70 protein-coding genes and 2 pseudogenes are annotated in these 52,734 nt (G+C 38.7%); 68 read left to right on the top strand and 4 right to left on the bottom strand.

Annotated features, from left to right (window positions below; all coding sequences use genetic code 11):
• From Q7U95_RS04100 to Q7U95_RS03850, 51 genes and pseudogenes are all read left to right on the top strand, one after another.
• Positions 1 to 187: pseudogene (locus Q7U95_RS04100) on the top strand (elongation factor Tu); the annotation flags it as partial.
• A gap of 94 nt (positions 188 to 281) precedes the next feature.
• Positions 282 to 590, top strand: a complete 309-nt coding sequence (gene rpsJ / locus Q7U95_RS04095; protein WP_308752065.1) for a 30S ribosomal protein S10 — start codon at positions 282 to 284, stop codon at positions 588 to 590.
• Positions 591 to 633: 43 nt separating this feature from the next.
• Positions 634 to 1,272, top strand: coding sequence for a 50S ribosomal protein L3 (gene rplC, locus Q7U95_RS04090; protein ID WP_308752064.1), 639 nt, complete (start codon positions 634 to 636; stop codon positions 1,270 to 1,272).
• Between the two features lie 14 nt (positions 1,273 to 1,286).
• Complete coding sequence (rplD, locus tag Q7U95_RS04085; protein WP_308752063.1) at positions 1,287 to 1,910, top strand: 50S ribosomal protein L4; 624 nt, start codon at positions 1,287 to 1,289, stop codon at positions 1,908 to 1,910.
• Positions 1,910 to 2,197, top strand: coding sequence for a 50S ribosomal protein L23 (gene rplW, locus Q7U95_RS04080; RefSeq protein ID WP_308752062.1), 288 nt, complete (start codon positions 1,910 to 1,912; stop codon positions 2,195 to 2,197). The genes rplD and rplW overlap by 1 nt, the downstream gene beginning before the upstream one ends.
• 27 nt (positions 2,198 to 2,224) lie before the next feature.
• Positions 2,225 to 3,046: a 50S ribosomal protein L2 gene (rplB, locus tag Q7U95_RS04075; protein ID WP_308752061.1), complete on the top strand. Its 822-nt coding sequence runs from the start codon at positions 2,225 to 2,227 to the stop codon at positions 3,044 to 3,046.
• A gap of 28 nt (positions 3,047 to 3,074) precedes the next feature.
• Entirely contained in the window at positions 3,075 to 3,359 is a 285-nt protein-coding gene (gene rpsS / locus Q7U95_RS04070; protein ID WP_308752059.1) for a 30S ribosomal protein S19, read from the top strand.
• Between the two features lie 66 nt (positions 3,360 to 3,425).
• Complete coding sequence (rplV, locus tag Q7U95_RS04065) at positions 3,426 to 3,794, top strand: 50S ribosomal protein L22 (protein ID WP_308752069.1); 369 nt, start codon at positions 3,426 to 3,428, stop codon at positions 3,792 to 3,794.
• Positions 3,778 to 4,398: pseudogene (rpsC, locus tag Q7U95_RS04060) on the top strand (30S ribosomal protein S3); the annotation flags it as partial. The gene rplV and the pseudogene rpsC, both read left to right, overlap by 17 nt.
• A 356-nt stretch (positions 4,399 to 4,754) precedes the next feature.
• Positions 4,755 to 5,186 carry a 50S ribosomal protein L16 gene (rplP, locus tag Q7U95_RS04055; RefSeq protein WP_308752058.1) on the top strand — a complete coding sequence of 144 codons (432 nt, stop codon included), beginning with the start codon at positions 4,755 to 4,757 and terminating at the stop codon, positions 5,184 to 5,186.
• A complete protein-coding gene (gene rpmC, locus Q7U95_RS04050; protein WP_308752057.1) occupies positions 5,176 to 5,382 on the top strand; it encodes a 50S ribosomal protein L29 in 207 nt (68 codons plus the stop codon). Before rplP ends, rpmC begins: the two co-directional genes overlap by 11 nt.
• 45 nt (positions 5,383 to 5,427) lie before the next feature.
• The gene (gene rpsQ / locus Q7U95_RS04045; protein ID WP_308752056.1) at positions 5,428 to 5,685 is read left to right on the top strand and encodes a 30S ribosomal protein S17; all 258 of its coding nucleotides are present in this window, start codon (positions 5,428 to 5,430) and stop codon (positions 5,683 to 5,685) included.
• Positions 5,686 to 5,713: 28 nt separating this feature from the next.
• Complete coding sequence (gene rplN, locus Q7U95_RS04040; protein WP_308752055.1) at positions 5,714 to 6,082, top strand: 50S ribosomal protein L14; 369 nt, start codon at positions 5,714 to 5,716, stop codon at positions 6,080 to 6,082.
• A gap of 17 nt (positions 6,083 to 6,099) precedes the next feature.
• Positions 6,100 to 6,420, top strand: a complete 321-nt coding sequence (rplX, locus tag Q7U95_RS04035; RefSeq protein WP_308752054.1) for a 50S ribosomal protein L24 — start codon at positions 6,100 to 6,102, stop codon at positions 6,418 to 6,420.
• 96 nt (positions 6,421 to 6,516) lie between these two features.
• Complete coding sequence (gene rplE / locus Q7U95_RS04030; protein ID WP_308752068.1) at positions 6,517 to 7,062, top strand: 50S ribosomal protein L5; 546 nt, start codon at positions 6,517 to 6,519, stop codon at positions 7,060 to 7,062.
• 36 nt (positions 7,063 to 7,098) lie between these two features.
• The gene (locus tag Q7U95_RS04025; RefSeq protein ID WP_308752053.1) at positions 7,099 to 7,284 is read left to right on the top strand and encodes a type Z 30S ribosomal protein S14; all 186 of its coding nucleotides are present in this window, start codon (positions 7,099 to 7,101) and stop codon (positions 7,282 to 7,284) included.
• A 34-nt stretch (positions 7,285 to 7,318) separates the two neighbouring features.
• Positions 7,319 to 7,723: a 30S ribosomal protein S8 gene (rpsH, locus tag Q7U95_RS04020; RefSeq protein WP_308752052.1), complete on the top strand. Its 405-nt coding sequence runs from the start codon at positions 7,319 to 7,321 to the stop codon at positions 7,721 to 7,723.
• A 30-nt stretch (positions 7,724 to 7,753) separates the two neighbouring features.
• Positions 7,754 to 8,290 (top strand): 50S ribosomal protein L6, encoded by a 537-nt coding sequence (gene rplF, locus Q7U95_RS04015; protein WP_308752051.1) that lies wholly within the window; start codon positions 7,754 to 7,756, stop codon positions 8,288 to 8,290.
• A 9-nt stretch (positions 8,291 to 8,299) separates the two neighbouring features.
• Positions 8,300 to 8,683: a 50S ribosomal protein L18 gene (gene rplR, locus Q7U95_RS04010; RefSeq protein WP_308752050.1), complete on the top strand. Its 384-nt coding sequence runs from the start codon at positions 8,300 to 8,302 to the stop codon at positions 8,681 to 8,683.
• A gap of 16 nt (positions 8,684 to 8,699) precedes the next feature.
• Positions 8,700 to 9,203 carry a 30S ribosomal protein S5 gene (rpsE, locus tag Q7U95_RS04005; protein WP_308752049.1) on the top strand — a complete coding sequence of 168 codons (504 nt, stop codon included), beginning with the start codon at positions 8,700 to 8,702 and terminating at the stop codon, positions 9,201 to 9,203.
• Between the two features lie 2 nt (positions 9,204 to 9,205).
• The gene (gene rpmD / locus Q7U95_RS04000; RefSeq protein ID WP_308752047.1) at positions 9,206 to 9,388 is read left to right on the top strand and encodes a 50S ribosomal protein L30; all 183 of its coding nucleotides are present in this window, start codon (positions 9,206 to 9,208) and stop codon (positions 9,386 to 9,388) included.
• Between the two features lie 26 nt (positions 9,389 to 9,414).
• On the top strand, positions 9,415 to 9,858 hold the full coding sequence (gene rplO, locus Q7U95_RS03995; protein ID WP_308752045.1) for a 50S ribosomal protein L15: 444 nt from the start codon (positions 9,415 to 9,417) through the stop codon (positions 9,856 to 9,858).
• Entirely contained in the window at positions 9,858 to 11,117 is a 1,260-nt protein-coding gene (gene secY / locus Q7U95_RS03990; RefSeq protein ID WP_308752044.1) for a preprotein translocase subunit SecY, read from the top strand. Before rplO ends, secY begins: the two co-directional genes overlap by 1 nt.
• Positions 11,118 to 11,148: 31 nt before the next feature.
• The gene (locus Q7U95_RS03985; RefSeq protein ID WP_308752067.1) at positions 11,149 to 11,799 is read left to right on the top strand and encodes an adenylate kinase; all 651 of its coding nucleotides are present in this window, start codon (positions 11,149 to 11,151) and stop codon (positions 11,797 to 11,799) included.
• The gene (gene map, locus Q7U95_RS03980) at positions 11,796 to 12,542 is read left to right on the top strand and encodes a type I methionyl aminopeptidase (protein ID WP_308752042.1); all 747 of its coding nucleotides are present in this window, start codon (positions 11,796 to 11,798) and stop codon (positions 12,540 to 12,542) included. Before Q7U95_RS03985 ends, map begins: the two co-directional genes overlap by 4 nt.
• A 68-nt stretch (positions 12,543 to 12,610) precedes the next feature.
• Positions 12,611 to 12,835, top strand: a complete 225-nt coding sequence (gene infA / locus Q7U95_RS03975) for a translation initiation factor IF-1 (protein WP_308752040.1) — start codon at positions 12,611 to 12,613, stop codon at positions 12,833 to 12,835.
• A 20-nt stretch (positions 12,836 to 12,855) separates the two neighbouring features.
• Positions 12,856 to 12,969 (top strand): 50S ribosomal protein L36, encoded by a 114-nt coding sequence (rpmJ, locus tag Q7U95_RS03970; RefSeq protein WP_308752038.1) that lies wholly within the window; start codon positions 12,856 to 12,858, stop codon positions 12,967 to 12,969.
• 41 nt (positions 12,970 to 13,010) lie between these two features.
• The gene (gene rpsM / locus Q7U95_RS03965; RefSeq protein ID WP_308752036.1) at positions 13,011 to 13,385 is read left to right on the top strand and encodes a 30S ribosomal protein S13; all 375 of its coding nucleotides are present in this window, start codon (positions 13,011 to 13,013) and stop codon (positions 13,383 to 13,385) included.
• Between the two features lie 28 nt (positions 13,386 to 13,413).
• Positions 13,414 to 13,812, top strand: a complete 399-nt coding sequence (gene rpsK, locus Q7U95_RS03960) for a 30S ribosomal protein S11 (RefSeq protein WP_308752034.1) — start codon at positions 13,414 to 13,416, stop codon at positions 13,810 to 13,812.
• A gap of 11 nt (positions 13,813 to 13,823) precedes the next feature.
• The gene (gene rpsD / locus Q7U95_RS03955; RefSeq protein ID WP_308752032.1) at positions 13,824 to 14,450 is read left to right on the top strand and encodes a 30S ribosomal protein S4; all 627 of its coding nucleotides are present in this window, start codon (positions 13,824 to 13,826) and stop codon (positions 14,448 to 14,450) included.
• Positions 14,451 to 14,486: 36 nt separating this feature from the next.
• Positions 14,487 to 15,419: a DNA-directed RNA polymerase subunit alpha gene (locus tag Q7U95_RS03950; protein ID WP_308752031.1), complete on the top strand. Its 933-nt coding sequence runs from the start codon at positions 14,487 to 14,489 to the stop codon at positions 15,417 to 15,419.
• Between the two features lie 10 nt (positions 15,420 to 15,429).
• Entirely contained in the window at positions 15,430 to 15,780 is a 351-nt protein-coding gene (gene rplQ / locus Q7U95_RS03945) for a 50S ribosomal protein L17 (protein ID WP_308752029.1), read from the top strand.
• Between the two features lie 785 nt (positions 15,781 to 16,565).
• A complete protein-coding gene (locus Q7U95_RS03940; RefSeq protein ID WP_308752027.1) occupies positions 16,566 to 17,390 on the top strand; it encodes an energy-coupling factor transporter ATPase in 825 nt (274 codons plus the stop codon).
• Entirely contained in the window at positions 17,375 to 18,232 is an 858-nt protein-coding gene (locus tag Q7U95_RS03935; RefSeq protein ID WP_308752026.1) for an energy-coupling factor transporter ATPase, read from the top strand. The genes Q7U95_RS03940 and Q7U95_RS03935 overlap by 16 nt, the downstream gene beginning before the upstream one ends.
• Positions 18,229 to 19,032 carry an energy-coupling factor transporter transmembrane component T gene (locus Q7U95_RS03930; protein WP_308752025.1) on the top strand — a complete coding sequence of 268 codons (804 nt, stop codon included), beginning with the start codon at positions 18,229 to 18,231 and terminating at the stop codon, positions 19,030 to 19,032. Before Q7U95_RS03935 ends, Q7U95_RS03930 begins: the two co-directional genes overlap by 4 nt.
• 159 nt (positions 19,033 to 19,191) lie before the next feature.
• Positions 19,192 to 19,629, top strand: a complete 438-nt coding sequence (locus Q7U95_RS03925; RefSeq protein ID WP_308752024.1) for a universal stress protein — start codon at positions 19,192 to 19,194, stop codon at positions 19,627 to 19,629.
• Between the two features lie 92 nt (positions 19,630 to 19,721).
• Positions 19,722 to 20,930 (top strand): methionine adenosyltransferase, encoded by a 1,209-nt coding sequence (locus Q7U95_RS03920; protein WP_308752023.1) that lies wholly within the window; start codon positions 19,722 to 19,724, stop codon positions 20,928 to 20,930.
• 749 nt (positions 20,931 to 21,679) lie between these two features.
• Entirely contained in the window at positions 21,680 to 22,141 is a 462-nt protein-coding gene (gene rplM, locus Q7U95_RS03915; RefSeq protein WP_308752022.1) for a 50S ribosomal protein L13, read from the top strand.
• 13 nt (positions 22,142 to 22,154) lie between these two features.
• Positions 22,155 to 22,529, top strand: a complete 375-nt coding sequence (gene rpsI, locus Q7U95_RS03910; protein ID WP_308752066.1) for a 30S ribosomal protein S9 — start codon at positions 22,155 to 22,157, stop codon at positions 22,527 to 22,529.
• A gap of 159 nt (positions 22,530 to 22,688) precedes the next feature.
• Positions 22,689 to 23,753: an alanine racemase gene (locus Q7U95_RS03905; RefSeq protein ID WP_308752021.1), complete on the top strand. Its 1,065-nt coding sequence runs from the start codon at positions 22,689 to 22,691 to the stop codon at positions 23,751 to 23,753.
• 79 nt (positions 23,754 to 23,832) lie between these two features.
• A complete protein-coding gene (gene glmM / locus Q7U95_RS03900; protein ID WP_308752020.1) occupies positions 23,833 to 25,170 on the top strand; it encodes a phosphoglucosamine mutase in 1,338 nt (445 codons plus the stop codon).
• Between the two features lie 76 nt (positions 25,171 to 25,246).
• Positions 25,247 to 27,073 carry a glutamine--fructose-6-phosphate transaminase (isomerizing) gene (gene glmS / locus Q7U95_RS03895; protein WP_308752019.1) on the top strand — a complete coding sequence of 609 codons (1,827 nt, stop codon included), beginning with the start codon at positions 25,247 to 25,249 and terminating at the stop codon, positions 27,071 to 27,073.
• A gap of 222 nt (positions 27,074 to 27,295) precedes the next feature.
• Positions 27,296 to 27,676: a holo-ACP synthase gene (gene acpS, locus Q7U95_RS03890; RefSeq protein WP_308752018.1), complete on the top strand. Its 381-nt coding sequence runs from the start codon at positions 27,296 to 27,298 to the stop codon at positions 27,674 to 27,676.
• Positions 27,677 to 27,678: 2 nt separating this feature from the next.
• Positions 27,679 to 29,214 carry an NAD(P)H-hydrate dehydratase gene (locus tag Q7U95_RS03885; protein ID WP_308752017.1) on the top strand — a complete coding sequence of 512 codons (1,536 nt, stop codon included), beginning with the start codon at positions 27,679 to 27,681 and terminating at the stop codon, positions 29,212 to 29,214.
• A 1-nt stretch (position 29,215) separates the two neighbouring features.
• Complete coding sequence (locus Q7U95_RS03880; protein WP_308752016.1) at positions 29,216 to 29,674, top strand: CBS domain-containing protein; 459 nt, start codon at positions 29,216 to 29,218, stop codon at positions 29,672 to 29,674.
• A 30-nt stretch (positions 29,675 to 29,704) separates the two neighbouring features.
• Positions 29,705 to 30,820, top strand: coding sequence for an alanine racemase (gene alr, locus Q7U95_RS03875; protein ID WP_308752015.1), 1,116 nt, complete (start codon positions 29,705 to 29,707; stop codon positions 30,818 to 30,820).
• A gap of 17 nt (positions 30,821 to 30,837) precedes the next feature.
• The gene (locus Q7U95_RS03870; protein ID WP_308752014.1) at positions 30,838 to 31,338 is read left to right on the top strand and encodes a BsuPI-related putative proteinase inhibitor; all 501 of its coding nucleotides are present in this window, start codon (positions 30,838 to 30,840) and stop codon (positions 31,336 to 31,338) included.
• 11 nt (positions 31,339 to 31,349) lie between these two features.
• The gene (locus Q7U95_RS03865) at positions 31,350 to 31,877 is read left to right on the top strand and encodes an NTPase (RefSeq protein WP_308752012.1); all 528 of its coding nucleotides are present in this window, start codon (positions 31,350 to 31,352) and stop codon (positions 31,875 to 31,877) included.
• A 1-nt stretch (position 31,878) separates the two neighbouring features.
• Entirely contained in the window at positions 31,879 to 32,301 is a 423-nt protein-coding gene (locus tag Q7U95_RS03860; RefSeq protein ID WP_308752010.1) for a BCAM0308 family protein, read from the top strand.
• A gap of 30 nt (positions 32,302 to 32,331) precedes the next feature.
• Positions 32,332 to 33,798 (top strand): HD domain-containing protein, encoded by a 1,467-nt coding sequence (locus Q7U95_RS03855; protein ID WP_308752008.1) that lies wholly within the window; start codon positions 32,332 to 32,334, stop codon positions 33,796 to 33,798.
• A 23-nt stretch (positions 33,799 to 33,821) separates the two neighbouring features.
• Positions 33,822 to 34,343, top strand: coding sequence for a nitroreductase family protein (locus Q7U95_RS03850; protein WP_308752006.1), 522 nt, complete (start codon positions 33,822 to 33,824; stop codon positions 34,341 to 34,343).
• Between the two features lie 491 nt (positions 34,344 to 34,834).
• On the opposite strand, the gene Q7U95_RS03845 is transcribed toward Q7U95_RS03850, so the two are convergent.
• Positions 34,835 to 35,134 carry a DUF3467 domain-containing protein gene (locus Q7U95_RS03845; RefSeq protein ID WP_308752004.1) on the bottom strand — a complete coding sequence of 100 codons (300 nt, stop codon included), beginning with the start codon at positions 35,132 to 35,134 and terminating at the stop codon, positions 34,835 to 34,837.
• Between the two features lie 187 nt (positions 35,135 to 35,321).
• Between Q7U95_RS03845 and Q7U95_RS03840 the strand changes: the two genes are divergently transcribed.
• From Q7U95_RS03840 to Q7U95_RS03760, 17 genes are all read left to right on the top strand, one after another.
• On the top strand, positions 35,322 to 35,498 hold the full coding sequence (locus Q7U95_RS03840; protein WP_308752002.1) for a zinc ribbon domain-containing protein: 177 nt from the start codon (positions 35,322 to 35,324) through the stop codon (positions 35,496 to 35,498).
• Positions 35,476 to 36,165: a uracil-DNA glycosylase gene (locus Q7U95_RS03835; RefSeq protein ID WP_308752000.1), complete on the top strand. Its 690-nt coding sequence runs from the start codon at positions 35,476 to 35,478 to the stop codon at positions 36,163 to 36,165. Before Q7U95_RS03840 ends, Q7U95_RS03835 begins: the two co-directional genes overlap by 23 nt.
• A gap of 7 nt (positions 36,166 to 36,172) precedes the next feature.
• Positions 36,173 to 36,694: a tRNA (adenosine(37)-N6)-threonylcarbamoyltransferase complex ATPase subunit type 1 TsaE gene (gene tsaE / locus Q7U95_RS03830; RefSeq protein ID WP_308751998.1), complete on the top strand. Its 522-nt coding sequence runs from the start codon at positions 36,173 to 36,175 to the stop codon at positions 36,692 to 36,694.
• Positions 36,695 to 37,094: 400 nt separating this feature from the next.
• Entirely contained in the window at positions 37,095 to 37,832 is a 738-nt protein-coding gene (tsaB, locus tag Q7U95_RS03825) for a tRNA (adenosine(37)-N6)-threonylcarbamoyltransferase complex dimerization subunit type 1 TsaB (protein WP_308751996.1), read from the top strand.
• A gap of 21 nt (positions 37,833 to 37,853) precedes the next feature.
• Positions 37,854 to 38,375 carry a ribosomal protein S18-alanine N-acetyltransferase gene (gene rimI / locus Q7U95_RS03820; protein WP_308751994.1) on the top strand — a complete coding sequence of 174 codons (522 nt, stop codon included), beginning with the start codon at positions 37,854 to 37,856 and terminating at the stop codon, positions 38,373 to 38,375.
• 3 nt (positions 38,376 to 38,378) lie between these two features.
• Positions 38,379 to 39,437, top strand: coding sequence for a tRNA (adenosine(37)-N6)-threonylcarbamoyltransferase complex transferase subunit TsaD (gene tsaD / locus Q7U95_RS03815; RefSeq protein ID WP_308751992.1), 1,059 nt, complete (start codon positions 38,379 to 38,381; stop codon positions 39,435 to 39,437).
• A 143-nt stretch (positions 39,438 to 39,580) separates the two neighbouring features.
• Entirely contained in the window at positions 39,581 to 41,119 is a 1,539-nt protein-coding gene (lnt, locus tag Q7U95_RS03810; protein WP_308751990.1) for an apolipoprotein N-acyltransferase, read from the top strand.
• A gap of 108 nt (positions 41,120 to 41,227) precedes the next feature.
• Complete coding sequence (gene groES / locus Q7U95_RS03805) at positions 41,228 to 41,518, top strand: co-chaperone GroES (RefSeq protein ID WP_308751988.1); 291 nt, start codon at positions 41,228 to 41,230, stop codon at positions 41,516 to 41,518.
• A gap of 24 nt (positions 41,519 to 41,542) precedes the next feature.
• Positions 41,543 to 43,171, top strand: coding sequence for a chaperonin GroEL (gene groL / locus Q7U95_RS03800; protein ID WP_308751986.1), 1,629 nt, complete (start codon positions 41,543 to 41,545; stop codon positions 43,169 to 43,171).
• Between the two features lie 258 nt (positions 43,172 to 43,429).
• On the top strand, positions 43,430 to 44,587 hold the full coding sequence (locus tag Q7U95_RS03795; RefSeq protein ID WP_308751984.1) for a GuaB3 family IMP dehydrogenase-related protein: 1,158 nt from the start codon (positions 43,430 to 43,432) through the stop codon (positions 44,585 to 44,587).
• 232 nt (positions 44,588 to 44,819) lie between these two features.
• Positions 44,820 to 46,370, top strand: coding sequence for a glutamine-hydrolyzing GMP synthase (gene guaA, locus Q7U95_RS03790; RefSeq protein ID WP_308751982.1), 1,551 nt, complete (start codon positions 44,820 to 44,822; stop codon positions 46,368 to 46,370).
• 91 nt (positions 46,371 to 46,461) lie between these two features.
• Positions 46,462 to 46,731 (top strand): chorismate mutase, encoded by a 270-nt coding sequence (locus Q7U95_RS03785; protein WP_308751981.1) that lies wholly within the window; start codon positions 46,462 to 46,464, stop codon positions 46,729 to 46,731.
• Entirely contained in the window at positions 46,732 to 47,502 is a 771-nt protein-coding gene (gene aroF, locus Q7U95_RS03780; RefSeq protein ID WP_308751979.1) for a 3-deoxy-7-phosphoheptulonate synthase, read from the top strand.
• Between the two features lie 196 nt (positions 47,503 to 47,698).
• Positions 47,699 to 48,175, top strand: coding sequence for a ribonuclease H-like domain-containing protein (locus Q7U95_RS03775; RefSeq protein WP_308751977.1), 477 nt, complete (start codon positions 47,699 to 47,701; stop codon positions 48,173 to 48,175).
• A gap of 113 nt (positions 48,176 to 48,288) precedes the next feature.
• Positions 48,289 to 49,335 (top strand): DNA recombination protein RmuC, encoded by a 1,047-nt coding sequence (locus tag Q7U95_RS03770; RefSeq protein ID WP_308751975.1) that lies wholly within the window; start codon positions 48,289 to 48,291, stop codon positions 49,333 to 49,335.
• Positions 49,336 to 49,533: 198 nt separating this feature from the next.
• Positions 49,534 to 50,046, top strand: coding sequence for a CarD family transcriptional regulator (locus Q7U95_RS03765; RefSeq protein ID WP_308751973.1), 513 nt, complete (start codon positions 49,534 to 49,536; stop codon positions 50,044 to 50,046).
• A gap of 115 nt (positions 50,047 to 50,161) precedes the next feature.
• Entirely contained in the window at positions 50,162 to 50,503 is a 342-nt protein-coding gene (locus Q7U95_RS03760; protein WP_308751971.1) for a hypothetical protein, read from the top strand.
• Here the strand turns inward: Q7U95_RS03760 and Q7U95_RS03755 are convergent.
• The 3 genes from Q7U95_RS03755 to Q7U95_RS03745 form a co-directional block, all read right to left on the bottom strand.
• Positions 50,500 to 51,045, bottom strand: a complete 546-nt coding sequence (locus Q7U95_RS03755; RefSeq protein WP_308751969.1) for an O-acetyl-ADP-ribose deacetylase — start codon at positions 51,043 to 51,045, stop codon at positions 50,500 to 50,502. The genes Q7U95_RS03760 and Q7U95_RS03755 overlap by 4 nt on opposite strands.
• Positions 51,046 to 51,334: 289 nt before the next feature.
• Positions 51,335 to 52,306 (bottom strand): hypothetical protein, encoded by a 972-nt coding sequence (locus tag Q7U95_RS03750; protein WP_308751967.1) that lies wholly within the window; start codon positions 52,304 to 52,306, stop codon positions 51,335 to 51,337.
• Positions 52,299 to 52,583, bottom strand: coding sequence for a hypothetical protein (locus Q7U95_RS03745; protein ID WP_308751965.1), 285 nt, complete (start codon positions 52,581 to 52,583; stop codon positions 52,299 to 52,301). Before Q7U95_RS03745 ends, Q7U95_RS03750 begins: the two co-directional genes overlap by 8 nt.
• Between the last annotated feature and the right edge of the window lie 151 nt (positions 52,584 to 52,734).

Genomic DNA, 52,734 nt, shown 5'->3' with positions numbered 1-52,734 from the left:
CAGAACTACTGACGTTACCGGAGTTGTTACTCTTCCCCAAGGGGTTGAGATGGTTATGCCTGGAGATAACACTGAATTTGAGGTGGAGTTAATTACTCCAATTGCTATGGAAGAAGGACTTAGATTTGCTATCCGCGAGGGCGGAAGAACAGTTGGAGCTGGTAAGATAAGTAAGATACTTAAGTAGAAAAAATGATGCCAAGCCAGTAGTTAATTTTGTACTGGCTGAATTCATAAATTTGGTAAAGTTGCGTGAGGATTACGCGTTAAGGGAGGAAAGAATGGCCAACCAAAAAATTAGAATTAGATTGAAAGCGTTCGATCACGAAATTGTTGATCAGTCGGCGAAGAAAATTGTAGAAACCGTTAAGAGAACGGGGGCCACTATTTCAGGACCAATTCCTCTGCCAACAGAAAAGAGTCTCTATTGTGTTATTCGCTCTCCTCACGTTAATAAGGATTCGAGAGAGCATTTTGAAATGCATACACATAAACGGCTCATAGATATACTTGAGCCAACACCGAAAACAGTGGACTCTTTAATGAGGCTAGATTTACCAGCAGGGGTAGATATAGAAATAAAACTTTAAGTATGGAGATTGCTGCAGTATTTGGGCAAAACGAGGTGTAGAGATGTCAAAGGGAATTTTAGGTATAAAAATTGGTATGACGCAAATATTCAATCAAGATGGTCGGGTTATTCCTGCGACCGTTATTGAGGCGGGTCCTTGTGTTGTTACTCAAATGAAGAGTTGCGATAAAGATGGGTATAATGCTGTGCAGATTGGTTGTGGAGATATAAAAGAGAATAAAGTAAATAAGCCGCTTAAAGGTCATTTTGATAAATCGAAAGTGGGTTATAAAAGATATTTGGCGGAGTTACGTTTAGACAAAAACGAAAGTTTTGAATTGGGCCAATCAATTACAGTCGATATTTTCTCAGAAGGAGAAAAGACTGATGTGGTTGGTATATCAAAAGGAAAAGGTTTTGCCGGGGTTGTTAAGAGATGGGGTTTTGGAGGAGGGCCAGCCTCTCACGGGTCTCATTTTCATAGAAGTACTGGTTCAATAGGTATGTGTGCAACTCCTTCAAGAGTATTAAAAGGGAGAAAATTTCCTGGGCGTATGGGTGGTAAGCGAGTTACCACTCAGAACCTTGAGGTAGTCAAAGTAGATAAGGAGCGCAATTTGCTTTTACTTAAAGGGAGTGTTCCGGGGGCTAATGGAGATTTAGTTTTGATAAAGAATGCTGTTAAGGAAAGCAGTAAATAAAGGAGTTAGGAATCATGTTAAAGGTACCAGTTCATGATCATAAGGGAAAAATAATAAGTGAAGTTGAGTTAAAACCAGAAATTTTTGAATCCAAAATAGTGGAGTCACTTGTTCATCAGATGGTAAAATTACATTTGGCGGAAAAGAGAAGCGGAAATGCGTCTACCAAGACACGAAAAGATGTAAGTGGTGGAGGGATTAAGCCATGGAAACAGAAGGGAACTGGTAGAGCAAGGGCTGGGAGCATACGTTCTCCTCTTTGGAAAGGTGGAGGAACGGTTTTTGGACCTACTCCGAGAGATTATTCATTTAAGGTTTCCAAAAAGGCAAAAAGGTTGGCTTTAAGGTCGGCTTTAAGTGCAAAAGCTAAAGATTTTCAAATTTTAGTTTTAAAGAATTTTAATCTTAAAAAACCAAAAACGAAAGATGTTGTTGAGGTATTAAAAAATGTAAGCGTAGGGAAGAAAACGACGATGGTGCTTACATCCAAAGATGAAATAGCTAAAAAATCTATTAAGAATATTCAAAAAGTGAAAGCCATCGATGTAGAACAAATAAATGTTTACGATGTTTTAGATAATGAAATATTGATTTTTACCCAAGATGCTTTAAATGCTTTATCGGAGGTGCTGAAATAGTGGGTGATCCAAGAAGCATTATTATAAGACCGATAATTTCCGAGAAGAGCTACGATGCTATAGAAGGGAATAAATATAGCTTTGAAGTTTGTCCAGACGCGAAAAAGAGTGATGTGCGTTGTGCAGTTGAAGAAATATTTAATGTAGTAGTTATCAAGGTTAACACCATGTCGGTAAAGGGTAAATTAAAAAGGCAGGGACGAACTTCTGGTAGAACAAAGAATTGGAAAAAAGCGATTGTCACGTTAAGAGAAGGAGATCGCATAGAGTTCTTTGAAGGTAAATAGATAGCAATTTAGAATGGAGCGATAACCGTGGGAATAAAAAAAGTAAAACCAACCTCGCCAGGTAGAAGGTTTGTGACTATACCAGATTTTAAGGAAATAACTAAGAAGACACCTGAGAAAAGTTTGACCACCCCATTAACTAAAAGTGGTGGCAGGAATGTTCATGGTCGAATTACTACTCGGCATATTGGCGGAGGTCATAAAAGAAAATACAGAATCATTGATTTTAAAAGGGATAAGGACGGAATTCCTGCAAAAGTTGCATCAATTGAATATGATCCAAATCGTTCTGCAAGGATAGCTTTGCTTCATTACAAAGATGGTGAGAAGAGATATATTTTGGCTCCTCTTAAACTTAAAGCTGGCGATGTGATTATTTCAGGACAGGAAGCTGACATAAAGCCGGGGAATGCCCTTCTTTTAAAAAATATTCCCTTAGGAACGTTAATTCATAACATTGAATTAAAGCCCTCGAAAGGCGGACAGTTGGCACGTTCAGCTGGGGCTGTTGTTCAATTAGTAGCAAAAGAAGGAAATTATGCTCAGGTTAAGTTAATGTCTGGCGAGGTTAGAATGATTCACTTGGATTGCAAGGCGACAATTGGTCAAATTGGCAATATTGAACACGAAACAATCTCGTTAGGTAAAGCCGGACGTAATCGATGGCTGGGAAAAAGACCTACGGTAAGAGGTACGGCAATGAATCCGGTTGACCATCCTCATGGTGGTGGAGAAGGTAAGTCGAAAGGTCATTTGCCTAGCACTCCTTGGGGGAAGCCGACCATTGGATATAGAACCAGAAAGAAGAAACTGTCAGATAAGTACATTATAAGAAGAAGGACAAAATAGATTATAAGTTTATGTAATGGAGGAATGTATGGGTAGGTCAATAAAAAAAGGGCCGTATGTTGATTCGAAGCTTTTAGAAAAAATACATGTAATGACCAAGAAAAAAGAAAAAAGAGTGATTAAGACGTGGTCAAGAAGCTCGACAATAATCCCAGAGATGGTTGGTTATACAATTGCTGTGCATGATGGGAGAAAGCATGTTCCTATTTATATTACTGAAAGCATGGTTGGTCACAAACTTGGTGAGTTTGCTGCCACTAGAACTTTTAGGGGACACGGACATCATGTTGAGCGGGCAACAAGTTTGAAATAATTTTGGAAAAGTAATTTTTAAAGGTATTATTGGAGGATTAAAGTGGCAAAAGAAACAAAGGAGAAAATGGAAAGTAAAGATGTGAGAGCAGTGGCAAAGTATATTCGTGTAACTCCTCAAAAAGCCCGTCAAGTTGTTGATTTGATTAGAGGCAAGCAGGTTGATGAAGCGATTAATATATTGAAGTTTTGTCCAAGAGGTGCTGCAAAAAAAGTTGCCAAAGTTGTTAATTCAGCGAAAGCTAATGCAGAAATAAATTTGAATTTAAAAGGGACTCTTTATGTCTCTAAGGCTTATGTTGATGAAGGTCCTACACTTAAAAGATTTCGTCCGAGAGCCATGGGGCGAGCAAGTAGGATTAACAAAAGAACCAGTCATATTACGGTAGTGGTAAGTGAGCAGGAGGAGGAAGTTAAACGTGGGTCAAAAAGTTAATCCGAATGGATTTAGGCTTGGCATAATTTACGACTGGAAGTCGAGATGGTTTGCAAAAAAAGAATACGGTAATTTGCTTGAGAAGGATATACGAATCAGAGAATATATAAATCAAAAAGCAAAGCGAGCGGGAATTTCAAAAGTTGAAATTGAGCGAGCCGGAGATCGGGTAAAAGTCGATATTTATACAGCTCGTCCCGGAATTGTGATAGGTAAAAAGGGCGCTGAGGTAGATGTATTGCGTTCTAAACTAGAGAAGATAACTAGGGAGAAAGTACAGATAAATATCCAAGAGGTAAAAAAACCGGAGTTGGATGCAAGTTTGGTTGCTCAAAATATTGCAGATCAACTTGAGGCCCGGGTTTCTTTTAGACGGGCAATGAAGAGAGCTGTGGGTGCTGCGATGAAAAGTGGAGCCAAGGGCGTTAGGATAAATTGTGCAGGTAGATTAGGTGGCTCTGAGATGGCTCGAAGAGAATGGTATCGCGAAGGGCGAGTTCCACTTCATACGATTCGTGCAGATATAAACTATGGTTTTGCTAAATCAAACACTGTTTTTGGAACAATTGGAGTTAAGGTTTGGATTTATAAAGGGGACATAATCAAAAAAGAAAGACAAATGGAAGAGAAAGTTGGAGAAGAAACTGCTAAGAAAGTTAAAGAACCGGTAGAAGTAAAAAAAGTAAAAGTAAAGGAAGAGGAAAGAAAACCGGCAATTAAAGCAGAAGCAAAAGCAGTAATTAAAGCAGAAGCAAAACCAGTAATAAAAGTTGAAGAAAAAGAAGAAGCAAAGAAGAAAGCAAAAGTGAAAACCGAGGCAAAAGAGAAGAAAACTAAAGAAAGCAAAAAAATCAAGACAAAAAAAGCACCGGATAAAATCGAAAAAAAAGCGAAGAGCGAAATAAAAAAAGGGACCAAAAAGAGTAAAAAAGAAGAAAGTGCAGAGGAGGCAACCAAATAATGCTTTTACCTCGTAGGGTTAAGTATCGAAAAGTACAAAGAGGAAGAATGAAAGGGAAGGCAAAGGGCGGAAGTTCGATACATTTTGGAGAGTATGGACTTAAAGCTCTTGAGGCTGCGTGGATAACCAATCGTCAGATTGAGGCGGCAAGAATTGCAATGACTAGACACATGAAGCGTGGCGGAAAAGTTTGGATAAATATATTTCCCGATAAACCTGTTACAGAGAAACCTGCTGAAACAAGAATGGGAAGCGGGAAAGGATCGCCTGAATATTGGGTTGCAGTAGTGAAACCAGGAAAAATTATGTTTGAGTTGGCGGGTGTCAGTGAGGATATTGCGAAGGAAGCTTTGAGGCTTGCCTCTCATAAATTGCCGATAAAGACGAAGGTTGTAAGACATATTGTTGGTGGTGAAACTCATGAAAGTTAAAGAATTGGTTAATCTTAAAGACGAAGAGTTGCAAGAAAAGCTAAAAGAAGCGAAGAACGAACTGTTTAATTTGCGTTTTCAATTGGCAACGGGTCAGCTTGAAAACCACATGAAGATAAGAGAAATTAAGAGGAATATTGCTCGTATTCAAACTGTTTGTAGAGAGCGAGAGCTAAAAGAACAAAAAGGAGCATAAGTAAATTTTTATTTGCTGTAATGTGTAGATAGATTGGAGGCAAGAATGAGTGAACGTGGGTTACGAAAAACTAGAACAGGAAAAGTAGTAAGCGACAAGATGGATAAGAGCGTTGTGGTTGTTGTGGAAAGATTAACGCGGCATCCTTTATATAAAAAAATCATTAAAAAGACATCTAAGTTTAAAGCTCATGACGATAAAAATGAATGCAGAGTTGGAGATATTGTGGAGATAATGGAAGTGCGTCCATTAAGCAAAACCAAACGTTGGCGAGTGGTTTCAGTTTTAGAAAAGGCTAAATAACTGGCCACTTTTTTAAGGAGTGATTGGGATGATTCAACAAGAAACAAGACTTAAGGTTGCCGATAATACCGGAGCCAAAGAGATGTTATGTATTAAAGTATTGGGTGGCTCCAAAAGAAGATACGCGAGCGTGGGGGATGTAATTGTTGCTACCGTGAAAGTAGCTATTCCCGGAGGGTCGGTAAAGAAGAGTGATATTGTTCGTGCTGTTGTCGTTAGGACGAATAAAACAATAAGACGGCCGGATGGATCTTATATTAGGTTTGACGATAATGCAGCTGTTATTATTGATGCAGCTAAGAATCCACAGGGCACTAGAATTTTTGGACCGGTTGCTAGAGAATTAAGAGATAAAAATTTTATGAAAATAGTTTCTCTGGCACCCGAAGTACTATGAAAGAAAGGAGCTTTTTAATGTCCAAGCTTCATGTTAAAAAAGGCGATAAAGTGTTGGTTCTAGCCGGAAAAGACGTAGGTAAAAAGGGGAAAGTTTTGAGAGTTTTTCCTCGAAAAGAACGAGTTATTATCGAAGGTTTAAACTTAGTTAAAAAAAACACGCGTCCGACTCAAACGAATCCTGAAGGAGGAATAGTTGAAAGAGAGGGCTCAATAAACGTTTCTAATGTTCAATTAATTTGTCCTAGCTGTGGCGCTGCTACTAGAGTTGAGAAGCGTGAGACCGGTAAGGGCAAGATAAGAGTATGCAAAAAATGTAAACAGGATATTGATAAATAGAGCTTTTTAGCTTTTGTTTTGTAGGAGGTTAAGTTGGCAGAGTCAAAGGTTCAGTCGAAAACTAAGAAAAAAGCAAGTGAAATTGAAAAGCGAGTTATTCCTCGTTTGAAAGTAAAATATAGGAAAGAGATAATTCCTGAGTTTGTAAAGGAGTTTTCCTTAAAAAATCCTATGGAGGTTCCTCGCATTGTAAAGATTATAGTAAACGTGGGAGCTGGTGAAGCAATTCAGAATCCCAAAGTCATTGACCATATAGTTGAAGATATTTCAATTATTACCGGTCAAAGGCCTGCCGTTACGAGAGCCAAGAAATCCATTGCTGGATTTAAAATTCGAAAAGGAAATCCCATCGGTTGTAAGGTTACAATTCGGGGAGACCGAATGTATGAATTTTTGGATCGTTTGCTTAGTTTGGCATTGCCGCGTATTCGAGATTTTAGAGGTCTTTCTCCAAAATCTTTTGATGGTCAGGGAAACTTTACTATAGGTGTTGATGAACAGCTAATTTTTCCTGAGATTGATTACGATAAGATAGATAAAGTTCGTGGAATGGATATAACTATTGTTACAACAGCTCAAAATGATGAGCACGGTTTTGCTTTATTAAAATATTTCGGATTTCCATTTAAGAAAGTTAGTTAAGGGATTTATGATCGGTTAAATTTTTAGGAGGCGTAAGTGGCGAAAAAAGCTCTTGTTGAGAAACAAAAAAGAAAACAAAAGTTTGCAGTTCGCGAATACACAAGATGTGTTCGTTGCGGAAGACCGCGTGGTTGTTTCAAAAAGTTTAAACTTTGTCGAATTTGCTTAAGAGAATTAGCTCATAAAGGAGAAATCCCGGGGCTTAAAAAAGCAAGCTGGTAAAAAGTATTTAGTTAGAGGTTAAGGGGGAAATTTTATGGGAATGACAGATCCTATTGCTGATATGCTTACAAGAGTTCGGAATGCAAGCAATGCTTGTCATGATGTTGTTGATGTACCAGCTTCAAAAATTAAAGTTGAGATAGCGAAGGTATTAAAAGAGGAAGGTTACATCGACAACTACAGAGCAATAAAAGAAAAAGATAGTGGAAAAGATATGATTCGAATAAATTTGCGTTATAAAAAGAATCACGAAAAAGTAATAACAGGCATAAAAAGAATTAGTAAGCCTGGATTGAGAGTGTACGCAAAAAAGGATGCAATCCCCAGAGTTTTGAGTGGGCTTGGGATAGCTATTTTAAGTACACCCAAAGGAATTGTGACTGATAAAAAAGCTTCTGCCGAAGAAGTGGGTGGCGAAGTAATTTGTTATGTATGGTAAAAATGTTTTTAGAATTGATGGAGGTTTAGAATGTCTAGGATAGGGAAGCTGCCTGTGGAGATCCCTGCGGGTGTGGAAGTGCAAATTGAAGGAAACACTCTTACAGTGAAAGGTCCCAAAGGAGTTTTAACTAAGACCTTCACGAGCAATGTAAATATTTGCAAAGAGGAAAATAAACTTAGCATTAAGAGAGAGTTTGATAGTAAAGAACAAAGATCGTTACACGGTTTAATCAGGAGCTTAGTGGCTAATATGGTTAAAGGTGTAAGCGTGGGTTTTGAAAAGCAACTTGAGATTGTAGGGGTGGGTTATAAGGCAGTTCAGAAGGGGAATAGTCTTGAACTTCAAATGGGTTATTCGAACCCGGTATTATTAGAGTTACCTAAAGACGTCGAGGTTGAAATCCCGGTTCCTACACGAGTGATTCTTAAAAGTATAAATAATGAGATACTGGGAGATTTTGCTGCTAAAATAAAAGCCGTTCGTCCGGTGGAACCTTACAAGGGTAAAGGGATTAAATATGCAGGAGAATATGTTCGCAGAAAAGCCGGGAAAACGGCGAAATAATAAGTTAAGTTGGAGGGTATTATGGCGAAAACTTACAAAAAAGTTTTGGCAAGGAAAAGAAGGCATAGACGAGTTAGAAAAAATTTAATAGGAACTCTAGATAAGCCAAGATTGTGTGTTTATAGGAGCAATAAAAATATTTATGCTCAAATAATAGATGACACTAAGGGGATTACTTTAGCGAGTGCTTCTTCATTGGATAAAGAGCTTAAAGGAAAGCTTCCAGAAGGCGGAAAAGATATTGAGGCAGCCAAAGAAGTGGGAGTGTTGATAAGCAAAAAAGCAAAGAAGAAGGGAATTAAAGAGGTTGTTTTTGACAGAGGAGGATATCTTTACCACGGTAAGGTAAAGTCTTTGGCGGAGGCAGCTCGCGACGGTGGCTTGAAATTTTAAAGAAGGAGGATATTTAGTGGCGAGAATTAATCCAGATAAGTTGAATTTGGAAGAGAGAGTTGTTTATACAAATAGAGTTTCTAAAGTAGTAAAAGGTGGCCGCAAGTTTAGCCTTAGCGCGTTAGTTGCTGTTGGTGATGGTGAAGGACATGTTGGTGTAGGTTTAGGAAAGGGCAAAGAAATTCCAATTGCTATTTCAAAAGCTGCTAAAAACGCCAAAAAAAGTCTAATTGAAGTGCCTTTAGTTGGTTCTACTATACCTCACGCTATTCTTGGAAAAGCTGGAGCAGGAAAAGTGCTTTTAAAACCTGCTGCTAAAGGAACAGGTGTTATTGCAGGTGGTCCAGTTAGAGCTATTTTGGAATTGGCGGGCGTAAAAGATATTTTAGCTAAGTCACTTGGCTCAAGTAATTCAATTAATATGGTTTCTGCAACCATGGATGGCTTAAAAAACTTAAAGAATGCTAAAAATGTTGCAGAAATGAGAGGCAAAACTATTGAGGAGATTATCGGGAGGTAGATGTGACAAAGCTTAAGATAAAACAAGTGGCAAGTATAATAGGGCACATTAAATCACAAAGGCAGACTGTTCGTGCTTTGGGTCTTAAACGTATAAACGATGTTGTTATTAAGAATAATACTCCGGAAATTAGGGGAATGATAAATAAAGTTTCACATCTTTTGAAAGTTGAAGAAATTAGTTAGTTCACTTTGTGTTGGAGGAAGAATAAATGGAAATTCATAATTTAAAACCCGAAAAAGGTTCTATAAAAAAAGAAAAAAGAGTGGGTCGAGGAGAAGGTTCCGGTATGGGGAAGACTTGCGGAAGAGGGCAAAAGGGACAAAAGTCTCGTTCTGGTAAAGGTCCAAGACTTGGTTTTGAGGGGGGTCAAAATCCTCTTCAAAGAAGACTTCCAAGACTTCCGGGTTTTAAAAATATTTTTAAGAAAGAATACGCTATCGTAAATGTTGACAAGATTAATACGTTTAAAAGTGGTTCGATTATTGATCCGGAGAAACTATACGAGAAGAAGGTAGTTAGGAAGAAAGGTATTTTAATTAAGATTTTAGGTAAAGGAGAAATTACAAAACCATTTACCGTTAAAGCAAATTCATTCAGCAAAATTGCTGTTGATAAAATTGAGAAAGCTGGCGGGAAGGTTGAGGTAATCTAATGATAAAAGGCTTGCTAAATGCTTTTAAGGTTCCAGAGTTAAGGAAACGCATCTTGGCTACTTTATTAATAATAGCCATCTATCGGTTTGGTTGTTTTGTGCCTGTTCCCGGAATCGATGTTGGGATTATAAAGGAACTGTTTAATCAATTTACCCAAAAGGGGAGCATGTTTGGGTTTATGGATATTTTTGCAGGTGGAGCACTTTCCAATTTTGCCGTGTTTGCTTTGGGGATAATGCCTTATATTACAGCTGCAATCATTATGCAGTTATTAACCATAGTGATTCCCAAGTTGGAGGAATGGTCAAAAGAAGGGGAATCGGGCCAAAGGAAAATAACTCAGTGGACAAGGTATATGACCTTGGGGTTAGCAATAGTTCAGTCGATGGCTACAACTGTATTTATTGAGCGTCAATTAAAGTTGGGTCTTTCAATGATGGACAAATTTTTAATCATTATGACTTTGGTGGCAGGGACCGTTCTCATTATGTGGTTGGGTGAATTAATAACTCAGCATGGAATTGGCAATGGGATGTCACTTATAATTACGGTGAGCATTCTTTCAAGATTTCCCGAAGCGGTTATTCAAACACTTCAGGTTGTTAGTCCATATCTTATTGTGTTGCTTATCGTCGTTATACTGGTTGTTTTTCTTGCAATTGTTGTTATGGAAATGGGCCAACGCAGAATCCCTGTTCAATATGCAAAGCGGGTAGTTGGCAGAAAAATGTATGGGGGGCAGAGTACATATATTCCTCTTAAAATTAACCAGTCAGGTGTTATTCCAATTATCTTTGCTGCTTCAGTTTTGATGTTTCCCGCAACGATTGCTCAATTTTTTCCGACGAAGACATTTGAAGCTATATCAAATTTTTTGGTACCTACTTCTCCGGTATATATGACAATTTACGGTCTTTTAATTATTTTTTTTTCCTATTTCTATACGGCAGTAACTTTCAATCCGATTGATATTGCGGATAATATTAAAAAATATGGAGGGTTTATCCCTGGAGTTAGACCAGGGAAGCCCACCGCTGTTTATTTAGATCATATTTTAAATAGAATTACACTACCGGGTTCGTTTTTTTTAGCTCTGGTTGCCCTTCTTCCCACAGTAATAATGGCAACGTTAAACGTTCCTTTTTTTAAACATTTTGGTGGGATTTCTCTCTTGATTATAGTTGGTGTTTCTTTAGAAACAGTTCAGCAGCTGGAGTCCCAGTTGTTAATGAGGCACTATGAGGGCTTTCTTAAATAGAAAAGTTGATTTAATTTAAGGAGGAAGAAAGATAAATATAATTTTACTTGGAGCGCCTGGGGCAGGGAAAGGAACACAGGCTAAAGTTATAGCGAAAAAGTATAATATGTCCCACATTTCAACAGGTGATATGTTAAGGTTGGCTGTTGCAAATAAGACGAAACTTGGAATTAAGGCAAAAGAATATATGGATAAAGGCGAGCTTGTACCAGACGAGGTAGTTGTGGGGATTGTTAAAGATCGTTTATTGGAAGAGGATTGTAAAAGAGGTTTTATCCTAGATGGTTTTCCACGTACAGTTGCTCAGTCTGATGCTCTAAAAAGAGCGCTTGCTGAGGCAGGGAAGAAGATAGACGTGGCTTTAAGCATTAATGTGAGTGAAGATGAGCTAGTTAAGCGACTTACAGGCCGCAGAAGTTGTAAAAATTGTGGCAAAGTGTACCATCTTATTTTTAATCCGCCGAAAATTAAAGGTTTATGTGATATTTGTGGTAAAGAGCTTTATCAACGCGATGATGATACTGTTGAAACTGTTAAAAACAGACTTGAGGTTTATCGCAAACAGACAGCTCCTTTAATTGATTACTATAAAGATGAAGGAATATTAAAGACTATAAACGGAGAGAAACCTATTGCTGATGTAGAGTGCTCTGTAATTGAGCTACTTGCGGAATTAATGTGATTATAATTAAATCGTCTGATGAGATAAAGCGGATACGTGAAGCAGGAAAGATTGTTGGAACGGCCATTAAAAAAATTGAAAATTTAATAGAGCCCGGTATGACAACGGCTGAAATTGATGATATTGTCCAGTCAACCATTACGAAGATGGGAGGCCGGCCGGCGTTCAAAGGATATAGGGGATTTCCGGCTTCGGCTTGCGTTTCGGTAAACGAAGAAGTTGTTCACGGGATTCCCGGCTCGCGGAAAATCAGGTCAGGGGATATTGTTGGCATAGATGTAGGGGTTGAGTATCAAGGTTGTTACGCAGACGCAGCTGCAACTTTTCCTGTAGGCAAAATTTCTGAACAGGCAAGTACCCTTATTAATGTAACGCGAAAAGCGCTTTCGGCAGGAATTGAAAAGTGTGTTGTTGGAAATAAGCTTTATGATATATCTCACGCTATTCAAAAAGTGGTAGAAAATGCCGGTTTTTCTATTGTAAGAGATTTTGTGGGCCACGGAGTGGGTTTGAAGCTGCATGAAGATCCTCCGATTCCAAATTATGGGTTACCGAATCGAGGCCCGACCTTAAAAAAAGGTATGGTATTTGCCATCGAGCCAATGGTAAATATGGGAAATTATAGTGTAAAAATTTTGAAAAATAATTGGACAGTTGTAACTTGTGATGGAAGTTTGTCGGCTCATTTTGAACATACTGTTGTAATAACACCTGAAGGTTCGGATATTTTAACTTTCTGGTAGACTTAAGATTATATTTTTGTTATAATTCCTTTTCGTGGCTTGCAAGTAGTGGAAGGAAATGGTTTATTTTGGTAGCCAAAAAAGAAGAAACAATTGAGGTAGATGGAGAGGTTGTAGAAACTTTACCAAACGCTATGTTTAGGGTAAAGCTTGACAATGAGTATATAATTTTAGCTCATATTTCAGGAAAAATGAGGATGCACTATATTAGGATTCTTCCAGGAGATAAGGTTACTGTAGAGCTTTCTCCTTATAATTTGAGTAGAGGACGTATTACATATAGGCATAAATAAGCTAAGCAGGAGATACAACTATGAAAGTTAAGCCATCAGTTAAAAAGATTTGTGAAAAATGTAAGATTATAAAGCGAAAAGGACGCGTACGGGTTATTTGTGAAAACCCAAGGCACAAACAAAGGCAAGGATAAACAAGTTTATTCATTGATATATTTTGATGGAGGGAAGACAATTGGCAAGAATCGCGGGCATAGATTTACCGAGAGATAAAAGGGTTGAAATTGGTTTAACTTATATATATGGGATAGGAAAATCAGGGGCAAATGAAATTTTGAAGGCAACTGGGGTAGATAAAGATACTCGGGTTCGTAATTTAACCGAAGAAGAAGCTACACGACTAAGAGAGTATATTAATAAAAATTTTCAGATTGAAGGAGATCTTCGCCGTGAAATATCTCAAAATATCAAGCGGTTGATGGAGATAGGTTGTTATAGAGGGTTCCGACACAGACGAGGACTTCCTGTCAGAGGACAACGCACACATACTAATGCAAGGACACGTAAAGGTCCACGAAGAGCGGTAGGAGCAAAAAAAAAGAGTAAGTAAAAATAGTAAGAGAAGGGAAGGCAAGTAGTTGGCAGTAAAAAAGACTTCGAAAAGTAGAGTCAAGCGTAAAGAGAAAAAAAATGTTGCATATGGAGCAGCTCATATTAAATCGACTTATAACAACACGATAGTTACGATAACCGATTTAGATGGAAATACTATTGCTTGGGAGAGCGCTGGTAGCGTGGGGTTTAAAGGCTCCAGAAAAAGCACTCCTTTTGCTGCTCAAATGGTGGCAGAGACTGTTGCAAAGGAAGCTAAAGAACATGGTATGAAAAAAGTTGAAGTTTTTGTAAAAGGTCCTGGAGCAGGGAAAGAAACGGCAGTTAGGACGCTCCAAGCAGCTGGCTTAGAGATTGGGAACGTGAGTGATGTTACACCGGTTCCGCATAACGGATGCCGACTTAAAAAAAGAAGAAGGGTTTAAGGAGTTAAAATATGGCTAGATATACGGGTCCAGTTTGTAAATTATGTCGTAGAGAAAAAGAAAAGCTCTTTTTAAAAGGTGAGAGGTGTCTTACCGATAAGTGTGCTATGGAGAGGCGTCCCTTTGTTCCCGGAGAACACGGGAAAAGATTTACTAAACCATCTCAATATAGTGCACAATTGAGGGAAAAACAGAAAGCAAAACGAATCTTTGGAGTACTTGAAAAACAGTTTAAGCGTTATTACGATATAGCGGCTAAGCAAAAAGGGATAACGGGCGAGAATCTTTTAAAAATTTTAGAGACCAGATTAGACAATATAGTTTACCATTTAGGATTTGCTAGATCTCGTGCGGAAGCTCGTCAGTCGGTAAAACATGGCCACTTTACGGTCAATAGCCGAAGGGTCGATATTCCTTCATACAGAGTTAAACAAGGAGACATTATTGGTTTAACGGATCACGGTTCTAAAGTTGAAAAGATTAAGGAAAGTTTTAAGTCAACCAGTAAATCAGAAATTCCTTCTTGGCTTGAAGTAGATAGCAAGGCCGTGATTGGAAAAATCTTAAATTTACCCACTCGTGAACAAATTGATATTTCAATAAAAGAAGAACTCATCGTGGAGCTTTACTCCAAATAATCGATTTCTAAAAGTGCTATAAGGAGGCATTGTTGTATGATAGATTTTCTAAAACCGCGTGTTAGCGTTGAAGCAAAGAATGATTTTGATGCTATTTTTGTTGTAGACCCTCTGGAAAGAGGTTTTGGTTATTCTTTGGGTAACTCTATGCGACGGATTCTACTCTCTTCTTTACCGGGAGCCGCTGTTACATCAGTAAGATTTGAAGGTGTTACGCATGAATTTTCAACTATCCCTGGAGTACGGGACGATGTTATAGATGTAATTCTTAACATAAAAGAAATTGTTGTAAGGTCTTATTCAGAAGAACCTGTAACCATGAAACTTAACGTAAAAGGGCCAAAAGAGGTAAAAGCGGGAGATATTAAGTGCCCTAGCGATATTGAGATAGTTAATCCTGATTTATATCTGGCAACATTAAACAAAGGGGCTAAGCTTGAAGTGGAAATGGTGGTCGAAAAGGGTCGCGGTTATGTCACAGCTGAAAGAAATAAAAAATCATCAATGCCTATCGGCGTGATTCCTATAGACTCAATCTTTTCTCCTGTAAAAAGAGTTGCTTATACGGTAGAAAATACAAGAGTAGGACAGCGTACCGATTACGATAAACTTCGGCTTGAAGTAGAAACAAATGGTAGCTTAACTGCAGATGAGATTGTAAGTTTAGCTGCAAAGATTATGAAGGAACATATGGATTTATTTATAGACCGCGCACCCGAAAAGGCAGAGAGCACGGTTTTTGAAGATAAAGAAGAAGTGGTAGAAAGCTTTTTTGATGCGCCGATAGAAGACTTGGATTTATCGGTTCGTTCTTATAATTGTTTAAAGAGGCAGGGCATCAGCACATTGCAGCAATTGTCAAAATGTACTGAAAATGACCTGATAAATATTCGTAATTTTGGTGCCAAATCAATTCAAGAGATAAAAGAAAAATTGGCATCTTTCGATCTTGGCTTGGAAAAGGAGTAGTGATTGATAAATGCGGCATCGCAATAAAGGCAGGAAACTGGCAACTGATGCCAGCCACCAGAAGGCCTTAATGGTGGGATTGACGAAGGAAATAATCAATCATGAGAGGATAAAAACAACCGAGGCTCGCGCAAAAGAAGTGCGAACCATGTTGGATAAAGTAATAACTTTGAGCAAAAAAGGAGATTTGCACTCTCGCAGGCAAGTTCTTGCTACGTTGAACGATAGAGGACTGACCGATAAACTCTTTACGGAAATTGCCCCTCGCTTTGCTGAAAGAAACGGTGGTTATTCGCGAATTTTAAAGCTTGGTCCAAGACAAGGCGACGCTGCATCAATGGTTATAATTGAATTGGTTTAAAATTGGCCATTAGTTAGTAAAAATATATTATTTTAAAGCAAAAGCTTAATAGCTTTTGCTTTTTTGTTAGTGCTATAAATTACCAATTTACTTAGTCGATTCTCCTATTTCGAAACTTTACTTCCTTCATTTCCGTGCCTACCGGCAGGCAGGTCTTGCTCGTCCAAGAAAACGAAGCAAAAGAAAGACGGCCGATCATTTTTTGAACGGCTCCAAAATATACGGTTGTTCAGGCGCCTACAGAACTCGCCAGGCTAAACTATATCCTTCCCTTTGGCATTAAAAAGCCAAAACTTCCAACTTACTTTGTCAGTCGGATATAAACCTGGCTCAAACAGCTTCGGCTTATTTCCTGAACAACCTATTTTTACGCCTAAAAATGATATGGCGTATAAAACGTGCTCATATGTTTACCCGCCGCAGGAGGGCCTGCCCGCCTTCCCGCCTGCCTACGCCTATTATGCCGTTAGGCATTGGCGGGCAGGTGGAGGGTCGCTGTCCACCTGGCCCACGGGGGTTAAAAACTAAAAACAATGAAAGTTTATACTTTTAATTTTCCTATACCGTGCCTACCGGCAGGCAGGTCGTTTTTCTTTTTTATTTCTTATTTTTTCATTTAAAACGATTGGCAGCTGATAGCTGCTTTTAATGATATAATATTCCAGGTACTGGCTTAAGATTTAACTAAAAAATGATTTTCGCAGTGGGCAGAACACTGCTTGCGTTGAGGATAAGAAAGTCATCCCGATAACATCGGAGCGGGAATTTACTTTTGAGGTTATACGATGATTAAAATTTCAAATTTAACTCATATTTACAAACAAGCCGACTGCGGGATAGTAGCTCTCAACGACATTTCCCTTAACATCCATGATGGAGAATTTGTTGTTTTTGCTGGTCGAAATGGTTCAGGAAAATCAACTTTAGCAAAACATTTAAATGGTCTTTTAACCCCAACAAAGGGAATTATTGAGGTTGATGGGTTAAAAACGCACCTTGAAGAAAATCTTTGGAAAGTTAGACAACGGGTGGGAATGATATTTCAAAATCCTGACAATCAGATTGTTGCTACTGTGGTTGAAGAAGATGTTGCCTTTGGTCTGGAAAATCTGGGAATTCCGAGGAATGAGATTCGTGAGCGTGTCGATAATGCTTTAAAAAGCGTTCATATGCTCAAGTATGCTCGTTTTGAACCACATCTTCTTTCAGGGGGCCAGAAGCAGCGAGTGGCTATTGCCGGGGTACTTGCAATGAAGCCAAAATATCTGGTTTTAGATGAGCCCACCTCGATGTTGGACCCAAAGGGGAAGAAAGAAGTTATTGAGATTGTTCGCAAATTAAACAGCGAACAAGAGGTAACGGTTATATTGATAACTCATTCTGTTGATGAAGTTATTTATGCTGATAGAGTTGTAGCTATGGATTGTGGAGCCATTGTTTCGGATGCCTCTCCGCGCAGTTTTTTTGGTGATACTAAACTATTAAAAGAAATCGGGATAGAACCGCCTCCGGCAGTTCTTTTGAGTCGTGAATTGAAAAATGAAGGATATAATTTAAAAGAAGCATTAAGTATAAAGGAATTGGCTGGTAACTTATGCTCATTGAACTGAGAAATGTTAGCTTTACTTATATGTCAAATACGCCTCTTGCACAAAGAGCTCTTAAAAATGTTACGTTTTCTGTGAGAGCTGGAGAATTTGTGGGTCTAGTTGGACCGACCGGTTCTGGGAAATCTACGCTTGTTCAACATTTAAATGGATTACTTGAGCCACTGGAAGGCGAAGTTTTAATAGATGGCAAAAAGATAGGCGAGGGAATAAATTCTCGTTTGGTAAGACAGAAAATTGGATTAGTTTTTCAGTTTCCTGAAAATCAGCTTTTTGAGGAAACTGTCTTTAAAGATGTTGCTTTTGGCCCGCGAAATTTAGGCTATTCAGATGATGAAGTTGAAGAGAAGGTTCAAAAGGCGCTGGCGATGGTTGGGCTCGATTATTTTAAATTCAAAGATCGCTCTCCTTTTACTTTAAGTGGCGGAGAGATGAGGCGGGTGGCCATAGCGGGTGTTTTGGCCATGAATCCGTCTTGTTTAATTTTAGATGAACCAACATCTGGTCTTGATTCCGTCGGAACACGTGAAATTTTAAGTCATCTTGAACGGTTGAACAAAAAGGAAAAGTTAACTATCATTTTAATCTCTCACAACATGGACGAAATAGCTCGTCTGGCCGACCGTGTAATTGTTGTAAATGAAGGTAAGATAGAATTTAATGATTCTCCGAAGAGAGTTTTTTCCAAAAGAGATGATTTGTTAAAGATTGGGCTTGATGTTCCACAGTTTACTTCTTTACTTTTTATGCTAAATGAAGGTGATTTTGATGTTCCCCCGGACCTATTTAACTTAAACGAAGTTAAAGATGCCATTGTTTCTGTTCTTAAAAGGAGAATTTCTTGAAGACATTTTCGAGGTTAACAATAGGTCAATATTATCCCGGAGAGTCGCTGATACATGAAGCAGACCCCCGCTTAAAAATTGTGTTGTTGATGGCAATTTTAGTAACCTTATTTATTTTGAATAATTTTTTGGGATTTTTATACTTATCCCTTTTTATGTTGACGGTTATCGCGGTGGCAAGAATTCCTTTTTCTTGGATATTAAGAGGGTTAAGACCTCTTATTTACATAATTTTGTTTACGCTTATTGTTCACTTTTTTTTCACAGTTGGTGAACCAATTGCTCGTCTTGGACCTTTTGTTGTAACGGAGGAAGGTTTTAAAAATGGAATATTACTTTCGGCTCGATTTATTTTGCTGGTTGTAGGGGCATCACTTCTTACTTTTACGACAAGTCCGGTTGAGCTAACTGATGGGATAGAGTATCTTTTGACACCTTTTAAAAAGATTAAAGTTCCCGCTCATGAGCTTGCGATGATGATGACGATTGCTTTAAGGTTTATTCCAACATTGCTTTTGGAAACAGACAGAATAATGAAAGCCCAAATTTCAAGGGGAGCCGATTTTGAATCGGGGAATCTCTTTAGAAGGGCAAAAAACCTCATCTCTTTATTAATCCCGCTTTTTGTCGGGGTGTTTAGGAGGGCGGATGAGCTGGCTTTGGCGATGGAATCCCGTTGTTACCGCGGGGGAGAAGGAAGAACTCGGTTGCGAGTTTTAATGATGCGCTCTAAGGATTGGGCAGCGGGAGTGGCCACAGTTATATTTTTACTGTCGGCCATCTATATCGGAAGATTGTGATGCTGATTAAATGTCTGGCCGATAAATTACTTCATTCAGATACAATTGTTGCTTCACTCCTCAATTTTTTGCTTTTCATTTAATATTATTAAGTAGGAAAATTTGTATTGTTATCGAATAATACTTACGAATACACAAATAATTGAAAGGAGTTAAAAAATGGAAAAAATTCTTTTTCCAACAGATGGTTCAAAAACAGCTGAACGAGCACGGGAGTTCGCAGTCAATATTGCTAAAGCAACGTCTGCTAAAATAATTGTTCTAAGTGTTGCGCCAACACCTACAACTTTATCTGGATTTCAGCCAGCGATAGCAAGTCGGTTTGAGAGTGAGTTAAAAAATAAAATGATGGAAATTGCTAAAACCGCCAAAAAAAAGATATTGGACGAGGGCGTTAAAGCGGATTTTAAGGTGGTATCCGGGGATCCAAGCGATAGAATAGTTGAATTGGCAGAAGAAGAAAAAGTTGACGCAATTGTTATGGGGACACATGGGACGACGGGTCTTGCCCGTTTTTTTATAGGCAGCGTGGCCGATAGAGTGGTCAGGAAGGCACATTGCCCGATTGTTCTGGTTCCCGAAAAGGATTTTTCTTAAAGCATTTTATAACCTTACTTATCAAAAACTTTGTTGTTATTACATTTGGCTAGGGTAAGTTATGCTTTAACTTAAAATAGGAGCTGAACAAGATGCGAAATATTGTGATTGAGGGTTTAAGCGGCTTGCCTGTTTTTGAGCACCAAGTTGAGATAGTAGAGAGAAAGGGCAAGGGCCATCCTGATTCAATTTGTGACGCGGTCATGGAAAAAATATCGGTGGTTCTATCGAAGGAGTATCAAAAAAATTTTGGCAGAATTCTTCATCACAATATCGATAAGGGGCTTTTAGTCGCGGGCCAGGTAGAGAGAAAATTTGGCGGTGGACGGGTAAAAAGTCCGATGAAGCTTTATATTGGAGATAGGGCGACCTTTGAAGCCAAGGGCATAAAGATACCGGTTGAAGAGATAGCAGTTCGAGCAGCCAAAGATTGGATAGCAGATAACTTAAGATTTGTGGATTCCGAAAAGGATTTGCAGTATTTTTCTGAACTCCATCCCAGCTCCGAGGAATTATCGGGGATTTTTTTAAGAAGCGATAAACTCTTGCCGGCTAATGATACGTCGGCTGCTGTAGGTTACGCTCCTCTTACCAAAACTGAGTCGATTGTTTTAAAAACGGAGAACTATTTAAACTCTTCAGATTTTAAAGAAAGATTTCCTGAAACTGGTGAAGATGTAAAGGTAATGGGTTATCGAGTGGAAAATGAGCTTAATTTAACTGTGGCGATGCCGCTTATTTCTAGGTTTATAAAGAGTGAAAAAGACTATTTTTCAAAAAAGGATGAGATAGCCGAAGATCTTGGGAATTTCTTGAGAAATTTTGATGTAATGGAAAGAATAAATGCTGAGCTAAATACTTTGGATACTCGGGGAAGAGGAATGAATGGGATCTATCTTTCCGTTTTGGGCACGTCGGCTGAAGATGCCGATTCCGGGGAAGTGGGTAGAGGGAATCGAGTAAACGGGGTAATTTCCTTAAACAGACCGATGGGCACTGAAGCGGCAGCCGGAAAGAATCCGGTGAGCCATGTGGGGAAAATATATAATTTTCTCACACATAAGATTGCCAACGAAATTTACACTCGAGTTGAGGGAATAAGAGAAGTATATGTTTGGCTTTGCAGCCAAATTGGAAGCCCTATAGACAGGCCCAAGGTGGCTTCGGTTCAGGTTGTTTTAAAAAAGGGCGTATCTCTTGAATCTATTTCAGGTGATATCAAAGATGTAGTTGACCATGAACTCTCTACAATTAGTGAATTTTGCCAAGAGCTTATCGAGGGCAAATATCCTGTTTGTTAGTTTATATTATAAACCCCTGGTTTCCCCGGCCATGCCTACTGCGTTTACTGGCAAGCGTATGAGTACATTAACCTAATTTAAAACGCCATATCATTTTTTGGCGGAGGAATAGGTTGTTCGGGAAATAAGCCGAAGCTGTCTTTTATTTTTAGTTTTTAAAACCCAGGTGGGTTGTTTGTAGGCGACCCTCCAGAGGCGGGCAGGCATATGAGCACGCCGTATAGCAAAGGAAGTTTGAATATCTGCGGCACCGTGCCTGCCAGTAGGAACGTATAAAAGGTTTTTTCTTTTGGGTTTTAATACCCCGTGGCTCTTGCTTAGAGCGACTCTGAGTACGCCTTTTTATTTAAACGCCATATCATTTTTAGGTGTAAAAATAGGTTGTTCAGGGAATAAGCCGAAGCTGTTTGAGTTAGGCTTATATCCGATTTACAACGTAGTTGGAAGCTTTGACTTTTTGCAAAAAGCCAAAGGGAAGGATATAGTTTAGCCCGGCGAGTTCTGCAGGCGCCTGAACAACCGTTATTTTGGAGCCGTTAAAAAATGATCGGCTGCCCTTCTTTTGCTTCCGTTTTCTTGGGCACGCAAGAAAATGAAGGAAATAGTCTTCTTTTCAAAGTCAAGGTTTTATCACAAAAACCTTGACTTACTACCTCCTTTTCATTAATATACATAGAGTTCGCCAGATACTAGTCTGGTGACTGGTATGTTAACAACACATACCAATTTTTAGTTTTTATGGAGGAAAGATGAAAACTTATTCAGCCAAGCTGAGTGATATACAAAGAGCATGGCATGTAGTAGATGCTGAAGGGGTTCCTCTAGGCAGATTAGCCAGCGAGGTTGCTCAGTTAATTAGGGGAAAACATAAACCAATGTTTACTCCTCACATGGATACCGGTGATCATGTAATAGTGATTAATGCGGAGAAGGTAAAATTAACAGGCAAAAAGCTTGAGCAAAAGAAACATTTTAGCCACTCCGGTTATCCTGGTGGAATAAAATTAATTAGTTATGATGTTCTTATAGAGAAAAAACCTGCTTTTGTGATTAAAAAAGCGGTTAAGGGAATGTTGCCTCACAATAGATTGGGACGGGTTATGATAAAAAAATTAAAAGTTTATGCCGGATCGGATCATAAACATCAAGCTCAAAATCCAAAGATATATAAGTTGAAGTATGTGAAAGGAGAAGTAAGTGACAGCCAATAAAGCGGTTGTATACATGGGAACAGGACGTAGAAAAGAATCTGTTGCTAGGGTAAGAATGATGCCTGGTAATGGTAATTTTATTATAAACGGTAAAAGCATAGAGGAATATTTTGGGCGGGAAACATCGATTGTTTTAATTAAAAAGCCTTTTGAAGCCACGGACACGGTTAATAAATATGATGTTAAAGCTAATATAATTGGTGGAGGAATTTCAGGACAAGCAGGAGCTCTAAGACATGGAATTTCCCGGGCCCTTCTCAAAGTAAATGAGGATTTCCGAAAAGATCTTAAAAAATTCGGTCTTTTAACTAGGGACCCACGAGTTAAAGAGCGTAAAAAATACGGATTTAAAAAAGCTCGCAAGCGGCCACAATTTTCAAAACGATAATTTTTTCTTTTTTTACGTTTGTGTGTAGGTTTATTGATACATTAAGTTAAGAGACAGGGCAGAAAGAATTTTACTTTCTGCCTTTTTTATTTCTTTTTTTGTATCATATTAATTGGTTATCAATTCCGATTTATTTTATCTTTCTTGAGGTGATAAAATTTGATTTATCCTCGTTTGACGATTGACTTAAAGAAAATTGAGCATAATTCGCGAAAAATTGTTGAGCAATGTCGAAAAAATGGAATAGATGTAATTGGCGTAACAAAAGGATGTTTAGGCAATCTTGAGGTAGCTCGGGCCATGTTAAATGGTGGAGTTTCCGGGATTGCCGATTCCCGAATTTCTAATATAAAAAAACTATACGAAAATGGTTTTAATAATCTTATAGCGCTAAGGCAACCTATGTGTGACGAAGCGAAAGAAACGGTGAAATATTCAGAAACTTGCTTAATTTCAGATGTCAAGGCGGCCGCTTACTTGTCCGATGAAGCAATAAAGTTGGGGAAAACGTATAAAGTCATTCTTATGGTGGAGATGGGCGATTTAAGGGAAGGCATACTCCCCGAGGATTTATTGGGAGCGGCAGATAAAATCTTAGGCTTAAAACATGTGAAGCTTCTTGGCATAGGCGCCAATATTTGTTCTCTGCCTGCTCAAGATAGTTATCAAAGCAATTCACAGGGAGAAGTTGTTGATTGCACACGAGTTCGTCCCGGCCTCGCTGGTGATGATTTTTTGCTCTTGGTTGAACTGGCAAAATCGATAAAAAGAAAATTTGGAATTGAGATTGAAGTTATTTCCGGAGGGAGTTCAAGCACTTGGAATCTTATGATGGCAGGGGTACTCCCCAAAGAGATAAATCAGCTACGCATTGGAGAAGCCATACTTTTAGGGCAAGAACCAACTTCTTTTAAACCAATAAAAGGAACTCACCAAGATGTTTTTGTACTCTTTGCGGAAATTCTTGAAGTGAGGGAGAAGAAATATCCCCAGGGCTGGCTTAAACAAGCGGTGGTTGCTCTTGGCAAGCAAGATGTGGGAAGCGAGACACTAAAACCTTGTTTTAACGGAAAGATTTTGCGGGTGACGGCGGACCACATGATTGTTGATGTAAGTGACGCTAATGAGACGTTTTCCTATGGGGATATTTTGTCGGTTATTCCGGAATATTATGCTCTTCAGATGGCGATGACTTCGCCGTTTGTTTTAAAAAAGTACATTTAAATTTAGATGATTGCGTTCGCATATAAGCATGATAAAGGTTATAATTATGCATTATTAAATTTAAAATTTGGAGGTATTTTTGGCTAAACTTTTTGGTACAGATGGAGTACGCGGCATAGCTAATAAGGATCTTTCGGCTGAATTGGCTTTCAATTTGGGCTATGTGGGAGCTTCTTTATTGGTACCTTCTGGCAAAAAAGGGAAAATTGTAATTGGGCGAGATACGCGTATTTCGGGAGACTTTTTAGAATCTGCATTAATAAGCGGGGTATGCTCTGCGGGAGTTGATGTTTTAAGGGCTGGAATTATTCCCACACCTGCTATTTCTTACTTAACTAAGGATTACTCTGCTGATGGTGGTATTGTGATTTCAGCTTCGCATAATCCTGCGGAATACAATGGAATCAAGTTTTTTGGTCCTTCGGGTTTTAAAATTTCCGATGAATTGGAAGATGAAATAGAAATGAAGTTGGATTTAGATGAGTCTGCTGAAAGACCAACCGGTGGGGACGTCGGTGTGGTAAAAGAGGCGGCGGATGCTAAAGAAAGATATATTGAGCATGCGGTAGGTACAATATACGGAGAATTAAATGGTTTTAGAGTGGTTATTGATTGTGCCAATGGAGCTTCCTACAAAGTTTCTCCACGTATTTTAAGAGAGCTGGGGGTAAATGTTTTACCTTTAAATACGGAACCGAATGGCTTAAATATAAATGAGATGTGTGGCTCAACTTATCCTGAAAACATCCAAGAGATTACAAGGTCGCACGATGTTGACCTTGGGTTAGCTCATGACGGAGACGCTGATAGAGTTATTGCCGTTGACGAGAAAGGCAACTTAGTTGACGGTGATTTTATTATGGCTATATGCGCGGTTTACCTTAAAGAAATTGGGCAGTTACCTAAAAATACCGTCGTGACTACGGTAATGACTAATTTAGGGTTTGATTTGGCAATGCGGGCAAAAGGGATAAATGTTATAAAAACAGATGTGGGTGACAAGTATGTTTTAAGGGAAATGTTGCGATGTGGGGCGGTTCTTGGTGGAGAACAATCGGGCCATATCATATTTCTTAAACATAATCCCACTGGTGATGGAATTATAACGGCTCTTCAGTTAATGAATGTGATTAGAGACTCAGGCAAAAAGCTTTCAGAACTTACTTCTATTATGACGCGCCTTCCCCAGGTTCTTATAAACGTTGAAGTTGTTGATAAAGATCGATTAAAAGGAAACATAAATATCTGGAAAACCGTGGAAGAAGCGGAAAAGAAACTGGGAGAAAAAGGGAGAATTCTTGTGAGACCATCTGGGACTGAGTCTTTAATTAGGGTGATGGTGGAAAGCGACACCAAAAAGAAGGCCAACATTATAGCGGAAGAGGTTGCCGATACGGTTAAGAAAGAATTGAGTTAAGGGAAATGAACCACGAACTATAAACTAAAAATTGACAATCAGATAAACCAGTTAATTCATTTGGAGGAAAGATTATATGTGTGGAATTGTAGGATACATTGGTAGTAAAAATTCTGTTCCAATTCTTATTGAGGGACTAAAAAAATTAGAATATCGAGGATATGACTCAGCAGGCATTGCTTTTTTTGACAATGGAAAAATTAACATAATGCGAGAAGTTGGAAATTTGTCTCATCTTGAAGCCGCTGTAAATAAAGATAAACCTTGTGGAAGTTTAGGAATTGGGCATACACGATGGGCAACCCATGGGCGGCCTACTAAGGAAAATGCTCATCCGCATGAAGACTGTAAAAATAAGATATTCCTTGTCCATAATGGCATAATTGAGAATTTTTTGGATATTAAAAAACAATTGACGGAAAAAGGCCACATCTTTCACTCGGAAACAGATACCGAAGTGATAGTTCACTTAATAGAAGAACACTATAAAAAAGATCTTTTTGAGGCAGTTCAAAAGGCCGTGAAAAAATTAGAAGGTTCTTTTGCCATAGCTGTTATTTGTCAAGACCATCCTAATTTAATTGTGGTGGCCAGAAAAGATAGCCCTCTTATTATTGGAGTTGGCAATAATGAGTATTTTGTTGCTTCGGATATTCCGGCTGTTTTAAATCATACGAAGAATATCTTTATTCTTGAAGATTATGAAATGGCAAAAGTTACTCCTGAAGGAGTCTATATGGCTACTTTTGATGGGAAGGAAATTAAGAAAGAGATCTTTAAGGTTAAATGGGACGAAGAGGCGGCAGAAAAAGGTGGATTTGAAGATTTTATGCTCAAAGAGATTTTTGAGCAACCTAAAGCTATAAGGGAAACCACGCGTGATAAACTTAATAAAACCGGCGAAATATTTTTTGATGATTTGCAATTTAACAAAGAAGAGTTACTTAAAATAAATAAGGTGGTTATTATAGCTTGTGGCACCTCCTATCATGCTGGGCTTGTTGGAAAAGCGGCCATTGAACATTGGGCAAAAATACCGGTTGAAGTGGATATTTCTTCAGAATTTAGATATTCTGACCTTATTTTAAACGAGAACACCTTGGTTATAGCAATTACTCAGTCCGGAGAAACGGCGGACACGTTGGCAGGTGTGAGAGAGGCGAAAAGCAAAAAAGCCAAGGTTATTGGCATCACTAATGTTTTGGGAAGCACAATAACCAGAGAGGCAGATGGGGTGGTATATACTCATGCGGGCCCGGAAATCGGAGTCGCAGCCACCAAAACGTTGGTCTCTCAAATGGTTGCCCTTTATATTTTCGCTCTTTATTTGGCAAGAATTCATAAGTGTCTTGATGAAAAAGAAGCATCGGCAATAATTAAGGATATTTTACTGTTACCTGATAAAGTAGAAGAAATCCTTTCAGGTAACGGGAAAATTAAAGAAGTAGCCGAAAATTATGCCGACTGTGCCGACTTTCTTTTTCTTGGAAGAGGAGTTGGTTTGCCGGTCGCTCTTGAAGGCGCATTGAAATTAAAAGAGATATCTTATATTCATGCTGAGGGTTACGCAGCCGGAGAAATGAAGCACGGGCCTATAGCTTTAATTGATGACGGGGTGCCGGTAGTTGTTGTTGCCACTAAGAGTAAGGTATATGAGAAGATTCTTGGGAATATACAGGAAGTAAAGGCACGCGGGGCTGACATAATAGCCGTTGCTTCACGTGGAGATGGCGAAATTAAAAAGGTTGTCGACCATGTTTTTTATGTTGCCGAGGCGCCCGAAATTATATCGGCTATTCTCGCGGTAGTTCCCCTCCAGCTTTTAGCTTATCACATGGCGAAGGTAAGAGGTTGCAATGTGGACCAACCCAGAAATTTAGCTAAAAGTGTGACGGTTGAATAGGCAGATAGCTTATGGCATATGGCAGATGGGGTATAGAGTAAAAATAAAGGTAAAGCAGAAAGCAAACCAGCAACCAACAAGCTAACTATTTTTGGACTGATGGTTTATGGTTTGAGATTCGGCTATTGAGCGAACAGTAGTGAGCGAGCTATTGGCCATCGAGGTCGTACCGGGCTATTTTGTTGATAGCAAAATTATGAATTTCAGGAAAGAGTGATTGAGATGATTAAAGGGATAGGCGTCGATATCATTGAGATTGAACGCGTAAAAAAAGCTATTCAGCGTCACCCTCAGTTTCAAGTTCGTGTATTTACTTCTTCAGAGCAGGATTATTGTCTTAGCAAAGCAAATCCTTTTCTCCATTTCGCCGTTCGTTTTGCTGCTAAAGAGGCAATTCTTAAAGCTATAGGAACAGGTTTTCGTGGGGTTGAGTGGACTGATTTGGAAATTTGTCGAGACAAACTTGGCAAACCATTTGTTAAGTTTTTTGGTGGAGCTGCTAAAAAATTAAAAGAATATGAAATTGGCGATGTTCTTATAAGTCTTTCTTTTTGTCACCATAGTGCTATTGCTTCAGCGGTGGCCATCAAATTGGAGGAATAGAGATGCTCGTTGTTAACAGTGGACAAATGCGAAAAGTAGAAGAGAATATAGTAAAAAATTTGGGAGTTTCTCTAAGAGATTTAATGGAGGAAGCCGGCAGGGTTTTGGCCAATGAAGTCTTTGATATTGTGGGGGAGCAAGGAAGAGTTGTAATTGTTTCTGGAAAAGGTAATAACGGAGGAGACGGTTTTGTTGCCGCCAAGGTTTTAATCGAGAGAGGTTTAAGGGTAACTTCCTTTTTTCTGTGTGCCGAGAATGAAATAGAAGGAGAGGCCAACGATGCATTTCTAGAATTAAAGAGATTTATGGAGCCTAAAATCTTAAATCAAACTAATTTAAAAGAGTTTGGACCAGCTCTTTTAGAAGCGGATTTAGTGATAGATGCTATATTTGGCACTGGATTTAAAGGGAAGATTAAGGGATTTGCGGAGAAAGTTGTGGAGAGGATTAATTCCGCAAACTTAAAAGTTGTGTCAGCTGATATTCCTTCCGGAGTTGAAGCAGACACGGGTCAGATTCACGGCGTTTGCATAAAAGCCACCAAAACAGTGACGTTTATAGCGCCCAAAATTGGATTGTTTATGTATCCGGGGGCGGACTATGTTGGTAAGCTTGTGATAGCTGACCTTGGCTTGCCCTTAGAGGCCGTAAAAGAAGGGTTGGCTCGAGTATCATTACCGGGTGATATTAAAAATTTACTTCCCATTCCTCCGGGAGATATTCACAAAAAAGCCAGGGGTAAAGTTTTAGTTATTGCTGGCTCTCGTGGAATGACGGGAGCGGCTGTTTTAACGGCTAACGCTGTTTTGAGAGCGGGAGCCGGGTTGGTTGTTCTTGGTATCCCTGAAAGTTTAAATCCTATTTTGGAGGAAAAACTAACTGAAGTTATGACACTTCCTCTACCTGAAACTGATGTTGGTTCTTTGGATTTAGCTGCTTACAAAAAAATAATTAAGGAAAGTAAATCTTTTGATGTAGTTGTCTTGGGGCCGGGCCTTTCACAAAATGCCAGCACATTTTCCCTCATTTGTAAGTTAATTTCTGATATTAAATCTCCAATGGTGTTAGATGCCGATGGACTAAATGCTATAATTAATAAGACACATCTTTTAACAGAACGTTTACAGCCGACTGTTGTAACCCCGCATCCGGGGGAATTAGCACGTCTTTTTGGGGTTTTGGCACAAGATATTCAAAAAGATCGTTTGGGGTATGTAAAACGTGCCACATTGGAGTGGAAGACGACGGTTGTTCTTAAAGGGGCTTACTCCATTATCGGATTCGATGATGATTTTTCGATAAATGTTACCGGTAATTGGGGGATGGCTACAGCGGGAACGGGTGACATCCTTGCTGGTTTTATAAGTAGTTTTATGGCCCAAGGTCTTGATTCTTTTGAGGCAGCTGTTCTCGGAACTTACCTTCACGGGCTTGCAGGGGATATTGCTGCTGAAGAAATGACCCCTTATTGCGTGATAGCGAGAGATTTAATTAACTATTTGCCGAAAGCTATGAGAAAAATATTGGAGGGAGTTTAAGATGAAAAATATGAAAGCTAAGGACATTATGGAGGCCAATGTAATTACAATCCACGAAAATACTTCTGTGAAAGAGGCGGCACAAATTCTTCTTGATAACAAGATTGGAGGAGCGCCTGTTGTGGATGATGACGGTGATGTGGTTGGCATGGTTACGGAAGACGATCTTATAATGCGGGATGTTAAGCTTAATTTCCCAACATATCTTCATTTTTTAGATGGATACATATATTTAGGAAGCTTAAAGAAGTTTGAGGAAGGTTTAAAAAAGGCCGTTGGGGCAAAAGTAAAGGAAGTAATGAGTGAAAATATTATTTGTGTAAATGAAGATGACTCTGTTAAGGATGCAGCTACAATCTTGGTTGATAAAAAAATAGGCAGGGTTCCGGTTTTAAAAGGTAAAAAATTAGTTGGTATTATAACGAAAGCCGATATCATGAAGACAATTGTAAAAAGCTAAATTGGGTTTAACCGGCAAAGGAGCAAATGATTGCGTCCTGTTTGGGCGGAGATTGATCTTTCCGCAATAAAAAAGAACATATCTTTAATCAAAGCACAATTAAAGCAGGATACCTTGCTTATGGCTGTAGTTAAGGCAAATGGATATGGCCATGGGGATGTGGAGGTTTCTAAAACTGCTTTAGGTGCCGGTGCCAATAGACTGGGTGTTGCTTCAGCTGAAGAAGGGGTCAGACTCAGGAAGGCGGAAATTAAATGCCCCATTCAAATTTTAAGCGAAATTCCTCCGTCATCTGCAAAATTGGTGATTGAAAATGAGCTTATTCCCACGGTTTGTTCAAAGCGAGTAGTAGATGAGCTCCTTAAAGAAGCAAAGAAATTAAATAAAAAGGTTAGTGTTCATGTAAAAGTTGATACCGGTATGAATAGAATAGGTGTTTTTCCTGAAGAAACACTTAATTTTTTAAACTATATTAAAACCCTCAATTTTATAGAAGTTGAGGGAATCTTCACACACTTTGCGATGGCGGGGAAGTCGCCAGATTACACAAAAGCACAATTTGAGAAGTTTACTTCCTTAATTTCTAACTTGGAAGATAATGGTTGCATTATTCCCATAAAGCATGCTGCTAATAGTGCCGCAACGATTTTAATGCCTGAGACTCACTTAGATATGGTGCGTGTTGGAATTTCTATCTATGGGCTTCATCCAACGGAAGCAACGAAGGATAGGATTGCTTTAAGCCCGGCTCTCCGATTTAAGGCGCGCGTTTCCTTTATAAAGACTATTTCAGCCGGGGAAGGAGTAAGTTACGGTCACTCTTATCGTGCTAAAAACGAAACCAGAATAGCAACTGTGCCTTTAGGATATGCCGATGGTTATAGTAGGCTTTTGTCGAATAAAAGCTCCGTATTGTTGCGGGGGGACAGATTTCCTGTGGTTGGAAATATTTGTATGGACCAATTTATGGTTGATGTAGGTAATCATCAAGCTGAAGTGGATGACGAGGTTGTTCTTATTGGAAGCCAGGGCGAAAAAGAAATTATGGCGGACGAACTTGCAAAAATTTTAGGTACAATAAATTATGAAGTAGTTTGCATGATAAGTGGAAGGGTTCCAAGAAGATATCTTTCTCAAAATTCTTAAAAAGTTAGGAACTCGAGATGACCCTTAAAAAATTACATCTTATTTTTATAACTTTAACTCTCCTCACCTTATTACTTATAGGCGGGTGTGTTTCTAAAAAATCTACTGATATGGTTTCTCCGGTGTCTTATCAACAATTAAAAGGATTTGAAGTTAAGTTTTCAATTTCGAAGTCAACGTTTTTTTCGGGTGAGGAAGTTCCTCTGAAATTAAATATTAAGAATACGGGTGATAATCCTCAAAAACTCTCATTTACTTCGGGGCAAGAATATGAATTTTTAGTGAATGATGATTCCGGAAATGAAGTTTGGCGCTGGTCATACGGGAAAGTTTTTGCCATGATTTTGCGGGAAAAAAAGCTGGAGCCCGGCGAAGAGCTTGTTTATGAAGTCGTCTGGCCTCAGGAGAATTTTGAAGGAGAGCGAGTTCCGGTTGGAAGTTATGTGGTTAAAGGTTACTCAACTTCAGATGAGTTAAGAGAAATCATATTAGATTTAGAGATTAAAATTGTTGATTGATAGGAGTTTTTTTGAATATTCTTATAACTAGTTCTCCCGGAGTTGGAAAAACTACTTTAATAAAGAAGGTTTTAACGCTTTACTCCGGACGCGTGGTTGGATTTTATACCGAAGAAATTAGAGAAGTAGGTAGAAGAAGAGGTTTTAAAATAAAAGTAATTGGTGATACAGATAACCTTAAGGAAGGGATTCTTGCCCACGAGAATTTTCCTGGTCCCATTAAAGTAGGGAGATATGGGGTAAATATTGATGAATTTGAAAGAATTGGAGTTTTAGCTCTTGAAGGAATTTCTGACGACAATAGTTTGATTATAATTGATGAAATTGGGAAGATGGAGCTACACTCTGATAATTTTAAACGTGTTGTAGAAAATATTTTAAACTCACCGAATCTTGTCCTGGCGACCATCGGAAAGATTAAAAATGAATTTATTGAGCAAATAAAAGCCAGAAAAGATGTAATGATTCTTGAATTATCATATGAAAATCGAGAAAAAATGCCCGAAAAGATTATTAACATATTGAAAAGGGGGATTTAAAATGATGAAATTATGTTCAAGTTGCGAAGCGGTATTTGATGGGCGCAAGTGGGTGTACGATGAGAATCTTTATGAAAAGCTAAGCAAGAAATCCGATGTTGAGATGGGTTTATGTTTGGGTTGTGAAAAATTAAAAAAGAAAATGGTCGATGGAGTGGTTCTTATCAAGGGAGATTTTATAAAAAACCATAAAGACGAGGCCTTAAATTTGATACACAATACTGTTGAAAAGAAGAAAAAAAGGAACGTGGCTGCAAGAATTTTTAAGATGGGAGAAACGCCGGAAGGTTTTTCAATTGAAACAACTGACAAAGCTCTGGCCGAACTTATTGGCAGGGAGTTTGAAAGGGCATTCTCTGGCAAGCTCGATATTCAATGGCTTGAAGGCGAGAAGTTTGTTCGGGTCAATTGGGAGAGAAGTTAACAAAAATTGATAGGATACGGTGCTAATTAAATGGGAATATCCAGAATTAATTTACGTGATTTATCGGCAGGCGATGAGCTTCTTTTGAGAGTTTTAGAGTTTGTGAAAGATAATCCCAACCAGGCCTACTTAGTGGGCGGTTATATAAGAGATAAAGTTCTTGGTCGAACAGGAAATGATATTGATTTAGTTGTTGTGGGTGATGTCGAAAAATACTGCAGGAAGCTTGTAGATGTTCTTGGCGGTAGTTTTTTTCTTTTAGGAAATAAAGGGGTAGCACGGATAGTTGTAAAAAACGAGGAATTAAGAAAAATTGATGTCTGCTCTATGCAGGGGAAAATAGAGGATAATTTGAAGCAGAGAGATTTTACGGTAAATTCTCTCGCTGTTGACGCCAAAAAATTGGCAGAGGAGACAATGCCTATTCAAGTTATCGATATTTTCGAGGGTTTGCGTGATATCAAGAATAAAAATATCTCGGCAGTTTGCCCTGAAGCTTTTAAAGAGGACCCCTTAAGGATTTTGAGAGCAGTTAGATTATCTGTTGAACTTGGTTTTAACATTGAATTAAAAACGGTTTCTTTTTTGAAAGAGTCCGTTAATTTAATTAAAAATGTTTCTGCTGAAAGGTTACAACGGGAACTATTTTTGATTTTTGCTCTTCCTCATTTTTACAAAGCAATTGAGCTACTGGGCAAGTTAGATATCATCAAGTTTGTTCTTCCTGAAGTTGAGGAGATGAAGGGTGTTACTCAAAACAACTATCATCATCTCGACGTTTGGGGCCATACTTTGCTTACTTTAAAAAATCTCGAGGAGATCTTAGCTAATTTAAAAAAGATTTTTCCGAGTGAACATGAAAAGATTTTAAGTCATATAAATCAGCCATTTCAGGGAGAGTTTAATCGAGTGGTACCCCTTAAATTTGCTGTTTTGCTTCACGATGTCGGAAAACCGAAAACTAAATCTGTTAATTCTTCAGAAACAGTGTGTTTCTATCATCATTCCGAGATTAGCTTCAAAATAGCCAATGGAATTTGCAAGCGTTTAAAAATTAGCAAGGAGGGCACAAAAATTGTCGGTAAACTAATTGCCGAACATATGAGGCCGGGCTTTCTTTCAAAAGAAAAAGGTTCATCTGACAAAGCCATAAGAAGATTTTTAAGAGATGCCGGAGATGAAACTGTTGAAATTTTACTTCTTTCCTTAGCAGATCGCGGGGCTACTTTAGGGCCGCTTTCTACCAAAGAATCCCTTAATCGTCATGAAGATTTTGTTAAAAATATTATGAAAATCTATTTTTCAACTATTGAAAAACCTATACTGCCTTTGTTGACGGGCCATGATTTAATAAAAGAACTTAACTTAGAGCCTGGAAAGCTCATTGGAAGATTACTTGAGGAAATTGAAGAAGCCAGGGCGGAGGGTAAAATCTCGACAAAAGAAGAAGCTTTGGTTTTTGCAGAAAAATACATAGAGGATTACACTAAAAAATAAAAACAATTTTTAAGGAGAATATTATGGATGTCTATAAAGCAATTTACAAAAGATGCAGCACAAGGTCTTTTGATGAAACAAGAGATGTTTCACTTGAGCTTGTTAACAAAATTCTTGAGGCTGCTTGCCAGGCCCCGTCTGCCGGGGATGTCCAGCCTTGGAGATTTTGGGTTGTAAGAAATCCTCAGTTAAAAGACAAGCTTACAACAGCCGCTATTAACCAGCAATTTATAGCAGAGGCGCCTGTAGTCATCATTGTTTGTTCTAATTTAGATGTTTGTGGTGAAGCATATGGTACTCGAGGAAGAGAACTCTATGCAATTCAAGACGCTGCTGCTGCAACAGAAAACATTCTTTTAGCAGCTTGCTCTGAAGGGCTTGGAGTTTGTTGGGTAGGAGCTTTTTATGAAGACAATGTGGCAGAGTTGTTAGACTTACCCAAAAATTTAAAACCTTTGGCGATAATTCCATTGGGATATCCTGTTCGTAAGAATGTAAAACCAAGCAGAATGCCAATCGAAGATGTTGTTGAATACCTGGATTGAGATTTCTTTTTTGTGGGTCGGATAACAGCTCTGGATCGCCTGCCCCCGATGCGGGCCTGTACCAGGCAGAACTCCCCCTTGTTTCACTCCGGGGTCAGACAGCTTCAACTCACTTCCTGAACAACCTATTTTTACGCCTAAAAATGATATGGTATATAAATTAGGTTAATGTGCTCATATGTTTACCCGCCACAGGAGGGCTTGCTCGCCTTTGGAGGGTCGCTGTCTACCCGGCCCACGGGGTTTAAAAAATAAAAACAATGAAAGTTTATACTTTTAATTTTCCTGGCGGCTGGTAGCTGGTGACCAGAGTTTGTATTTAAATGATATGGCAACTAGCTGATGGCGAATGGCATATAGCAGATGGTTTGAACTATTAGCTATTGAGCGAATGGCAGTGAGCGAGCCATTGGCTATCGAGGATGTAAAGCCGGGCTATTTGGCTAGTGGTAGTTTATTTTAATCCGTTCTCCTAACACTTAAACCATCAATTAATGCTTCGTTGGCGGAACAAAACCGATAGTTTCCATAGGTGCCGCTGAAGCTTTGATTTCCCCAAATTTTTGTTCATATTTAGAGATGTTTTCTTGTAAAGCTGCAAGAATGCGTTTCATGTGTCCCGGGCTGGTGATGACGCGGGCCGTTACTGCTCCAGAAGGGGGAGCAACCATAAGAAAATCCATAATAAACTCTTCTTTGGTGTGAGTTATAATTGTATTGTTTGTATAGACTCCGCCTTGCATGCTTTCAGGAAAGTTGACTTTTATCTCTCTTTTCTTTTCAAAAGACACGGTTTGCCTCCTTAAGTTATTGTAATTAATTTGATTGTCTATTTAGCTTTAGATAAATTATAATCCTAAAAGTTTAAAAATGGCTAAATTAATAGTTTTTTAAATTGAAGATTTAATAATTTAAAGGCGCGGGAATCTATCAATTGCAGCTTTTTTGTTAAATTGATAGAATTGAAAAGGTGATAAGATGCCTATTTTTGAATATAGATGTTCGAAATGTAATAAAAAATTTGAGTTACTCGTTGGTGTGGGCAAAGAAAACAATGATTTAAAATGCCCTCATTGTGGCTCAAAGGATATATTAAAGCTCTTTTCCAGCTTTGGTCTCAAAGGAGAGACCAATGGCGGAGTTGCTTCGAGCTGAGGCACTTGTTCGGCCTCCAGTTGTGATGGCTGTAGTTAAATTAAGAAAGGAGTGTTTCTTTTCGGTGGAAACTTTAGCGGAGTTTTATGAAGAGTTAAAAGATTGTCAGAGGTGTTCTCTTGGTAAAACGAGGACAAACATTGTTTTTGGAGCTGGTAATGAAAATGCTGATTTGGTGTTTGTGGGAGAAGCACCTGGGTGCAATGAGGACATACAGGGAAAACCTTTTGTGGGTGCCGCGGGGAAGCTACTTGATAAATTATTGGACTCAATTGGACTTGTAAGAGACCAAATTTATATTGCCAACGTTTTAAAATGTAGGCCTCCCAAAAACAGAGATCCTTTACCGAGTGAAATTGAAACATGTAAACCATTTTTATTGAAACAGATAGAGATAATTAAACCCAAGGTTGTTTGCACGCTTGGTAGGTTTGCGACTCAGGTTATTTTGGATAAAAATGTTCCCATTTCAAAGGTTCGGGGCAAGTGTTTTGACGGTAACGGCTATTATATATTTCCTATCTATCACCCAGCTGCGGCTTTATATCAAAGAACCAACCTCGACAAGCTTAAGGCCGATTTTTTAATACTTAAAGAGTTGTTAAGCAGCAAAGTTGATAAATTGGCTCAAAAAGAAGAAACTACAGAACAGTTAATGTTTTTTTAGGAGAAGAGTGAAAGGAAACGAGCTTATTGTTTTAACAAAATCTGTTTCTGAAACTCAAAAGCTAGCTGAAGGATTAGCACAATTTCTTCAAGCGGGAGATGTTATTAGCTTAACGGGTGATTTAGGCGCGGGTAAAACGTGTTTTGTCAAAGGATTAGCGCATGGTTTGAGAATTAATATGAAGATAACCAGCCCAACCTTCGCTCTAATTAAAGAATATATGAGCTTATCAAATTTACCTTTTTACCACTTTGATGTTTATCGCCTTAAATCTTTGCAAGAAATGTTAGATATTGGTTATGAAGAATATTTTTTTGGGGATGGTATTACGGTTATTGAGTGGGGTGATAAAGTAGCTCCTCTTTTACCTAAGGATTTTTTAGAGATAAAATTTAGACGTCTTTTGGAAGAAAACATTAGAGAAATAGATATAATACCTCATGGTGGACGTTGGAAAAAAATAGCTAAAAAATGGTTAAAAGAAAGCCGGAAAGACTGTCGCTCCGGCAAGAGTACCTCAGAGATTTGAGGCCCAGTCGGCGGGCACCTCCACTTGCTGGCTACCTTTTTCGGTGTCAAGCAATGGAGTTCCGTCCTTAAGCTAATGCCTTATGCCAAATGTTTCAATGAATCTCCGCATGGCTCGGTAACTAAAGCCGCGTCATGCAGTTATCAATCGAAACACCTTAATCTGTCTTTCCGGCAAATTAAAAATATAGAGTTTAATAACGCTATCTTTTCAAAAAAACTTGAGAACAAACAACCCGATAATTACTACCTCTCTATATTTAATATATAACATTCTGCTCTATCTTAAAAGCCATTCAGTTTATAACCAAAATGTTTACAAATGCTGTAATTTTCTGTGCTGAAAGAGCAGTTTTGACAGGCATATAACATTTTAGTTCTCAAAAAGGTTGTCAGTTGATATGATTTCAATAAAGAAAGGAGATTTCATGCTGTTACTTGCTTTCGATACGTCGAGTGATTTCTGCACGGTTGCGATAGGCAAAAAAGATGTTCTTTTGGGAGAACGCAGTATTTATGCACCACAAGGTCATATGCAAAAGCTTTTGCCTTTAGTGGATTCATTATTATCCGATGTTGGCTGTGATATAAGAGATATTGATGTAGTTGCGGTTGGCCTTGGTCCCGGTTCTTTTACAGGGGTAAGGATTGGCGTTTCCATTGCCAAAGGTCTTGCCCAGGGTTTAAAAAAACCAATTATTGGCATCTCTTCTTTAGACGCGCTGGCTAAAAATCTCAGTCTTGATAGTGGCCTGGTTTGTGCTGTTGTGGATGCCAAGAGGAAAGAAGTCTACTCCTGTCTTTATAAATGTTCTAATGAAGGGATTCAACGTTTAACTAATTATGAAGCTCTTTCTTCTGAAAAGTTATCTGATAAGTTAAACAACATAAATCAGGATGGTGAGATTATTTTAGTTGGAGACGGGTTAAAGTTATATGGGTCTCTCTTTAAAAAACGGATAAGAAAAGTAAATTTTGCTTCATCGGAGATGTGGTGCCCCAAGGCCTCGAGTATAAAAGATTTGGCGTTTATTAGATTAGAAAGTGGTGCATACGATAACTATCTAACGCTTGTGCCAATTTATGCTCGAATTCCTATTGCCGAGGAAATGTGGAAAAAAACACAGGCTCAGGAGTAAAGCGATGGAAGGCGAAAGAGAATGCTGAAAGGGAGAAGGATTAAGATATCGCCCATGCATTTCAGTGACATCGAAGAGGTTGTTAAAATTGAGAAAAAAGTTTTTTCCTCCCCCTGGCCGGCTGAAGTTTTTAAAGAGCAATTAAGACAGCCTGATTATGCATCTTATTTTGTGGCAAAAGTTGGTGGCAAGATTATTGGATACGCAGGAGCCATATTTAACAAAATTGAGGCGCATATAACAAACATTGCTATTAATGAAAGCTATAGACGGAAGAAAATTGGCAGTATGCTCTTATTAAAATTAATAAGAGCAGCTCAGGATAGAGGGAGCAAGCGTCTTTTTCTTGAGTTGAGAAAATCAAACTTAATTGCCTTAAAATTTTATGAAAAATTTGGTTTTCGGGTGTTAGGTTTAAGAAAAAATTACTATTCTGATAGTGGAGAAGATGCGGTGATTATGGTTGTTGATGACTTAAATTCAGCCAATTATAAAAATAAATTACAAAGTATTAGAGATTCTATTAAATTTAATGAGGTATAAAGTATGAATAACACAGATTTGAGCCAGGAAACTTTAATTTTAGGAATAGAAACATCTTGTGATGAAACCGCTGCGGCGGTTGTGGCTGATGGCAAGAGGATTTTGTCGAATATTATCGCGTCTCAAGTTAAATGGCATCAAAAGTTTAACGGGGTAGTGCCTGAGATTGCTTCCAGAAAACACGTGGAACTCATAAGCCCTGTTATAGAAGAGGCGTTGCTCGAGGCAAATGTTACCTTGGATGATATTGATGCCATCGCGGTTACTCGGGGCCCCGGTTTGGTAGGAGCGTTGTTGGTGGGTTTAGGTGTTGCCAAGGGACTTTCTTATGCGACAAAACTTCCTCTTATATGTGTAAATCATATTGAAGCTCATATTTTGGCTAATTTTCTTGAGCACCCAAACCTTAAACCGCCCTTAATTGCTCTCGTTGTTTCAGGTGGGCACACGGCTCTGGTTTATATGGGGGATTTTGGAGAATATGAAGTTCTTGGAGAAACCTTGGATGATGCGGCCGGAGAGGCGTTTGACAAAATAGCTAAGTTTTTGGGTTTAGGTTATCCCGGTGGTCCAATAATAGATAAGTTGGCTGCAAAAGGAAATTCTAAGGCCATAAATTTTCCCAGAGCTATGATTAATACCAATAATTATGATTTTAGTTTAAGCGGTCTCAAGACAGCCGTTTTAAATTATATTTCAAAACTTAAGGCGGAAGGTAAAGAAGTAAATATTCCCGACTTATGCGCAAGTTTTCAAGCTGCGGTAATAGATGTTCAAATTCATAAAACTCTTCGAGCAGCCAGAGAAAGAACTGTTGATGAGATAGTTTTGGCTGGAGGAGTTGCCGCGAACAAATCTCTTAGAGAGCGATTAAAAAAGGAAGCAGCCAAGATAGGCAAAGAACTTTTTTATTCCTCACTTCCTCTTTGTACCGATAATGCTGCTATGATTGCTTGTGTGGGTTACTATCGTTACCGGAAGGCAGATAAATATGGGGAAGAAATAGTTTGTTCGCTAGACGCAAATGCTGATCCAAACCTGTCTTTGGTAAAGGAAATTTAGATTTATGTAAACTAATTTAATATTTCTCTTATCTGTGGATAATGTGGATAACTTTGATTTCTCCTTTTTATGAAGTTGTGTCCCTATGGAAAAGATTTTTTAAAAGCACATTTGGATATCTAGTTTAAAAGGCGATAAAATTTATGTCATTAATGGATACTCAAAAAATCACGAAAAACAAATTGGGAATTATTAATTTATTTTTAGCGGCAATGTCGGGATGTTTGTTGGTTTTGGCTTTCCCCAGGTTTAACTGGTTTTTTGTGGCTTGGTTTGCTTTAGCTCCATTACTTTTTGCCATTTATCATTCTTCTTTCAAAGGCGCCTTGTTTTGTAGCTTGATGGCAGGAATAGTTTTTTTCGGAGGCCTCCTTTACTGGCTATTCATTTTTGGATTACTTGCGGGCTTTAGTCTAATTTTATGCCAAGCCATTTTCATTTTGCTTTTTGGATTGGGAGCAAAACTTATCCACAGTTATTTTAAAAAACCGCTTAGATTAATTTTTATTCCTGCTCTTTGGGTCTCCATAGAATTTATTCGTTCAATTGGCCCCTGGGGTTTTTCGTGGGGGGTTCTCGGCTATAGCCAGCATAATTTTCTTCCTGTCATTCAAATTGCAAGATGGGCCGGAGTTTTTGGAATATCGTTTCTTCTGGTTTTTGTTAACGAGTTTATTGCCGAAAGTTATATATCTGCTTTTTGCCCAAGCTGGTCTTTAAAAAATTCTGTTAAGGTTTTTTCGAAAAATATAATTGTGGTATTGATTGGAGTTTTTTTGCTGACAGGGATCGGGTATTTTAATTTATTGGGCTCTCAAAAAAATGAAAATACAACTAAAATCGCAATTTTACAGCCGAGTATTCCGCAGGAAATAAAATGGGAACCAATGAAAAAAGAAGATATTTTTAACATTCATCTTAAGTTAGCCCGGAAGGCGGCTGAAAAGAAGCCACAATTTATAATTTGGCCCGAAACAGCGACTCCGGCCTATTTGATGAGGGAAAAAGAGTACCTAAAAGAGATTAAAAGTCTTGCTAAAGAAACAAACAGTTATCTTATAGTGGGAGGACTTCGTGAAGAAAAGGGTTGTTATTTTAATTCCGTTTTTATCTTTTCTCCCGAAGGTGAAAAATTGGGTCATTATGATAAATTACATTTAGTTCCATTTGGAGAATATGTTCCCCTAAGACCGCTTTTTTCTAATATTAAAGCCGTTGCTGCTGTTACCGAGGATATGTCAGCCGGTGATAAATTGGCGGTATTTGAGACTGATAGAGGAAAGTTTTCGACAGTTATCTGCTTTGAATCAGCCGATTCTCTTCTTGTTCATCGTTTAGCTTCAAAAGGAGCGGAGATGCTTGTGGTTATAACAAACGATGGTTGGTTTAAAAGAACAGCAGCAGCGGAGCAGCATCTATCCATGGCGGTGCTGCGGGCAGTTGAAAATGATTTCTTTGTGGTTCAAGCGGCAAACACCGGCATATCTGCGGTTATAGATTCAAGAGGACGAGTATTGTCAGAAACGGCTCTCTTTGAAAGAAGATATTTGTTAGACGAAGTTACGTTAAAAGAAGGGAAGAGTTTTTATAGAAGATTTGGCAATCTCTTTTCCTACTGTTGCATTTTAATTTCTTTTGGTTGTTTCCTCTTTATTATTTATTCTAAAAACCGAGCTTATTGATAGTTGATTTTACAATTTTGTTGTTGTAATATATTTTTGTTAATTAAATTAGCACTCTACTTGTAAGAGTGCTAAAAATTATAAATATTATTGATAGGGGGGTTGATTATGAATTTACAGCCTTTAGGAGATCGTGTGGTTGTGAAGCCTGATAAAGGCGAGGAGAAAACCAAAAGCGGAATAGTTATTCCAGATACCGCCAAGGAAAAACCTCAAGAGGGTGAGATTGTTGCCGTAGGCAGCGGAAATCGAGACGAGAGTGGCAAAAAAATTCCTCTTGAAGTAAAAAAGGGCGACAAAGTCCTTTATTCAAAGTACGGTGGGACAGAAACTAAAGTAGAAGGCAAAGAATATCTCATATTAAGAGAAAGCGATATTTTAGCTATCGTAAAAAAATAATTTTAAAGGAGGCGAAAGAGCTAAATGGCAAAGGAAATAAAATTTAATGAAGAAGCTAGACGAAAAATGCAGGCTGGGGCTGATACTCTTGCTAATACAGTTAAAGTAACTCTTGGACCAAGAGGACGCAATGTTGTGCTTGAGAAAAAATTTGGTGCTCCAACTATCACAAACGATGGTGTAACAATTGCCAGAGAAATAGAATTAGAAGATCCATACGAAAATATGGGAGCTCAGTTAGTTAAGGAGGTTGCAACAAAGACAAATGATGTTGCGGGTGATGGGACGACAACTGCTACGTTGCTTGCTCAAAAGATGATAACCGAAGGTTTGAAAAACGTAACTGCCGGAGCAAATCCAATGATTTTAAAGAAGGGAATTGAAAAGGCAGTTCAAATGACGGTAGAGGAAATTAAAAAGATGAGCCGTTCAATTGCCGATGATCCTAAAAAGATTGCTGAAGTTGCGGCAATTTCTGCTGCTGACGAAGAGATTGGTGCGAAGATTGCTGAGGCAATGGGAAAAGTTGGCAAAGATGGTGTCATCACCGTTGAGGAATCTCAAACTTTTGGGATAGACATTGACGTTGTTGAAGGTATGCAATTTGATAAAGGTTATCTATCTCCTTACATGGTGACTGATACTGAAAGAATGGAAGCTGTTCTTGATGACCCATACATTCTTATTGCCAATCAAAAGACAGGGGCTGTTCATGATCTTTTGCCTATTTTGGAAAAGATTATGCAGACAAGCAAACCTCTCTTGATAGTTGCGGAGGATGTTGAAGGGGAAGCTTTAGCTACTCTTGTAGTTAACAAATTGCGTGGGACATTTACAGGCGTTGCGGTAAAGGCACCTGGTTTTGGTGACCGTCGGAAAGCAATGCTTCAAGATATCGCGATTATTACAGGTGGTCAGGTTGTTACCGAAGAACTTGGCATGAAGCTTGAGAATGTGACTCTTGATATGTTGGGTAAAGCGCATAGAGTAAAAGTTACCAAAGAAAACACAACTATCGTTGGTGGCCAAGGAAGCATAGAATCTATCAAGGGCCGTATCAATCAAATTAAGGTTGAAATTGAGCAAAGTGATTCAGAATTTGATAAAGAAAAGCTCCAGGAGAGACTGGCGAAGTTGAGCGGAGGTGTTGCTGTTGTTAAAGTAGGAGCAGCCACTGAAGTTGAGCTTAAAGAGAAAAAGCATCGCATAGAAGATGCGCTTTCTGCAACGCGAGCTGCTATCGAAGAAGGAATTGTTCCTGGCGGTGGGGTCGTGTTGGTTAATTGTATTTCCGCGATAGATAAAGTTGATGCCATTGGTGATGAGAAAACCGGTATTGAAATAGTCGAGCGTGCTTTGGAGGAGCCATTACGGCAAATTGCGAATAATGCTGGGCTTGAAGGTTCTGTCGTTGTAGAAAAAGTAAAGACTCTTAAAAAAGGTAAAGGGCTAAATGCTGCTACCTTTGAATATGTTGATATGGTTGAGGAAGGAATAATCGACCCGGCGAAAGTAACGAGGTCGGCTGTTCAAAATGCGGCGAGTGTTGCTGCCATGTTCTTAACTACGGAAGCTGCAGTAGCGGAAAAACCTGAAGAAAAAGGGGCAGGGATGCCATCTATGCCAGGCGGAGGCATGTCGGGCATGATGTAAGCTCTTCTCTAATTAATTTAGTAAAAAGATAAAAGAAAATCCCTTATTTTAATAAGGGATTTTCTTTTATCTAACTTTATGTTTGTTGCCTTCTTATTCTTGACAGTTTTTTTAGAGAAGGGTAAGATTAATTAATTTTAGAACTTTATGGGAAGGAATTTTTAAGAATGAAACAAACCCAGAACTTAGCTTAGCTATCAAGCTGAGCGAGTCTGGGTTATTTTTTAAAAATTTTAATTTATTTTAGGAGGCAATTGTATGGAAGTTGAAATCGGAAAAGGTAAATTTGGAAGAAGAGCTTATGGTTTCGATGATGTCGCAATAGTTCCAAGTAGGAGAACAAGAGACCCCCAAGATATAAACATTAGTACTAAAATAGGTGATTTTAAATTTAATCTACCGGTTATGGCTTCAGCAATGGACGGTGTAGTTAATCCTAAACTTGCCATTGAAATGGGTAAACTAGGTGGTTTAGCTGTAATAAACCTTGAGGGAATTCAGACAAAATATGAAAATCCTTCCACTATTCTTGATGAGATTGCAAAATTTTCTAAAGAAGAAGCAACTCATAAAATGCAAGAGATATATAAAGAACCCATAAAACCTGAGTTGATAGATGAAAGAATTAAAGAGATAAAGAAGGGCGGAGTTATCGCTGCTGCTTCACTTACGCCTCAGAGCGTAATGAAGTATTACAAAATCGTGTTGGACGCAGGCTTAGATATATTGGTTATTCAGGGAACGGTGGTAAGCGCGGAACACGTGAGCAGTACCAGTGAGCCTTTAGATTTAAACAAGTTTATTAAGTCAGTTTCCATTCCCGTTATTGTCGGCGGTTGTTGTTCTTACTCTGCAGCGCTTCACTTAATGAGAACTGGCGCGGTGGGGATTCTCGTAGGAGTTGGTCCAGGTGCTGCTTGTACTACTCGTCAAGTGTTAGGAGTTGGGGTGCCGCAGGCTACAGCAATTGCTGATGCTGCAGCTGCGAGAACACATTATTTAGATGAAACCGGAAAGTATGTCAAAGTGATAGCTGATGGGGGGATGAGAACGGGTGGAGATATTGCGAAGGCAATTGCTTGCGGGGCTGACATGGTAATGATCGGTTCACCCTTAGCGCGCGCAAAAAAGGCACCCGGCCGAGGTTATCATTGGGGAATGGCAACATTTCATCCCGATCTTCCTCGTGGAACCAGAGTTTATACCGGTACTGCCGGAAGTTTAAAGGAAATACTTCTTGGTCCCGCTTACGAAAATGACGGAACTTTGAATTTATTTGGAGCGCTTAGAACATCAATGGCTACCTGCGGATATAAAAATATAAAGGATTTTCAACAAGCAGAAGTAATGATTGCTCCCTCTTTTAAAACTGAGGGGAAACTTCTTCAACGAACTCAGGGCGTTGGGATGGGTTAGAAGCTGATGGCAGATGGCTGATGACAGATAGAGCATAGAGCTAAACTGTACAGTATATAGGTTAAGATATACAGGTTAAGAGCTTATCGGCTATTGAGGCCACCAGATACTGGTCTGACGATAAGGCCGGGTTATTTGGTGAGGGTAAAGGGCTGGCAGATAAAAGCTGTTAGTTCTCATTTTTATTTTTTAAACTTTTGTTATTTAACAACTAAGAGGCAAGGTGATTGTGATGGGCGGGAATCAAGGCAAAAACATACAAAAGGTGCTGGTGCTGGACTTTGGGGCTCAATATAGCCGGCTAATTGCCAGGCGTGTCAGGGAATGTAAAGTTTATTCTGAAATTGTTCCTTATGATATTTCAGTTGATGAAATAAAAAAAATTAATCCCGTTGGCCTTATACTTTCAGGTGGCCCTGCCAGTGTCCATGTTCCGGGTTCTCCGTTATACAACAAAAAGATATTTGAGCTTGGAATTCCCATTCTTGGTATTTGTTATGGGATGCAGCTTATGGCAAAGATGTTGGGTGGAGAAGTTGCTAAAACAGGAAAGAGCGAATACGGGAAGACTAAACTTTTTGCCAAAGAAGATACACTACTTTTTAAAGAAATTCCCCTTGAGCAAAGTGTTTGGATGAGCCATCGTGATTCAGTAAAAACTATGCCAACCGGGTTTGAGCTTGTTGCAAGCACTGAATCAACCAAGGTGGCCGCCATGGAGAATGTGGAGAAAAACATTTATGGTGTTCAATTTCACCCTGAAGTGGCTCACACTCCTTTTGGCCTCGATATCTTAAAGAACTTTCTTTATATTGCTTGTCAATGTAATCCATCTTGGACAATGGTTTCCATTATTGAGAGGTCCATTAAGGATATTAAAGAAAAGGTGGGCAAAAATAAGATAATTTGTGGGTTAAGTGGTGGCGTTGATTCCGCGGTTGCGGCAGTTTTGGTTCACAAGGCCGTCGGGGACCAACTTACTTGTGTCTTTGTTAATCATGGTCTACTTCGAAAAGGGGAGGCCGAGCAGGTAGAAGAAACTTTCAGAAGAAATTTTAAGATTAACCTGGTTCAAATAGATGCCCGAGAGCGTTTCTTAAAAAAACTTAAGGGGATTACTGACCCCGAAAAGAAAAGAGTTGTTATTGGTGAGGAGTTTATTAGGGTTTTTGAAGAATTTGCCCATGAACTTAAAGATGTAAATTTTTTAGTTCAAGGAACTTTATATCCCGATGTAATTGAGAGCGGAACCAGGGATGCTGCTAAGATAAAAACCCATCACAATGTGGGTGGGTTGCCGTTGAAAATGGACTTTAAACTTATTGAGCCTCTTAGATTGCTTTTTAAAGATGAAGTTAGGGCGATGGGCGAGGAGCTTGGTTTATCTGAAGAGATTGTTTGGCGACAACCATTCCCCGGCCCGGGACTGGCCATAAGAATAATTGGGGAGGTTACATCTGAACGGCTGGAAATTTTAAGACAAGCCGATGCCATAGTAACGGAAGAGACAAAAAGAGCAAATCTTTATCGGAGTCTCTGGCAGTCGTTTGCGGTTTTGGCATGTGTTAAAAGTGTTGGTGTTATGGGAGATGAAAGAACTTATTCTTATCCAATAATTATTAGGGCGGTTACATCTGAAGATGCTATGACAGCGGATTGGGCAAGATTGCCTTATGATGTCTTAGAGAGATTATCCAATCGAATAATAAATGAAGTTTCAGGGGTAAATCGGGTCGCATATGATATTAGCTCAAAACCACCGAGTACAATTGAGTGGGAATAGATAAGTGGAAAGTCAGTAGTAAGTAGTTAGGAATCAAGAACAAATTGGAGATTCCTTAACGACTACCGACTACCGACTACAAGGGGGTTTTATGACGGAAATTGAAAAGGAGCTGGAAAAGCTTCGGGAAGAAATTGATAAAATAGACGAGAACCTGGTAAAAATTTTAAATGAGAGGACAAAAATAGTTTTAAAGGTAAAAAAATTGAAAGCCGAAGGAGCTTTTCCCGTTTATGATCCTCGTCGGGAGGAAGAGATATTTGAGAAGATTTCGGCCTGTAACTCAGGCCCTCTTTATGATGATGCAATCCATGAAATATACGAGGTAATTCTGCATTGTATGAAAGATTTGGAGAAATAAATGGATGCTTTTAACTCAAAAAAAGTTGTTGTAATAGCTGGTCCTTGTGCAATTGAAAGCAAGGAACAGCTACTTGAAGTGGCTAAAGCGGTAAAAGAGGCCGGTATAAAATATTTAAGAGGTGGGGCTTATAAACCACGCTCATCTCCTTATAGTTTTCAAGGCCTTGGAGAAGAAGGATTAAAGTATCTTTCTGAAGCCGGAAAGCGCTTTGGGCTCACGACTATAACTGAGGTTACCGACTCTGAACTTGCCGAACTTGTTGCAAAATATGTTGATGTTCTTCAAGTTGGGGCACGAAACATGGATAATTACTCGCTTCTTAAAAAACTTGGCAAGATAACGGCCTTAAATAAAAAGACAGTTCTACTTAAAAGAGGGTTTTCAGCCAAAATTGAAGAGTGGCTGCTTGCAGCCGAGTATATTACTTCGGCGGGAAATCCAAATGTTGTTTTGTGTGAGCGTGGGATAAGAACCTTTGAAACTGCCACGCGATTTACACTTGATTTAAATGCTGTTCCGGTGGTTAAAAAATTAAGTACTCATCCAATAGTAGTTGATACCAGTCATTCGACGGGTCACGCGGATATGGTTATCCCAATGAGCAGAGCCGCTGTTGCGGCGGGGGCTGATGGAATAATGGTTGAGGTGCATCCAAACCCTAAAAAAGCTTTATGTGATGGAGCCCAATCACTAACTCCTATCGAGCTTGAGCAACTAATTAAGGAAATTCGGCCCGTGGCTAAAGCTCTTGGGAAAGATATAGGTTAATACAGTTAAATTTAATCTAACTTTGTTTAGACAAGGTTAATTTCCCAAAGAAATTTACTAAAACATTATCTTAAGCATTTAATCAAAAAGGCAATAAATTTATTGTGATTTATATGGAACAAAAGCTTTAAAGATTAAATAACTATTTAAAAAGATATAAAATTAAAAAAGTTTAAGTGAAGTTTAGGGGCAGAATTTGAAGGCATATCTGGATATTGAAACATCCTCTGATGGGAGAATAACTGTTGTTGGTATGTATCGACCCAGCAAAGATTTAAAGCAGCTTGTTTTACCAAACATTACTTCCCAAGAAATACTTGATTTTTTAAATGATGCTGAAGCAATTGTTACTTACAATGGCGACCGTTTCGACCTCCCTGTTATTTATAAACATCTGGGATTGGATTTGATGGGCTGTTTTAAGTCGCTTGATTTAATGTACGATTGTTGGGAACATAATTTGTATGGTGGTTTAAAGAAAGTGGAAAAAAAGCTTGGAATTCACAGAGATTTACCTGATATGAATGGTTATGATGCAGTTAAACTTTGGTCTAAATATGAAACGCGTAGTGATAGAAAAGCGCTTGAAGTGCTTTTAAAATATAATGAAGAAGATGTGTTAAATCTTTGTATTCTTGAAGAACTATTGAAAGCAAAAAAGGTTGAAGATTGATTTTTTATAAGAGATTACTGTTTTAGCTTCCTCGTGAGAACATTTGTTTGCTGTATGCTGTTTCGCCAGGTATAATGAGGTTATTGGTAATAAAAATACATGGAGGCAATTAAGTGGAGACATATTTCGTTGCTTTGCTCGTTTTTATAGCCATCTTGTTTTGTATTGGGTTTTTTGGGCTTGTCTTTAGGTCTAAACAAGAAGGGACGTCAATTCCTCTTTTACAGCAACAAATTTTAGAACTTCAAAAACAGGTACGCGATAGTTTAAGTGAAGGTAATAAGCGTATGGATGAGCGACTTGAAAGCATCAGCAAGCTTATGGCTGATTCAAATAAAACCTTAGGAGAACGGCTTCAAGGAGCAACCAGGGTTGTAGGCGATGTTCAAAAGGGCTTAGGTGAACTTTCTAAAGCTACTGACCAGATGATTGATGTGGGAAAAGACATCTCAAAACTTCAGGATATTTTGCAAGCGCCCAAGTTGCGTGGGATGATGGGTGAGATGTTCTTAGAAGAATTATTGTCTCAAGTTCTTCCAAAAAAATATTTTCAGATGGGATATAGTTTTCGAAGTGGCGAAAAGGTTGATGCCATTGTTTATATCGGCAAGATGTTAGTGCCGGTCGATTCAAAATTTCCTCTTGAAAATTTTAGACGTTTAATTGAAAGCCAAACGGAGGAGGAACGTAAAATTAACCGGAAAAGTTTTGCCCGTGATGTAAAAAAACATGTAGATGCCATTGCTCAGAAGTATATTCTTCCGGATGAAGGAACTTCAGATTTTGCTTTCATGTATATCCCGGCTGAAAATGTTTATTATGAGGTCATAGTGTCAGGTGATAATTCCGAGGAGAACATTTGTGATTACGCTGTCGGAAAAAGGGTAATTCCTGTATCACCCAACACGTTTCTTGCTTATTTGCAGGTTATAGTCATGGGGTTAAAGGGTCTTTCGATTGAGAAAAATGCTAAAAAGGTAATGAATTATTTGGGGCGATTGCAAGGAGATCTTACTCGTTTTAGAGACGATTTTGAGGTTGTTGGAAGACACATCTCAAATGCAAAAAATAAATATGAAGAGTCTGAAAGAAAGCTTGAGCGTTTGGGTGACAAGCTTTTAAACGTCGGCAAAACTTCGGATGAAATTGAGAATGATTGAGTGGCTGTTAATTTCGATGCTTTTTAATTCCTTTTTAAATTTTGCTTATTGCTGCTTAACATAGAGCCGGGATTAAACGCATGTGTTATTTTGCCAGCTAAACGGTATTAAGCATTTTTTTTCGTGGATTAAGGTCGATTTTGCGTTATTATTAACAAATGATGAGATTAAAAAAAACCGTTAGTTAGGGGAAAAATTATGCATAAAAAGGGAGAGAAAGTTTTTTATCCATATCATGGAATTGGAATTATTGAGGATGTAACAACCAAGAAATTTAATGATGAGAAAAAGAAATATTATGTATTATTATTTTCAGATGAAAATATGAAGATAATGGTGCCATTTGAGAAGGCGGATGAATTAGGATTAAGAAGTGTTTTGTCAAAAAAAGAAATCAAAGAGGTTTTAAACGTTCTTAAAGAAAAAGCAAGTAAGCCAAAATCCAAAGAGGAAGAAGGCGCTTTTGCTCGTTCTTATTATCTGGATATGGTAGGGAGTTCATCGGTTTTTGATGTGGTCGAAGGGGTTTGTGATCTGTTATACAAAAAAGAAAGTAGTAAATTGAGCAGGGTTGAGGATGATTTGTTAAAAAGAGGGCTTTGTATATTGAGTAGTTTAATAATGAATACTAAACAAACAAGTGAGACAAAAGCAAAAAAACTTCTTATTGACTCCTGGGAAGAAGGATTTGCCAAGAAAAAGAAATCCTAAAATTCAATGCTCTTTTAAGTATAAATTTTAGCTCGATTTAAAAATAAACAAGAAAAGAAAAAGGATTTGAAAAATTTTATTAATGGAATTTAAATAAAGCGTTTGGGAGGAAATGATGTCAGGAAGGCTATCTAATAAAGGGTTGTCCGTATTGGTTTTATTAGTCGCGTTACTGGCTATTTTTTCAATCACATCGCTTAATAGTAATCTTGTTTTAGCCGTGGAGCATGGAGAAAAAGTCCATGAAGAAGCGGAACACGAAGAGGAACATATTGTAATAGAGCATGAGGCAGAAGAGGCAGAGCATGAAACAATCGAGCATGGAGAAGATGAACATGAAGTGGAAGAAGGTATTGAAATTCCCGCGGTTGTTGATGTGGCGATTCTGGTTGCGATTGCTGTATTGATTTTAGGAGCCGGGAAAATTCTTGGAGGTTTTGCGAAAAAGACAGCCTAACCTTTAATTAGATTTAAAGTTTCCTTGTATACAAGATAAGTTTCTTCGGTAAAGAGAACGAATTTCACCTCATCAAATTTGTTGTTTTCTTTTAAGAAATCTACTACTGTTTTTAAGGCGATTTTTGCTGCTTCTTTGAGTGGATACCTGTAAGCCCCTGTGCTGATTGACGGGAAAGCGATGGTTTTAATCTCTTTTTTCATGGCAAGTTTTAAACTATTTGTGTAGGCATCTTTCAAAAGCTCCGGCTCTCGGTTTTTTCTACCTCTCCAAATGGGACCTACAGTGTGAATCACGTATTTGGCAAGGAGGCTCCCTCCGGTTGTTATAACTGCCTCACCTGTAGGAAGTCGTCCGATTTTCTTGATTATCTCTTTGCATTCTTTGAGAATTTTGGGTCCGCCGATTTTGTGAATTGCGCCGTCCACGCCACCGCCACCAATAAGAGAACTGTTTGCGGCATTTACTATGGCCTCGGTATCTTGTTTGGTTATATCTCCTTGGATTAAAGAAAGGGTAGTTTTATTTACTTTTATGTTCATCTTGGTTCCTTATAATGAAGTTATTGGTTGCCTGCTGTCATTGCGAGCTCCCATTTCCTGTCATTGCGAGTCCCGATGTTTATCAGGACGAAGCAATCTCTGTTTACCAGGAGCTTCGAGATCACCACGCTCACTTCGTTCACTCGTGATGACAAAAGAAGAAAAACGTCATTGCCTGGCACAGGAGCTGCGCTTGAGCTTCCGCTTTCTGCCATTGCGAGGAGCGTAAGCGACCTGCCTGCCGGTAGGCACGGCGTGGCAATCTCGTATCTATTTTAACCACAAAGTTTTAGATATTTTCATCTTCATAATCAATAAATATCTCAACATCCAATTGCTTAAGAACTTCTGCGATGTGATTGTGAATTGAGACGATATCGGAGCCGGCAAAGAGCAGACCGCATGCTTTTTTATCCCTTGTTAAGACCAAAGAACCGGAATCGCCTGGTTGGGACATGAAAGTTGTAAGAATTTGATTTCTAAAAAGCGGCACACCTTTGTCATAATGTATTCGTATGGATGCTTTAGTATCTAAAACTTCCCCGTATGTGTGGCCCGTTGTGCGCCCGGTCTTTTGAACTATCATACCAACCCTTGCTTTGGTAACTCCGCCTACTTTTCCGATGTCGAGGATTGTTTCCTCCACCAAATCTTCGCTCAAGGGCTCCGCCAACGCCGCGTCCACGGTGTTTGGATTATAAAAATCAATCTTAACCCACCTTAGTAATTTTGCTATGACATCTTTTCTTTTGTGGCCACCGTCCAATATGCCCGGTTGAATTATCGGGTTGCCCTTTTTGGCCCTGTTTTCGTTTGCCAGAACGTGGTTATTACTTAAAATTAGTTTTTTGCCTGTTTTTTTATCCCTTACGACGACGCCAAGTGTTCCCGCTCCTACTTTTTTATGAGCTATGCTTACTCCGCCCGGCGCGGGCCTAATTTTTTCCCGGTAAGCCATGGAGGGATAGGCAAGAGCTTCAATTTTCCCAATTTCGATTACATCCGTTACAATCTTCTTTTTTTGTTTGAATTTTCTTAATCCAAATGTGGATACGGATAAGGTTTTTGGAATGATATCTTTCTTTAGGAGCTCATCAACGGGAAGTTTCTTCTCAACATAGTATCTTAAGGATTTTTCTTTTGTTATTTTTCCTTCGACAATTTTTGGGCCAAAACCGACACCGACGATGTTTTTTGTTCCGATTTCTGGTTCCGCGCTTCTTATTATTTTTTCAATGGGGGAAAGTTTTGGATTATTCATTTCTCTCCTTGTCTTGATAGGTTTTAACTTCTCCTACTTCGATAACGCGCGTCGGTATGCCTTCAATTTCTTTGGGGATTATTTCATCTTTAGAAAGTTTCTCTTCGGGAAGCTTTTTTGTGACATAGATGTTTATGCATCTAATATAGGTTTCCTGGTGCAGGACTTCGCTTTTAACTTTCTTCTTTCCAATACCGATTCCCACAACATGCGAGTGTTTCATCAGACGTGGTTCATTTTGTTTTTTTATCCTTTGAATCTTTTTATAATCTTCCATATCTTGATTCTACTCGATTTTTCATGGGGTTGCAGAAAGAAAGGGGGGGTTGCAAGTTGGTGCTATAAATCACTGGTTTACCCGGCTTGCCTGCCGTAGGAGGGTCGCCCATAAATAACTCACCGGGTTCTAAAAAGCAAAAAAATAATGA

The organism is Candidatus Oleimmundimicrobium sp., assembly GCF_030651595.1.
Taxonomy (GTDB): domain Bacteria; phylum Actinomycetota; class Aquicultoria; order UBA3085; family Oleimmundimicrobiaceae; genus JAUSCH01.
The sequence above is the reverse complement of the archived record's forward strand: the minus strand, read 5'-3'. Positions and strand labels throughout refer to the sequence as shown.

Bases quoted from the DNA above. Each gene is read 5' to 3' on its own strand.
- rpsJ (WP_308752065.1), top strand. From the start codon at position 282: ATGGCCAACCAAAAAATTAGAATTAGATTGAAAGCGTTCGATCACGAA.
- rplC (WP_308752064.1), top strand. From the start codon at position 634: ATGTCAAAGGGAATTTTAGGTATAAAAATTGGTATGACGCAAATATTC.
- rplD (WP_308752063.1), top strand. From the start codon at position 1,287: ATGTTAAAGGTACCAGTTCATGATCATAAGGGAAAAATAATAAGTGAA.
- rpsS (WP_308752059.1), top strand. From the start codon at position 3,075: ATGGGTAGGTCAATAAAAAAAGGGCCGTATGTTGATTCGAAGCTTTTA.
- rplV (WP_308752069.1), top strand. From the start codon at position 3,426: ATGGAAAGTAAAGATGTGAGAGCAGTGGCAAAGTATATTCGTGTAACT.
- rplP (WP_308752058.1), top strand. From the start codon at position 4,755: ATGCTTTTACCTCGTAGGGTTAAGTATCGAAAAGTACAAAGAGGAAGA.
- rpmC (WP_308752057.1), top strand. From the start codon at position 5,176: ATGAAAGTTAAAGAATTGGTTAATCTTAAAGACGAAGAGTTGCAAGAA.
- rpsQ (WP_308752056.1), top strand. From the start codon at position 5,428: ATGAGTGAACGTGGGTTACGAAAAACTAGAACAGGAAAAGTAGTAAGC.
- rplN (WP_308752055.1), top strand. From the start codon at position 5,714: ATGATTCAACAAGAAACAAGACTTAAGGTTGCCGATAATACCGGAGCC.
- rplX (WP_308752054.1), top strand. From the start codon at position 6,100: ATGTCCAAGCTTCATGTTAAAAAAGGCGATAAAGTGTTGGTTCTAGCC.
- rpsH (WP_308752052.1), top strand. From the start codon at position 7,319: ATGGGAATGACAGATCCTATTGCTGATATGCTTACAAGAGTTCGGAAT.
- rplF (WP_308752051.1), top strand. From the start codon at position 7,754: ATGTCTAGGATAGGGAAGCTGCCTGTGGAGATCCCTGCGGGTGTGGAA.
- rplO (WP_308752045.1), top strand. From the start codon at position 9,415: ATGGAAATTCATAATTTAAAACCCGAAAAAGGTTCTATAAAAAAAGAA.
- secY (WP_308752044.1), top strand. From the start codon at position 9,858: ATGATAAAAGGCTTGCTAAATGCTTTTAAGGTTCCAGAGTTAAGGAAA.
- rpmJ (WP_308752038.1), top strand. From the start codon at position 12,856: ATGAAAGTTAAGCCATCAGTTAAAAAGATTTGTGAAAAATGTAAGATT.
- rpsD (WP_308752032.1), top strand. From the start codon at position 13,824: ATGGCTAGATATACGGGTCCAGTTTGTAAATTATGTCGTAGAGAAAAA.
- Q7U95_RS03950 (WP_308752031.1), top strand. From the start codon at position 14,487: ATGATAGATTTTCTAAAACCGCGTGTTAGCGTTGAAGCAAAGAATGAT.
- rplQ (WP_308752029.1), top strand. From the start codon at position 15,430: ATGCGGCATCGCAATAAAGGCAGGAAACTGGCAACTGATGCCAGCCAC.
- Q7U95_RS03940 (WP_308752027.1), top strand. From the start codon at position 16,566: ATGATTAAAATTTCAAATTTAACTCATATTTACAAACAAGCCGACTGC.
- Q7U95_RS03935 (WP_308752026.1), top strand. From the start codon at position 17,375: ATGCTCATTGAACTGAGAAATGTTAGCTTTACTTATATGTCAAATACG.
- Q7U95_RS03925 (WP_308752024.1), top strand. From the start codon at position 19,192: ATGGAAAAAATTCTTTTTCCAACAGATGGTTCAAAAACAGCTGAACGA.
- Q7U95_RS03920 (WP_308752023.1), top strand. From the start codon at position 19,722: ATGCGAAATATTGTGATTGAGGGTTTAAGCGGCTTGCCTGTTTTTGAG.
- rplM (WP_308752022.1), top strand. From the start codon at position 21,680: ATGAAAACTTATTCAGCCAAGCTGAGTGATATACAAAGAGCATGGCAT.
- rpsI (WP_308752066.1), top strand. From the start codon at position 22,155: ATGGGAACAGGACGTAGAAAAGAATCTGTTGCTAGGGTAAGAATGATG.
- glmS (WP_308752019.1), top strand. From the start codon at position 25,247: ATGTGTGGAATTGTAGGATACATTGGTAGTAAAAATTCTGTTCCAATT.
- acpS (WP_308752018.1), top strand. From the start codon at position 27,296: ATGATTAAAGGGATAGGCGTCGATATCATTGAGATTGAACGCGTAAAA.
- Q7U95_RS03885 (WP_308752017.1), top strand. From the start codon at position 27,679: ATGCTCGTTGTTAACAGTGGACAAATGCGAAAAGTAGAAGAGAATATA.
- Q7U95_RS03880 (WP_308752016.1), top strand. From the start codon at position 29,216: ATGAAAAATATGAAAGCTAAGGACATTATGGAGGCCAATGTAATTACA.
- Q7U95_RS03870 (WP_308752014.1), top strand. From the start codon at position 30,838: ATGACCCTTAAAAAATTACATCTTATTTTTATAACTTTAACTCTCCTC.
- Q7U95_RS03860 (WP_308752010.1), top strand. From the start codon at position 31,879: ATGATGAAATTATGTTCAAGTTGCGAAGCGGTATTTGATGGGCGCAAG.
- Q7U95_RS03855 (WP_308752008.1), top strand. From the start codon at position 32,332: ATGGGAATATCCAGAATTAATTTACGTGATTTATCGGCAGGCGATGAG.
- Q7U95_RS03850 (WP_308752006.1), top strand. From the start codon at position 33,822: ATGGATGTCTATAAAGCAATTTACAAAAGATGCAGCACAAGGTCTTTT.
- Q7U95_RS03840 (WP_308752002.1), top strand. From the start codon at position 35,322: ATGCCTATTTTTGAATATAGATGTTCGAAATGTAATAAAAAATTTGAG.
- Q7U95_RS03835 (WP_308752000.1), top strand. From the start codon at position 35,476: ATGGCGGAGTTGCTTCGAGCTGAGGCACTTGTTCGGCCTCCAGTTGTG.
- tsaB (WP_308751996.1), top strand. From the start codon at position 37,095: ATGATTTCAATAAAGAAAGGAGATTTCATGCTGTTACTTGCTTTCGAT.
- rimI (WP_308751994.1), top strand. From the start codon at position 37,854: ATGCTGAAAGGGAGAAGGATTAAGATATCGCCCATGCATTTCAGTGAC.
- tsaD (WP_308751992.1), top strand. From the start codon at position 38,379: ATGAATAACACAGATTTGAGCCAGGAAACTTTAATTTTAGGAATAGAA.
- lnt (WP_308751990.1), top strand. From the start codon at position 39,581: ATGTCATTAATGGATACTCAAAAAATCACGAAAAACAAATTGGGAATT.
- groES (WP_308751988.1), top strand. From the start codon at position 41,228: ATGAATTTACAGCCTTTAGGAGATCGTGTGGTTGTGAAGCCTGATAAA.
- groL (WP_308751986.1), top strand. From the start codon at position 41,543: ATGGCAAAGGAAATAAAATTTAATGAAGAAGCTAGACGAAAAATGCAG.
- Q7U95_RS03795 (WP_308751984.1), top strand. From the start codon at position 43,430: ATGGAAGTTGAAATCGGAAAAGGTAAATTTGGAAGAAGAGCTTATGGT.
- guaA (WP_308751982.1), top strand. From the start codon at position 44,820: ATGGGCGGGAATCAAGGCAAAAACATACAAAAGGTGCTGGTGCTGGAC.
- Q7U95_RS03785 (WP_308751981.1), top strand. From the start codon at position 46,462: ATGACGGAAATTGAAAAGGAGCTGGAAAAGCTTCGGGAAGAAATTGAT.
- aroF (WP_308751979.1), top strand. From the start codon at position 46,732: ATGGATGCTTTTAACTCAAAAAAAGTTGTTGTAATAGCTGGTCCTTGT.
- Q7U95_RS03765 (WP_308751973.1), top strand. From the start codon at position 49,534: ATGCATAAAAAGGGAGAGAAAGTTTTTTATCCATATCATGGAATTGGA.
- Q7U95_RS03760 (WP_308751971.1), top strand. From the start codon at position 50,162: ATGTCAGGAAGGCTATCTAATAAAGGGTTGTCCGTATTGGTTTTATTA.
- Q7U95_RS03755 (WP_308751969.1), bottom strand. From the start codon at position 51,045: ATGAACATAAAAGTAAATAAAACTACCCTTTCTTTAATCCAAGGAGAT.
- Q7U95_RS03750 (WP_308751967.1), bottom strand. From the start codon at position 52,306: ATGAATAATCCAAAACTTTCCCCCATTGAAAAAATAATAAGAAGCGCG.
- Q7U95_RS03745 (WP_308751965.1), bottom strand. From the start codon at position 52,583: ATGGAAGATTATAAAAAGATTCAAAGGATAAAAAAACAAAATGAACCA.